Source organism: Rhodococcus sp. IEGM 1409 (assembly GCF_030056735.1).
Taxonomy (GTDB): domain Bacteria; phylum Actinomycetota; class Actinomycetes; order Mycobacteriales; family Mycobacteriaceae; genus Rhodococcus_F.
Map to the genome: position 1 here is coordinate 172,663 of NZ_JASHKN010000008.1, position 54,353 is coordinate 227,015.

67 protein-coding genes, 1 tRNA gene and 1 pseudogene (2 of these 69 only partly in view) are annotated in these 54,353 nt (G+C 60.5%); 35 read left to right on the forward strand and 34 right to left on the reverse strand.

Annotated features, from left to right (window positions below; translation table 11 throughout):
* The 4 genes from QM716_RS20815 to QM716_RS20830 all read right to left on the reverse strand — a co-directional run.
* Positions 1–441: the 5' end (the start) of a WcaI family glycosyltransferase gene (locus tag QM716_RS20815; RefSeq protein ID WP_349307358.1), read on the reverse strand. 849 nt of this gene lie to the left of the window's left edge; only the first 441 of its 1,290 coding nucleotides appear in the window; it begins with the start codon at positions 439–441; the stop codon falls past the left edge of the window.
* Between the two features lie 8 nt (positions 442–449).
* A complete protein-coding gene (locus QM716_RS29275; protein WP_349307359.1) occupies positions 450–1,016 on the reverse strand; it encodes an acyltransferase in 567 nt (188 codons plus the stop codon).
* The gene (locus QM716_RS20825; RefSeq protein WP_283305985.1) at positions 1,013–2,188 is read right to left on the reverse strand and encodes a glycosyltransferase; all 1,176 of its coding nucleotides are present in this window, start codon (positions 2,186–2,188) and stop codon (positions 1,013–1,015) included. The genes QM716_RS29275 and QM716_RS20825 overlap by 4 nt, the downstream gene beginning before the upstream one ends.
* A gap of 93 nt (positions 2,189–2,281) precedes the next feature.
* A complete protein-coding gene (locus QM716_RS20830; protein ID WP_502942104.1) occupies positions 2,282–3,802 on the reverse strand; it encodes a sugar transferase in 1,521 nt (506 codons plus the stop codon).
* Between the two features lie 859 nt (positions 3,803–4,661).
* Between QM716_RS20830 and QM716_RS20835 the strand changes: the two genes are divergently transcribed.
* Both QM716_RS20835 and QM716_RS20840 read left to right on the forward strand, forming a co-directional pair.
* Positions 4,662–6,128, forward strand: coding sequence for a hypothetical protein (locus tag QM716_RS20835; protein WP_283305986.1), 1,467 nt, complete (start codon positions 4,662–4,664; stop codon positions 6,126–6,128).
* On the forward strand, positions 6,122–7,573 hold the full coding sequence (locus QM716_RS20840; RefSeq protein ID WP_283305987.1) for a glycosyltransferase: 1,452 nt from the start codon (positions 6,122–6,124) through the stop codon (positions 7,571–7,573). The genes QM716_RS20835 and QM716_RS20840 overlap by 7 nt, the downstream gene beginning before the upstream one ends.
* Before the next feature lie 2 nt (positions 7,574–7,575).
* On the opposite strand, the gene QM716_RS20845 is transcribed toward QM716_RS20840, so the two are convergent.
* A complete protein-coding gene (locus QM716_RS20845) occupies positions 7,576–8,751 on the reverse strand; it encodes an O-antigen ligase family protein (protein ID WP_283305988.1) in 1,176 nt (391 codons plus the stop codon).
* 348 nt (positions 8,752–9,099) lie between these two features.
* Between QM716_RS20845 and QM716_RS20850 the strand changes: the two genes are divergently transcribed.
* On the forward strand, positions 9,100–9,435 hold the full coding sequence (locus tag QM716_RS20850) for a helix-turn-helix domain-containing protein (RefSeq protein ID WP_283305989.1): 336 nt from the start codon (positions 9,100–9,102) through the stop codon (positions 9,433–9,435).
* Between the two features lie 154 nt (positions 9,436–9,589).
* Here the strand turns inward: QM716_RS20850 and QM716_RS20855 are convergent, their stop codons facing one another.
* From QM716_RS20855 to QM716_RS20870, 4 genes are all read right to left on the reverse strand, one after another.
* Entirely contained in the window at positions 9,590–10,513 is a 924-nt protein-coding gene (locus QM716_RS20855; protein ID WP_283305991.1) for a UTP--glucose-1-phosphate uridylyltransferase, read from the reverse strand.
* Positions 10,514–11,085: 572 nt separating this feature from the next.
* Complete coding sequence (locus tag QM716_RS20860) at positions 11,086–12,234, reverse strand: cellulase family glycosylhydrolase (RefSeq protein ID WP_283305992.1); 1,149 nt, start codon at positions 12,232–12,234, stop codon at positions 11,086–11,088.
* Positions 12,235–12,280: 46 nt separating this feature from the next.
* The gene (locus QM716_RS20865; RefSeq protein WP_283305993.1) at positions 12,281–14,014 is read right to left on the reverse strand and encodes a glycosyltransferase family protein; all 1,734 of its coding nucleotides are present in this window, start codon (positions 14,012–14,014) and stop codon (positions 12,281–12,283) included.
* Positions 14,011–15,972 carry a hypothetical protein gene (locus QM716_RS20870; protein WP_283305994.1) on the reverse strand — a complete coding sequence of 654 codons (1,962 nt, stop codon included), beginning with the start codon at positions 15,970–15,972 and terminating at the stop codon, positions 14,011–14,013. The genes QM716_RS20865 and QM716_RS20870 overlap by 4 nt, the downstream gene beginning before the upstream one ends.
* Positions 15,973–16,276: 304 nt before the next feature.
* Here QM716_RS20870 and QM716_RS20875 point away from each other — a divergent pair, with 304 nt between their 5' ends.
* Positions 16,277–16,999 (forward strand): hypothetical protein, encoded by a 723-nt coding sequence (locus QM716_RS20875; protein WP_283305995.1) that lies wholly within the window; start codon positions 16,277–16,279, stop codon positions 16,997–16,999.
* Positions 17,000–17,032: 33 nt separating this feature from the next.
* Here QM716_RS20875 and QM716_RS20880 read toward each other — a convergent pair whose 3' ends face one another.
* From QM716_RS20880 to QM716_RS20925, 10 genes are all read right to left on the reverse strand, one after another.
* Positions 17,033–17,230, reverse strand: a complete 198-nt coding sequence (locus QM716_RS20880) for a CsbD family protein (RefSeq protein WP_283305996.1) — start codon at positions 17,228–17,230, stop codon at positions 17,033–17,035.
* Positions 17,231–17,307: 77 nt separating this feature from the next.
* Positions 17,308–17,571 (reverse strand): GlsB/YeaQ/YmgE family stress response membrane protein, encoded by a 264-nt coding sequence (locus QM716_RS20885; RefSeq protein WP_283305997.1) that lies wholly within the window; start codon positions 17,569–17,571, stop codon positions 17,308–17,310.
* A gap of 219 nt (positions 17,572–17,790) precedes the next feature.
* Positions 17,791–17,913, reverse strand: coding sequence for a hypothetical protein (locus QM716_RS20890; protein WP_283305999.1), 123 nt, complete (start codon positions 17,911–17,913; stop codon positions 17,791–17,793).
* A 64-nt stretch (positions 17,914–17,977) separates the two neighbouring features.
* Positions 17,978–18,562, reverse strand: coding sequence for a hypothetical protein (locus QM716_RS20895; protein WP_283306000.1), 585 nt, complete (start codon positions 18,560–18,562; stop codon positions 17,978–17,980).
* On the reverse strand, positions 18,559–19,128 hold the full coding sequence (locus QM716_RS20900) for a DUF6286 domain-containing protein (RefSeq protein ID WP_283306001.1): 570 nt from the start codon (positions 19,126–19,128) through the stop codon (positions 18,559–18,561). The genes QM716_RS20895 and QM716_RS20900 overlap by 4 nt, the downstream gene beginning before the upstream one ends.
* On the reverse strand, positions 19,125–19,514 hold the full coding sequence (locus QM716_RS20905) for an Asp23/Gls24 family envelope stress response protein (protein ID WP_283306002.1): 390 nt from the start codon (positions 19,512–19,514) through the stop codon (positions 19,125–19,127). Before QM716_RS20905 ends, QM716_RS20900 begins: the two co-directional genes overlap by 4 nt.
* Positions 19,507–19,686, reverse strand: a complete 180-nt coding sequence (locus tag QM716_RS20910) for a hypothetical protein (RefSeq protein WP_230816399.1) — start codon at positions 19,684–19,686, stop codon at positions 19,507–19,509. The genes QM716_RS20905 and QM716_RS20910 overlap by 8 nt, the downstream gene beginning before the upstream one ends.
* 38 nt (positions 19,687–19,724) lie before the next feature.
* On the reverse strand, positions 19,725–19,991 hold the full coding sequence (locus QM716_RS20915; RefSeq protein WP_283306004.1) for a hypothetical protein: 267 nt from the start codon (positions 19,989–19,991) through the stop codon (positions 19,725–19,727).
* Positions 19,984–20,268, reverse strand: coding sequence for an Asp23/Gls24 family envelope stress response protein (locus QM716_RS20920; RefSeq protein ID WP_283306005.1), 285 nt, complete (start codon positions 20,266–20,268; stop codon positions 19,984–19,986). The genes QM716_RS20915 and QM716_RS20920 overlap by 8 nt, the downstream gene beginning before the upstream one ends.
* Entirely contained in the window at positions 20,265–20,729 is a 465-nt protein-coding gene (locus QM716_RS20925; protein ID WP_283306006.1) for an Asp23/Gls24 family envelope stress response protein, read from the reverse strand. Before QM716_RS20925 ends, QM716_RS20920 begins: the two co-directional genes overlap by 4 nt.
* A 185-nt stretch (positions 20,730–20,914) precedes the next feature.
* On the opposite strand from QM716_RS20925, the gene QM716_RS20930 reads away from it, so the two are divergent.
* Both QM716_RS20930 and QM716_RS20935 read left to right on the forward strand, forming a co-directional pair.
* Positions 20,915–21,493 carry an RNA polymerase sigma factor gene (locus QM716_RS20930; protein ID WP_283306007.1) on the forward strand — a complete coding sequence of 193 codons (579 nt, stop codon included), beginning with the start codon at positions 20,915–20,917 and terminating at the stop codon, positions 21,491–21,493.
* Positions 21,490–21,981 (forward strand): hypothetical protein, encoded by a 492-nt coding sequence (locus tag QM716_RS20935; protein ID WP_283306008.1) that lies wholly within the window; start codon positions 21,490–21,492, stop codon positions 21,979–21,981. The genes QM716_RS20930 and QM716_RS20935 overlap by 4 nt, the downstream gene beginning before the upstream one ends.
* Positions 21,982–22,194: 213 nt before the next feature.
* On the opposite strand, the gene QM716_RS20940 is transcribed toward QM716_RS20935, so the two are convergent.
* On the reverse strand, positions 22,195–22,443 hold the full coding sequence (locus QM716_RS20940; protein WP_007726566.1) for a hypothetical protein: 249 nt from the start codon (positions 22,441–22,443) through the stop codon (positions 22,195–22,197).
* 152 nt (positions 22,444–22,595) lie between these two features.
* On the opposite strand from QM716_RS20940, the gene QM716_RS20945 reads away from it, so the two are divergent.
* The 4 genes from QM716_RS20945 to QM716_RS20960 all read left to right on the forward strand — a co-directional run bounded on the left by QM716_RS20945 (position 22,596) and on the right by QM716_RS20960 (position 25,487).
* A complete protein-coding gene (locus QM716_RS20945; RefSeq protein ID WP_283306009.1) occupies positions 22,596–22,772 on the forward strand; it encodes a PI-type proteinase in 177 nt (58 codons plus the stop codon).
* A gap of 275 nt (positions 22,773–23,047) precedes the next feature.
* Complete coding sequence (locus QM716_RS20950; protein ID WP_283306010.1) at positions 23,048–23,467, forward strand: STAS domain-containing protein; 420 nt, start codon at positions 23,048–23,050, stop codon at positions 23,465–23,467.
* Complete coding sequence (locus tag QM716_RS20955) at positions 23,464–24,966, forward strand: alpha,alpha-trehalose-phosphate synthase (UDP-forming) (RefSeq protein ID WP_283306011.1); 1,503 nt, start codon at positions 23,464–23,466, stop codon at positions 24,964–24,966. Before QM716_RS20950 ends, QM716_RS20955 begins: the two co-directional genes overlap by 4 nt.
* Before the next feature lie 137 nt (positions 24,967–25,103).
* The gene (locus QM716_RS20960; RefSeq protein ID WP_283306012.1) at positions 25,104–25,487 is read left to right on the forward strand and encodes a hypothetical protein; all 384 of its coding nucleotides are present in this window, start codon (positions 25,104–25,106) and stop codon (positions 25,485–25,487) included.
* Here the strand turns inward: QM716_RS20960 and QM716_RS20965 are convergent.
* On the reverse strand, positions 25,484–25,786 hold the full coding sequence (locus QM716_RS20965; protein WP_283306013.1) for a MerR family transcriptional regulator: 303 nt from the start codon (positions 25,784–25,786) through the stop codon (positions 25,484–25,486). The two genes, QM716_RS20960 and QM716_RS20965, sit on opposite strands and share 4 nt — an antisense overlap.
* A 358-nt stretch (positions 25,787–26,144) precedes the next feature.
* On the opposite strand from QM716_RS20965, the gene QM716_RS20970 reads away from it, so the two are divergent.
* The 5 genes from QM716_RS20970 to QM716_RS20990 all read left to right on the forward strand — a co-directional run bounded on the left by QM716_RS20970 (position 26,145) and on the right by QM716_RS20990 (position 28,406).
* Positions 26,145–26,303, forward strand: coding sequence for a hypothetical protein (locus QM716_RS20970; protein ID WP_283306015.1), 159 nt, complete (start codon positions 26,145–26,147; stop codon positions 26,301–26,303).
* Between the two features lie 84 nt (positions 26,304–26,387).
* Positions 26,388–26,933: a Dps family protein gene (locus QM716_RS20975; RefSeq protein WP_283306016.1), complete on the forward strand. Its 546-nt coding sequence runs from the start codon at positions 26,388–26,390 to the stop codon at positions 26,931–26,933.
* 73 nt (positions 26,934–27,006) lie between these two features.
* A complete protein-coding gene (locus QM716_RS20980) occupies positions 27,007–27,141 on the forward strand; it encodes a hypothetical protein (protein WP_283306017.1) in 135 nt (44 codons plus the stop codon).
* 48 nt (positions 27,142–27,189) lie between these two features.
* On the forward strand, positions 27,190–27,894 hold the full coding sequence (locus QM716_RS20985; RefSeq protein ID WP_283306018.1) for an ANTAR domain-containing protein: 705 nt from the start codon (positions 27,190–27,192) through the stop codon (positions 27,892–27,894).
* Positions 27,895–28,028: 134 nt separating this feature from the next.
* Positions 28,029–28,406 carry a WhiB family transcriptional regulator gene (locus QM716_RS20990; protein WP_502942105.1) on the forward strand — a complete coding sequence of 126 codons (378 nt, stop codon included), beginning with the start codon at positions 28,029–28,031 and terminating at the stop codon, positions 28,404–28,406.
* 28 nt (positions 28,407–28,434) lie between these two features.
* On the opposite strand, the gene QM716_RS20995 is transcribed toward QM716_RS20990, so the two are convergent.
* The gene (locus QM716_RS20995; protein ID WP_283306019.1) at positions 28,435–28,872 is read right to left on the reverse strand and encodes a hypothetical protein; all 438 of its coding nucleotides are present in this window, start codon (positions 28,870–28,872) and stop codon (positions 28,435–28,437) included.
* A gap of 236 nt (positions 28,873–29,108) precedes the next feature.
* Here QM716_RS20995 and QM716_RS21000 point away from each other — a divergent pair, with 236 nt between their 5' ends.
* Complete coding sequence (locus QM716_RS21000) at positions 29,109–29,543, forward strand: ATP-binding protein (RefSeq protein WP_283306020.1); 435 nt, start codon at positions 29,109–29,111, stop codon at positions 29,541–29,543.
* Positions 29,540–30,322 carry a SigB/SigF/SigG family RNA polymerase sigma factor gene (locus tag QM716_RS21005; protein ID WP_502942106.1) on the forward strand — a complete coding sequence of 261 codons (783 nt, stop codon included), beginning with the start codon at positions 29,540–29,542 and terminating at the stop codon, positions 30,320–30,322. Before QM716_RS21000 ends, QM716_RS21005 begins: the two co-directional genes overlap by 4 nt.
* Before the next feature lie 16 nt (positions 30,323–30,338).
* On the opposite strand, the gene QM716_RS21010 is transcribed toward QM716_RS21005, so the two are convergent.
* Entirely contained in the window at positions 30,339–30,587 is a 249-nt protein-coding gene (locus QM716_RS21010; RefSeq protein WP_283306021.1) for a modification methylase HgiDII, read from the reverse strand.
* A gap of 330 nt (positions 30,588–30,917) precedes the next feature.
* Here QM716_RS21010 and QM716_RS21015 point away from each other — a divergent pair, with 330 nt between their 5' ends.
* The 3 genes from QM716_RS21015 to QM716_RS21025 all read left to right on the forward strand — a co-directional run bounded on the left by QM716_RS21015 (position 30,918) and on the right by QM716_RS21025 (position 32,947).
* Positions 30,918–31,355 (forward strand): STAS domain-containing protein, encoded by a 438-nt coding sequence (locus QM716_RS21015; protein ID WP_283306022.1) that lies wholly within the window; start codon positions 30,918–30,920, stop codon positions 31,353–31,355.
* 94 nt (positions 31,356–31,449) lie between these two features.
* The gene (locus tag QM716_RS21020; protein ID WP_283306023.1) at positions 31,450–32,427 is read left to right on the forward strand and encodes a YihY/virulence factor BrkB family protein; all 978 of its coding nucleotides are present in this window, start codon (positions 31,450–31,452) and stop codon (positions 32,425–32,427) included.
* 316 nt (positions 32,428–32,743) lie between these two features.
* A complete protein-coding gene (locus QM716_RS21025) occupies positions 32,744–32,947 on the forward strand; it encodes a cold-shock protein (RefSeq protein ID WP_003943666.1) in 204 nt (67 codons plus the stop codon).
* Positions 32,948–33,076: 129 nt separating this feature from the next.
* Here the strand turns inward: QM716_RS21025 and QM716_RS21030 are convergent, their stop codons facing one another.
* Positions 33,077–33,316, reverse strand: coding sequence for a CDGSH iron-sulfur domain-containing protein (locus QM716_RS21030; protein WP_283306024.1), 240 nt, complete (start codon positions 33,314–33,316; stop codon positions 33,077–33,079).
* Between QM716_RS21030 and QM716_RS21035 the strand changes: the two genes are divergently transcribed.
* Positions 33,317–34,366 carry an iron-containing redox enzyme family protein gene (locus QM716_RS21035; protein WP_283306025.1) on the forward strand — a complete coding sequence of 350 codons (1,050 nt, stop codon included), beginning with the start codon at positions 33,317–33,319 and terminating at the stop codon, positions 34,364–34,366.
* On the opposite strand, the gene QM716_RS21040 is transcribed toward QM716_RS21035, so the two are convergent.
* On the reverse strand, positions 34,323–34,994 hold the full coding sequence (locus tag QM716_RS21040; RefSeq protein ID WP_283306027.1) for a HemK2/MTQ2 family protein methyltransferase: 672 nt from the start codon (positions 34,992–34,994) through the stop codon (positions 34,323–34,325). The genes QM716_RS21035 and QM716_RS21040 overlap by 44 nt on opposite strands.
* 135 nt (positions 34,995–35,129) lie before the next feature.
* Between QM716_RS21040 and QM716_RS21045 the strand changes: the two genes are divergently transcribed.
* The 5 genes from QM716_RS21045 (at position 35,130) to QM716_RS21065 (ending at position 39,101) form a co-directional block, all read left to right on the forward strand.
* Complete coding sequence (locus QM716_RS21045; protein ID WP_283306028.1) at positions 35,130–35,897, forward strand: GAF and ANTAR domain-containing protein; 768 nt, start codon at positions 35,130–35,132, stop codon at positions 35,895–35,897.
* Positions 35,898–36,098: 201 nt separating this feature from the next.
* Positions 36,099–36,803 carry a glycosyltransferase family 2 protein gene (locus tag QM716_RS21050; RefSeq protein ID WP_283306029.1) on the forward strand — a complete coding sequence of 235 codons (705 nt, stop codon included), beginning with the start codon at positions 36,099–36,101 and terminating at the stop codon, positions 36,801–36,803.
* On the forward strand, positions 36,800–37,738 hold the full coding sequence (locus QM716_RS21055; protein WP_283306030.1) for an acyl-CoA dehydrogenase family protein: 939 nt from the start codon (positions 36,800–36,802) through the stop codon (positions 37,736–37,738). The genes QM716_RS21050 and QM716_RS21055 overlap by 4 nt, the downstream gene beginning before the upstream one ends.
* On the forward strand, positions 37,732–38,490 hold the full coding sequence (locus QM716_RS21060) for a PIG-L deacetylase family protein (protein WP_283306031.1): 759 nt from the start codon (positions 37,732–37,734) through the stop codon (positions 38,488–38,490). The genes QM716_RS21055 and QM716_RS21060 overlap by 7 nt, the downstream gene beginning before the upstream one ends.
* Positions 38,487–39,101 (forward strand): class I SAM-dependent DNA methyltransferase, encoded by a 615-nt coding sequence (locus QM716_RS21065; protein WP_283306033.1) that lies wholly within the window; start codon positions 38,487–38,489, stop codon positions 39,099–39,101. Before QM716_RS21060 ends, QM716_RS21065 begins: the two co-directional genes overlap by 4 nt.
* Here the strand turns inward: QM716_RS21065 and QM716_RS21070 are convergent.
* The 4 genes and pseudogenes from QM716_RS21070 to QM716_RS21085 form a co-directional block, all read right to left on the reverse strand.
* A pseudogene (locus QM716_RS21070) lies at positions 39,098–39,835 on the reverse strand (DMT family transporter); the annotation flags it as partial. The gene QM716_RS21065 and the pseudogene QM716_RS21070 overlap by 4 nt on opposite strands.
* 101 nt (positions 39,836–39,936) lie before the next feature.
* Complete coding sequence (tatA, locus tag QM716_RS21075; RefSeq protein WP_283306034.1) at positions 39,937–40,113, reverse strand: Sec-independent protein translocase subunit TatA; 177 nt, start codon at positions 40,111–40,113, stop codon at positions 39,937–39,939.
* Positions 40,113–40,784, reverse strand: a complete 672-nt coding sequence (locus QM716_RS21080) for a Rid family hydrolase (RefSeq protein WP_283306036.1) — start codon at positions 40,782–40,784, stop codon at positions 40,113–40,115. Before QM716_RS21080 ends, tatA begins: the two co-directional genes overlap by 1 nt.
* 39 nt (positions 40,785–40,823) lie before the next feature.
* A complete protein-coding gene (locus QM716_RS21085; protein ID WP_283306157.1) occupies positions 40,824–42,404 on the reverse strand; it encodes a flavin monoamine oxidase family protein in 1,581 nt (526 codons plus the stop codon).
* Positions 42,405–42,642: 238 nt separating this feature from the next.
* On the opposite strand from QM716_RS21085, the gene QM716_RS21090 reads away from it, so the two are divergent.
* Both QM716_RS21090 and QM716_RS21095 read left to right on the forward strand, forming a co-directional pair.
* The gene (locus tag QM716_RS21090; protein ID WP_283306037.1) at positions 42,643–44,154 is read left to right on the forward strand and encodes an APC family permease; all 1,512 of its coding nucleotides are present in this window, start codon (positions 42,643–42,645) and stop codon (positions 44,152–44,154) included.
* Positions 44,154–44,906 carry an IclR family transcriptional regulator gene (locus QM716_RS21095; RefSeq protein WP_283306039.1) on the forward strand — a complete coding sequence of 251 codons (753 nt, stop codon included), beginning with the start codon at positions 44,154–44,156 and terminating at the stop codon, positions 44,904–44,906. The genes QM716_RS21090 and QM716_RS21095 overlap by 1 nt, the downstream gene beginning before the upstream one ends.
* Before the next feature lie 2 nt (positions 44,907–44,908).
* Here the strand turns inward: QM716_RS21095 and QM716_RS21100 are convergent, their stop codons facing one another.
* From QM716_RS21100 to dcd, 3 genes are all read right to left on the reverse strand, one after another.
* On the reverse strand, positions 44,909–46,432 hold the full coding sequence (locus QM716_RS21100) for a hypothetical protein (protein WP_283306040.1): 1,524 nt from the start codon (positions 46,430–46,432) through the stop codon (positions 44,909–44,911).
* 329 nt (positions 46,433–46,761) lie between these two features.
* A complete protein-coding gene (locus QM716_RS21105; protein WP_283306041.1) occupies positions 46,762–47,046 on the reverse strand; it encodes a hypothetical protein in 285 nt (94 codons plus the stop codon).
* A gap of 29 nt (positions 47,047–47,075) precedes the next feature.
* Complete coding sequence (gene dcd / locus QM716_RS21110) at positions 47,076–47,645, reverse strand: dCTP deaminase (RefSeq protein ID WP_019747488.1); 570 nt, start codon at positions 47,643–47,645, stop codon at positions 47,076–47,078.
* Positions 47,646–47,691: 46 nt separating this feature from the next.
* Between dcd and QM716_RS21115 the strand changes: the two genes are divergently transcribed.
* From QM716_RS21115 to QM716_RS21135, 5 genes are all read left to right on the forward strand, one after another.
* Entirely contained in the window at positions 47,692–47,883 is a 192-nt protein-coding gene (locus QM716_RS21115) for a hypothetical protein (protein WP_283306042.1), read from the forward strand.
* 67 nt (positions 47,884–47,950) lie between these two features.
* Positions 47,951–48,024, forward strand: a tRNA-Gly gene (locus tag QM716_RS21120).
* 386 nt (positions 48,025–48,410) lie between these two features.
* Positions 48,411–48,770: a GntR family transcriptional regulator gene (locus QM716_RS21125; RefSeq protein WP_283306043.1), complete on the forward strand. Its 360-nt coding sequence runs from the start codon at positions 48,411–48,413 to the stop codon at positions 48,768–48,770.
* The gene (locus QM716_RS21130) at positions 48,770–49,705 is read left to right on the forward strand and encodes an ABC transporter ATP-binding protein (RefSeq protein WP_283306044.1); all 936 of its coding nucleotides are present in this window, start codon (positions 48,770–48,772) and stop codon (positions 49,703–49,705) included. Before QM716_RS21125 ends, QM716_RS21130 begins: the two co-directional genes overlap by 1 nt.
* Positions 49,702–50,442 (forward strand): ABC transporter permease, encoded by a 741-nt coding sequence (locus QM716_RS21135; protein ID WP_283306045.1) that lies wholly within the window; start codon positions 49,702–49,704, stop codon positions 50,440–50,442. Before QM716_RS21130 ends, QM716_RS21135 begins: the two co-directional genes overlap by 4 nt.
* 148 nt (positions 50,443–50,590) lie before the next feature.
* Here the strand turns inward: QM716_RS21135 and QM716_RS21140 are convergent, their stop codons facing one another.
* Together QM716_RS21140 and QM716_RS21145 are read right to left on the reverse strand one after the other, a co-directional pair.
* The gene (locus QM716_RS21140; protein WP_283306046.1) at positions 50,591–51,082 is read right to left on the reverse strand and encodes an FBP domain-containing protein; all 492 of its coding nucleotides are present in this window, start codon (positions 51,080–51,082) and stop codon (positions 50,591–50,593) included.
* A gap of 429 nt (positions 51,083–51,511) precedes the next feature.
* Positions 51,512–51,775, reverse strand: coding sequence for a hypothetical protein (locus tag QM716_RS21145; RefSeq protein WP_502942107.1), 264 nt, complete (start codon positions 51,773–51,775; stop codon positions 51,512–51,514).
* A gap of 143 nt (positions 51,776–51,918) precedes the next feature.
* On the opposite strand from QM716_RS21145, the gene QM716_RS21150 reads away from it, so the two are divergent.
* Positions 51,919–53,583 carry a hypothetical protein gene (locus QM716_RS21150; RefSeq protein WP_283306047.1) on the forward strand — a complete coding sequence of 555 codons (1,665 nt, stop codon included), beginning with the start codon at positions 51,919–51,921 and terminating at the stop codon, positions 53,581–53,583.
* A 464-nt stretch (positions 53,584–54,047) separates the two neighbouring features.
* Positions 54,048–54,353 carry the beginning of an MBL fold metallo-hydrolase gene (locus tag QM716_RS21155; RefSeq protein ID WP_283306048.1) on the forward strand. Its footprint extends 579 nt past the window's final position, so 306 of the gene's 885 nt are visible here — the first part of the coding sequence; it begins with the start codon at positions 54,048–54,050; its stop codon lies beyond the right edge, outside the window.

Here is a 54,353-nt window from a genome sequence, read left to right on the forward strand (position 1 = left end):
GAAGTCCTGCACCCACAGCACCACGGGTGTGCGCGACCGAAAGAGCCTGGTCCTGATGACAAATGCCGCTGAGGACAAAAGCGTCGGGCTTACACACAGAACGAGGTCCGCTCGGTGGAAAAGAGTCGCCCAGGACGCCCTCAGGGCGAAGCTCGACTCCATCAGGATTCTTCTCAGGAAACTGGGATTCCGAGGGATGTAGTGACGGAGTCTGTGCACTGTCAGATTCTCTGACTTCTCGACCGAAGACAGTCCTGAGAAACCATCCATCTTTCGCCAGAATGGATAGTGCGGATACCCCGTCACCATCCTGACGTCAGCACCAGCGTCCGCTATCGCATTTACCAAGCCCTCAGTGTAAGGAGCGATACCGGTTGGCTCAGGAGAATAGTTGATTCCCACGATCAGGATTTTGTTTCCCCGATTATCCATCGTGCTCATTTCCCTTTTCAGCTCGCTGAGGACGACAGTCCATGCACAGCTTGCAGGTGTGCACTTCTCTGCGTTTCACTCTCGAATCGTTCGCCGACTTTCCGTGCGGGAACTCCGACATTCACAGAGAAACTCTCGACGTCACTCGTCACGACTGAACCTGCTCCGATCACGGCACCGTCGCCTATCGTCACACCGCTCAATATCACCGAACAAGCGCCTATCCATACGTCTGTTCCAATTTGGACAGAATCGCGAGCGCCAGGCTCTCGGTCCCCCACCCACGTCGACGCGAGCATCGGAATACCCACTTCGTCGATCGCGTGGTCTTCACGCCCTACGATGTAGACATTCATTCCGATCATGACGTGGGATCCGATCGAACCGTCTACTTGGATAACAGTCCGAGGCCCGACACTGACATTATCGCCGATATTCAATCCGTGAGGCGCACTGATGATTGCCCCACGGCCGGCGTTGAAGTCGCGTCCTACTGAAACATTTCCGTTCGATATTGCGAGCCCGTTCATGATTCCTCGAAGGGCTCGCCTAACCCCTGATGGGAAGCGGGATCGGTTACTCATCGTGCGACCATCTCCTTAGGCCATCCGTCTTTGTCGAATTCAACGACCTGACCTCTCAACGCAGCAGAGATACCCGATGCCATCGTTTCAGCGGAATAGAGTTCTCCAACCTTCGTTGATATTTCCCTTGCCGATACGGGATTGGAGACCAGATACAGAAAGTAATCTCGTAGTGCCACGGCCAGCGATTCCTCGGTCGTCGGCGAGTAACTCTGCATCGGACCGACTACGGCAAGCTCGATCTCAGGAGCGTGCGGGGCATCCTCGGGGTACAGCATCGGGACTCCGAATCCCAGGCTCTGAGTGACACTCAATCCGACGTATCCTGGAGAGACCGACATGATTGATCGTGCGTAGATTTCAGCAAGTTCGACGGGACTTTCGATACGTCCGTGCAGAACAACCGATTCTTCGAGACCGAGATCTGAAATTTGCCTCTCTATCGTTTCCGTGGCATTTCCGAAACCTACGATTTCCAACACGGCACCCTCGTCTTTGAGGCCCGATCGATGGAAAGCCGGAACCAATTGATCCACATTCTTCTCGGCAACCAATCGACCAACATAGACTATTGACTTACGCGATTCAGTGGCGTTCTCGGCGTTGATATCAGTGCGCTTGTACAAAGAATTCGGCGCTACCCAAACTGGCTGGCCCGGTATCTCACCCCTGGCCGGGACTACGCTGGCGTACCCGTAAAGAATAGTTCCCTGAGACAACCGGCGCATCGTCCGTCGAAGAAATGCCGTCTTCGACGAAGAACCTTCTCTGGGATGAAGATGACCCCAGACCAAAGTGCGGCGTCGCAAAATTCGTCGAAGGGCTAAAATACCCCACGCTGTGAGACTCCGAGGGTTCAAATCCAGGATGGTCACGGAAGCAGAAAGCGGATTTCTCCAGGAGCCAACCTGTAGAAGAACCTTGTCACCGAAGATTCCGATCCGTCGAACTCGCTCATAGAAATCCTTGTCGATACCAGTTCGAACCGTAGGATCCAATCCGTAGTCAGAAGCAAGAATACGGAGATTGCCATTTTCCATCTCGCGCAACACTTCGATGCACGGATTCCGATATGTTGGAATTACCGCCAAGTACATCGAATATTTCGACGATGACATCGAAACGGTTCCCCCAAAGTTCTCATCGAGTATGACCGATTGGTCAGTGTGCATTGCGCAATTCCCTTTACTTCGGATCCCAGGCTGCATTCACCGGGACTGGCGAATCGGATTCGCGATTTGAATACGAAAGACTGACAGAACCGATCAGTAAGCGCCGTCACTTGCCATTACGGCTTTGAGCGTTTTCACGACGATCATGACGTCCCCAACCATCGACCAGTTGTCGACATAGGACAGATCCAGTCGAACGGTTTCTTCCCACGAAAGATCCGAGCGCCCACTCACCTGCCACAAACCGGTGATCCCTGGTTTGACCAGCAGTCTCCTTTTCACGGCCCCGTCGTACGCCTCTACCTCACGCCTCAACGGCGGCCTTGGGCCAACCACACTCATCTCGCGACGGAGCACGTTGACGAACTGGGGCAACTCGTCTATCGAAAACTTTCGAATGACACGCCCTACCTTGGTAACCCGAGGATCGTCACGCATCTTGAACAGGACGCCGGCGCCCTCGTTGTCCGACAGGAGACTGTCGACCTGAGCGTCGGCGTTTTGAACCATCGATCGGAACTTCAGCATTGGGAAAGGAACACCGTCCAATCCCATTCGCTCTGACCGATAGAGCACAGGACCCCGACTGGTGAACTTCACTGCCAACGCCGTCACGATCAACACCGGACTGATCAGGATGAGAATGACAGACGCGAAGACGACGTCGAATGCTGTCTTGGCGAACCGTTGCGCACCGTGGTAGCGCGGACGTTCGACGTGAATCAGTGGAAGACCGGCCACCGGCCGCATCGAAAGTCTGGGACCGGAAACGTCCAGGATTCCAGGTGCCACAACAAGATCAACGTCCTTGCACTCCAGATCCCAGGCCAGTTTCCGCATACCGTCGTACCCGAGGTGTTCCGTCGCAGTGACCGCCACCGCATCGGCACCGACCAAGTCGAGCGCGTCGGTCACGTCGTGCTCGTCCCCGAGGACCGGTATTTCGTTGCCGTCGACGACTATGACTCTGTCGCGACGACCTAGTTGACTCGGTTGGCAGACGCCCACTACCCGGTAACCGTCGCCGGGAGCTCGTTCGAAGGTTTGGGCCAGTTTCTTGACTGCAACGGGGCTCCCTACAACCAACACGGATGTCTGAAAATCACCTCGAGACCGCTTCCGCGCGATGACCTTTCGCCAGATCCAGCGGCTCGCCATCAGCGCCGTCAGGCCAACCGGGAATGCAAAGGCCAGATAGAGCCGCGCGATGTCCAACTGCAGCAGAAGACTGACAATCGCAATGAGTCCGAAGAGGCGCACTGTCGCTACGAAGATTCGTCTGTACTCTTCGGGGCCGCTGCCGATCACACGGATCGATCGAGTGCGGAAGATGCCCAGAGACGATAACCACATTGCCGCCAACGCAATTGACACACCGGTGTAACTCAGTTGCCCGAGGATGCCGGAGCTCACCGCACGGCCGTCTCCGCCGAACCGTAGCCACTGAGCCAGGAAAACTGTCCCCACGATGATCACCGAGTCGCCCAGGAACAGTCTCCTGCGGTATGCCGTTTCCCATTCCCGCCGTGAAGTCGATCCGCTGCGGAGGTCGGGCACTGCACGGGGAAGCGTGTGCTTGTTCTTGCCCAGCGTGGACACGTCGAGCGCCGTCACGTGATCAGTCCCTTCCTCATTCGTGGAATCTGTGCGTCATTGAATTCGTATGTCGTTGACAGGTGTTGAGCGTGATTCATCAGATCTGAGCAATACGCTGGAACAGCAAATTGCCCGCTTCGATCCGAAAAGTGCAATTCCTCGAGAATCGGAACGCTCTCACGCTCCGAGTGGATTACATTTCAGCACTGTCCGCGCGCAGGATCAAACGCAAAGTCGCCCCAGTTCAGGCCCGTAGCCGCGTACACCCCCGACCATTCCAATCTGACCGCAGCGCAAGCGCTTTGCGTCTTGCCCTTCGGACGCAGCTCGACCGGAGTAACGGGGCGAAAGATCGATTCAGAAGCAACTTTCGCGTTACTTCGTCGAAAGTGCATCAAACAGAAGGACCTTACTCACCAGTAGGCGGTTGCCACGGTGCATCCCATTTCAGATACCGCCTGGATAGAGGATCATTTCCATCGGTAGCCGACGCAATGACTTTCGCCGACAGAAGGTGCCTGCGCCGTTGGGGACCTACGTCCCCGGCAGGGATCTTGGTCCCTACTGCCGATTTGATGTGCAATTCGAAGGCGAATAGCCATACAGCCCTTGCTGATACAGGTAGCACCCCTGAAACAAGATCAGGTCGCTTGTCCAGTTCGCGACAAACCCACTTCTGAAATGAATTTTTCATTCGTCCCACTATATGAGATTTCTACCCGGCTTCAGTCGTTCCGCATCGGTGGGTGTTCGGATTCGCACCTTGTGACCGATCACGTAAGGTCGACAAAAGTCGTGTTCGTTGACACATGCTCACACCAGCCGGCACGGCCGGCACAGCCCGAGTAGACGACCAGTTCGAATAGGACTACATATCTTGAAGATTCGCGACATACGCACGCAGTCGGGAATTATCCCCCGCCTCACAGTCCGTTGGCTGATGATTGCAGCCGCGACAATCTTTGCTTTCTGGCCTACCTGGACCAATTTGTGGAGGAGCACTGCGAGTGGTACGGCCATCGGATACGTTTTCGCCCTCCCCCTGCTGTGCCTGATAGCTGCCGTCGGAACAGATTTACGACGAGGCCCGGACCTCCCGATCCATGATCGTGAGACGGACAAGATTGTCGGCGGTATCGGCTTACTGGTCTCTCTGGGGTTGCAGGCACTCCTCATGCCACGTTTTGCCGAGAACTACGAATTGATGCATATCGATGTAATCGCGGCTTGGGTATTTGTCTGGAGCGCAGCGGTTCTCATGTTCGGGTTACGTCCAGTGAATCGTTACTGGGCAATATGGGTTGTTCCGATCCTCCTGGCTCCGCTCATCTACCGCACGTTGGCGACTGGACTCGGCGGCACACGATTCGACTACAGCATCATCATGGTGCTGGTCGCTTCGGCCGCCACGACGATCGCCGTCAGCCGAACGTGGAGAAGGGGATTCGCCGGGTTCGTCGGCTCGTCCGTCTTGGGTGCAGGCTTGGTCTACTACCTCTCACGTCAGTACCCGACTGCACCGTTGTTCAGCGTCCAGCTGCTACCGGCATTAGGTAGCGCATTGCTGGTAGGCGGGTTCTTCTACCTCTACGAGCGACGCGGAAAGTCGTGGAAGCCGTTCGAGCGTCCGCTCCGAAATCCTTCGACGTCAACCAGCAACTGGACGATCCTGGTGGTGTTCGCCGCAGCGATTGTGATGTTCTTTACGCCAGTACCCACCGCACAGAACGTTCCGGTCTCGGTAGGCCCGCCGGCGACGTCTGATCCACGACTCATAGTCCCCGCTGGCTGGCGCGAAATCTCGACCAACGAATACGACTGGCCTAGAAAGTACTTCGGTTCCACTTCGGCACTCACTCGCCAGACGATTCGTGCTGACACGCCCAACCCTGCATGGGACAGTCAAATGCGCCCACGCACCGTCCAAATGGACGTTGTTCAAGTGCGTCGCCCATCCACTTTGGCTGTCTATCCGAGCAACACAACCTATGATCTCCAGAATGCACGTGTCAGCCCAACGGTACGAGTTGAGTTGAGCCGTGGGGTGGTCGCAGAAATGTACACCGTTGTCGACGACTCCCTCCTCCTCACCTGGAGCAACCTCAATTTCGTGTGGACACGTGGCGACGGCGCCGCACAGCGCGTCACTCTCTTGACGGTGGATAATCATGAACCGAATGCCTTGTTCCCCGAACCGAAACCATCGATGGCGTCGAATGGAAGCAACACCTTGGCCGTTCTACTCAGAGGCCGGATATCGACGGTGGACAGTGAATCTCAGTACAAGGATCTAGGTATGCTCCAGTCACTCGGAAGGCTTGTCGTGGAGGCACAGAAGTGGTAATTCCCAATCTCTCGGTTGAGAACGAAAGCTCCGAGGAATTCAAACGAGCCGCACTCCACGAAGCTGTGAACGGATTGCGTGAACGCAAACCGATTTCATCGGCATCAGTTGCGTTCTATCCATGGCAGCGCAACATCCTGCTCGCGATTCTCGCGATCACAATCGCGTGTCTTGTCTTCTTCCTGACTCCCACGCTCATCGTTCTCACATTGGTGTGCACGCTCGGGTACGTGTGGGCGATGGTGGATCGACTTGTGTTGTTCACACGAGGTTTGGATGCTTCCTCGATTGTGACGATCAGCGATCAAGAGGCAAGCGCACTTTCGGATGAAGATCTCCCGCACTACACAATCCTTGTTCCGGCGTACAACGAACCGGAAGTAGTCGGGGACCTGATTTCCGCCATGCGCGCGATCGACTACCCCTCGGACAAATTGCAAGTGCTGTTGCTCCTCGAAGAGGATGACGCTGTCACGATCGACGCTGCAACTGCCGCCGGAGTCGATGAAGTGGTGAGCATCTTGAAGGTCCCCGCTGCAGATCCACGTACCAAACCCAAAGCCTGCAACTACGGATTGCACTTCTCGACCGGCGAGATAATCACCATCTATGACGCCGAAGACTCTCCGGATCCTCTTCAGTTACGCCGCGTAATAGCGACTTTCGCGAAGCTTCCAGCGAATACTGCGTGTGTGCAGGCGAAACTAGCGTTTCACAACGGAACTCAGAATCTGTTGACTGCATGGTTCACGGCCGACTACGCACTCTGGTTCAACTTCATCCTCCCCGGTCTGATGCGAAGTCAATCACCAATTCCTTTGGGTGGCACGTCCAATCATCTTCGCCGAAGTGTGCTCGACGAGATCGGCGCCTGGGATCCCTTCAATGTCACCGAGGATGCAGACCTCGGAGTCCGCATCGCCGAGAGCGGTTACCGGACCGCAGTTCTGAACTCGACGACGCTCGAAGAGGCCAACAGCGACACGATCAACTGGATCCGCCAACGCTCACGCTGGTACAAGGGTTACCTGCAGACTTGGTTGGTTCATATGCGTCAACCGTTGAAACTATGGCGCGGACTCGGCGCAGTCGGATTTCTACGCTTCACCATCTTGATGGCGGGGACACCCATTGTGGCGACACTGAACATGGCGTTCTGGCTGATCAGTCTGGGTTGGATTCTCGGCCAGCCCGAGGTCATCCACGACGTGTTTCCCAACTACGTCTATTTTCCCGCCCTCGTGTCACTCGTGTTCGGTAACGCCGCAGTCCTTTACATGAACCTGGTGGCATGCCGAGAGACGAGAAATCCTATGCTGCTGATAGCTTGCCTGACCGCTCCGCTTTACTGGGTCTTGATGAGCATCGCAGCCATCAAAGGCACATATCAGTTGATACGCAACCCGTCTTACTGGGAGAAGACCTTCCATGGCTTGAACACGTAACCTCAATTCCCGATCAACGCTTGTTGCGCGGGTTGAGCTTTGGAGCTTGCGGTCCGATCACTCTCCGTCGACAAACATGCAAAGGCGAGTACGACTGGTAGCCAGTAGTAGGCCTGCTCGAAGAACGCCGATGTCAGAGCGAATGTCATCATCGAGACCAGCACGCCGGCCGCGGCAGCGTTCTTGCCGGACTTCATCGATCTGAACGCGACCAGGACCGTCGCGCAGATGATCAGTGCCACGGCAAGGGCAAGCACCACCCCGCCTTGGTACCAGGATCGTAGGAAAACATTGTGAACGACTGTGACGTTGTCGAACGAGGCAGCATTCGCCGAGTTCAAACCGACTCCGGACAGCGGATGCGCACGAATCGCGTCCCACGCGAATCCGTAAGTGTCGTTACGGATCTCGAGTGTGCTGACCGCTTTGGTCTGGCCGGTGACCTGAAGGTATCGATCGGCCGGCGTCTCCAGGTGCTTGCCGAACTCGGTGTAGGTGATTGCGATCCAGAAGAGAATGGCGGCACCGACAAAACTCTTGGCGATGGTGGTGATCTTCACTCGCGAAGAAATCGCCACGACGATCAATCCGATCGCGCAGGCCGACAACGAACTCAAACTACCGGTCGCCAGCAGTCCCACCGCGTTCACGATCGAGATCAGCACCAGAACGAGCCGATTCTCTACCTTTCGCACCGCAGCCCCCAGGCAGAGAATCAATGCAAGTGAGGACATGATGCCCAGAACGTTCGGATGGCCTGCCAGACCTGGAGCACGACCGTTCACAACACCGAATCCGAAGACGGATGAACCAGCCAGTTGGATGGCGGCGACCAGAGCAGAAACCGATTGGCTTGCGATGAACGCAATACAGACACGCCTGACAAAAGCCGGATCACGCTGGACATTGGCGACCATCACAAATATCCCGAGCCCGAGAACAATGAAAAGTTGGACTCCAACATAGAGATTTCCGGTGACATCACTGCCACGCGTCGCCGTTACAGTCGCGACGAGGGCTGCGTAGCCGGCCATCAACCAAATGCTGACAAACTGCGGCCGAGCGACTCGTCCCAGCGCTACTGAGGCCACGATGACCACAAGCACCGCCATCGCCCATAACTGTGTGACGGTGCCGGGCAGCGAGCGGTATATCGGAACTACGATCGCAATCGCCATCCAAATGGCGGTGGTCGGCGAAAATGGAATTCTGGCTGTTCGCCTTGCCGTCGGAGCGACACCATCACGAAGGCCTTCAAGTCTGAGTTGACTCGGAGTTGTCATTGAGTTCCTGCTTCCGACAATCGAATTTTTTGCATTTCACCCTCAATTTCACCCTTCACCAACGGCCGACTGAATAATCCCCGCTCAGAGAAGAAGTCAGTCCCCGTCAGCGACGTCGCGTAACTGCAAATAAGCGAATCGCCGGCGAAAAACTTTGCCACGACATGGCAGATATCCAAATGTCCTCGACTTGTAGCCGAAAGGAAGTGGCATATACCTCTCGGCTCAGGCAATATGACCGCTATGAGTGGTTTTTCCGCATGGGTCGAGCAACAACTGGAACTTCGCTCGTTCAGCGACATCCAGGAAGCTGCGCGTGCGCTGAAGATTCGACCTTCCGAACTGAGTCGATGGCTTTCGGCCAAGCGCCCTCCCACGCAGGACACGATGCGGACGGCATGTCAGGTCTTCGACGCTCCGATTACAGAGGTGCTCGTAGCCGCCGGTTATCTGACTCCTGAAGAAGCGCGGCCGGGAACGACCCCACCGTCGGTTCTGAAGACGATCGCGACGCAGGCCCTGGTGGACGAACTCGCCCGCCGCGGTATAGATCAACACAGCGGTATCGATCAACACTGAGCTGCCAGAATCGCATCTACCTAGAAGCGGGAATTGATCGCGGGCGTGCCCGAATGAGCCTGGGCTATTGACGTTCACATGCGCGCACGCAGAATCGGTGCGGATTCTCTTGCACCAAAACATATTTCGACCACAGGTGTCATGGGCGGCCTCTTCAGTACGTCAGCTGCGGATCGGGCTGATCCAATCGTTCCTTGAGCCAGACTCGCAATTCCGGCCCGTACTCGGTGCGACTGAGCGCATGGTCGAGAGAAGCTCGCAGAAAGCCGCCCGGGTTGCCCAGATCGTGGCGGGTGCCGTGATGGACGACGACGTGAACTGGATGCCCCTCCGCGATCAACAGCGCTATCGCATCCGTCAGTTGCAGCTCACCACCTTGACCTGGCGAGATTCGCCGGAGCGCATCGAACACGGCGCGATCGAGAAGATAACGTCCGGCTGCGGCGAGAGTGGACGGAGCATCCGCCGGGTCCGGCTTCTCCACCATGCCGACGACCGCGAGCACATCGGGATCCTCGCCTTCCACAGGCGCTTGCACGTCGAACACTCCGTAGGCACCAACACGATCCGGCTCGACGTCGAACGCGCACAGCACGGAACCACCGCGCTCGGCACGCACCTTCGCCATCGCGTCGAGAACGCCGCAGGGGTGGACCAGATCGTCGGGAAGCAGCACCGCAAACGAGTCCTCGTCCGCATCCAGCACCGATTCGACAAGACCGACAGCGTGTCCCAATCCCAGCGGAGACTCTTGTACAACCGGCTCCACCGAGATCAGGCCTGGAGCCCGACGCACACGCTCGAGTAGATGATGCTTCCCGCTGGCGGCGAGTTTGCCCTCGAGCACCAGATCCTCGACGAAATGGCCGACCACCGATGCCTTGCCCGGCGCAGTGACGATCACCAGACGTTCCGCACCGGCCTGCGCCGCTTCGCTCGCGACAAGCTCGATCCCTGGTGTATCGACAACGGGAAGCAACTCTTTCGGAACCGTCTTGGTGGCCGGGAGGAAACGGGTCCCCATCCCGGCAGCCGGTACCACCGCAGTCTTGAAAGGTCGTTCAGAGTATCCAGTCATCGTTCACCTCTCCGCTCACGCGATGCTCCACACACTTACCGTTACGCGCATGCAGCGGTCGTCCCCTCATTTCGACGACCGAAAGCTCACATCGCATGTACAGCCTGCGCACAAGGTCTACCGGGCGACTGATGCTGTCGCAAGTTGACTCGAACTCGGAATTCGTTGCGCGCGAGAGCTACACACCACCACGCATTGTCACTTCCACGAGGGTCGCACCAAACTCCGCTCACTACCCGTTACCACGGCGAACGGTCGCGCCCGTATTTCGACGTCAATCAGAACGGGACCGCCCTGTCAACCAAAGGGGCAGGTACAGCACAACTTCCGACCGCAGCGGTCCGATCGGACCGTCCTCGTGCTACCGGACGTAGGTCCTGCGGGCGCCGCGTCGATGGTCCCGCCCCGCCGCACCGGCTTTCAAGTTCGGCTATCCGCAGGTGAATGCCACTGAATGCCATTGAATACAAACGAAATACGATCATCACATCACCACGGAGGGTTCAGGTTGTTATCAAATCGTGATCAAATATCGGCTGTGCGAATAGCCGAGAGGTCGACCGGAGACCGCGCTAACCTGCCAGTGAAGTGATCACGTCGAAGAGTGGATCGCCAGGCCCGATGTCCATTGTGCATTCGTTCGGACGTGGATCCGGAACGAACGCCCACAGGAGAACCCCTGCCGTGCCGGCCGCTTTCTGCCCCGTCAGCTTCGTCTCGATATTCGTGGCTCTGGTCGCCAGTGATTCACAACTGCCCGCCAATTCGCCTGTCTCGGCGACCAACAACGGCTTCCCGACGGTCGTCGCCTGTTCGATGCGACGTGCCAGTCCGTTCCACTGATCGCCCGGAAGTGGTACCCCGTCCGCTCCGTAGTCGTGATATTGCAGAACGTCGACGAAGTCGGACTCGCTCACGTATCGGTAGTCGTCACCCGCAGTGCCGCACTGACCGCCCCCGACGTATCCCGCCGTGATCAGGGTGTTCGGATCAATCGCCCGAAGCTCGGCGCCTGCCGTGTCGAAGAACTCCCGCAACACCTGCGCGGAATCGGACGGACACGTTCTCGTCCACCAATTGCAGGCCCCGTCGGTACACAGACTTGGCTCCGGCTCCCCCACCAATTCCCACGCCGCGACGGAAGGCTCGTTCTTCCATCGGTCGACGGCGGTGTGCATCCAGTCCTGGAAGCTCATGGTGGCTCGACCCGGGATCAGGTTCGCGACCTTCCAATCGTCGGTGTACCAATCCCTGGATTTGAACTGCCCGTCATCGCACCCACTGTCCTGGGGTGAGAGCACCGGAATCGTGAACTGGTTGTGTCGCGCCGCAGCGTCGAACACCGCGTCCATCGGGCCGAAATCCATATCTCCGGAGAACTTGTTCACCGCAAGAGCTTGGAAGGCGTTGAAGCGCGTGACGGAGTTCGGTGGCAGCGAACCGAAGTACGCGTCGAGGTCGACCATGGCGCCGCAGCCGAAGTTCACCGACCAATCAGTGGCCAGCTGATAGGCATTGAGCCCGGTAGGCCACCACGGCTGACCGTCGAGCGTCAGTCCGTTCGACGACGCTCCGACCCGAACCTGCTTGGGAGAATCGGCGCCTGCGGGCATCGTGAACACGCCCACGACCGCAGCGACGGTCACAACGGCGGCTACAGCGGAAGCGACACGGCGCCGGACTGTGCCACGCTCACGCGGACGCACTTCTTCAGAAGACATCTGCAACCATCCACGTCATACGGACAATCCTCCCACACGAATTGCCTCATCGACCCGTTTGGCGTTCACCGGTGATGCGGTACAAACGCCAGGCCGACGGGTCCATACCGCCGTCGTTGGGTACTTCGAGCACCAGCGCTCCGACCCCTCCGGCACCGGTGTCGTACATCGTCGGATAGCGCCGATTGACGGCGTCCGACACACCACGACCGGTATTCGGAACCGACAGAATGTACTCGACGTGATATTCGGCCGGGTTGTTCAGTACGCGCACGAAGTCCGCATCGGAGGGCACGACGAATTGCCGAGGGTTGTTCGACGACGCGACGACGGCATAGCTCTCCACGGTGTCTAGCAGAACCGAACCCTGCGGCAGATCCAAGTCGTCCAGGTATTCGGCGATGCGGCGCTCGGCCGCAAACGTGCGTAGATTCGTCTGCTCTTCCAAGTTCTGCCGCCCCGGAATGATCGCGCTGGCAATGGAATGCTCGAGCACTGCGAGCCGCGCATTACCCATCGCGACAAACGTGACCAGTGTCGACCCGACCAGCAAGCACAGGGAGATCACCAGAGGCAGAGACGGTCCCACCGGCTCGGGGTACGTCGTCACCGAGCGCGACGCAGCAGCACCCGGTCGACGCGTGACAACCGGAACGCCGCGTGGCGCGATCAGCACGACCAGCACGAAACACAGCGGAATGATCGAAATATAGAACCGCAGAAGGGGAAACGTCGAACCCATCACGTAGAGCAACGTCTGGGCGCCGAGGATCGCGCCGAACAGCACAAGAGGCACAACCACTTCGGTGTCCCGCCGCCGAAGTGCGTAGATGACGGCCAGGACCGCGAACACCGGGAGCGCCGGCCCGAGTAGGGCCATTTCGGTAATCGAGAAAGCAAGGCGCGCAATCGGTGAGCCGGTTCCGGCACCAGCCTGCTCCAGGATGGAACTGTTCCCGTACACCGACGAGAACTGTTGGAACGCTTGACCCGTGATGAGCCAGCTGGCAAACGACCACAAGACGAACGCCAGGAATCCCGGCATCATCACGACAGCACCGTCGAGTGCTGCTGCCCAGAGCCGCAAGCCAGGTCCGGTGCCCTCGCCCCGCTCCTCCGCGGTCGGTTGAAAACGAAGCCAACTCACCACAGTCACCAGCACCACCGCGACAAAAAGCGGTGCCAGTGCGTCGTATCGGGTGAGGTACGCCAGAGCAAATGCGAGGCCGGCGCCGATGAGGTCGTGTACGTCGTCGCTGCGCATCCACCGAATCAGTCGACGTGTCGCCCACAGAACGAAGAAGAGGAACGGGGCTTCGCTCATTCCGCTCGCCGCGTACATGACGATCATCGGATTGACAGCGAACAGCACGGTAAGGACGACGGTGACCCATCGCGCACACCCACGGTCGCGGCTGACCCCGCGTATCTGAATCACTGCACCAGCCATGAACGCCGCGGACATCACGACCGCAGTGATGTTCCACCGCAGCAGGTCCGGCCACCAATGGCCCATCAGACCCATCGGAATCTGGACGGCCGCCGTCAACGGGGTGAACACGAATCCGATCGCCGCGAAGTGCGGATCACGGCTGAGCAGCATTGCCGACACCGCGGCAACACGGCTGAGCGAGTCGGTGAAGATGAAGCCGATGCCGGCGTTCATCCACACACCCAACGCGCTGTAGATCGCGAAGAGGACAACAAACATCCGCCACGGCTTGCGACCCGGCAGATCGTGGACCGCAACGGACAGGGCCGGGCGATCGGTGACGGTCACTGTCCTCGACGCCTCGCCACGAGCGCACCGCCGACGGCCACAGCGATCAGAACCGCGGTCCCGAATCCGATCCAGCCGATCGTGACCGCACTCAGGCCGGTCTCCTCTTCGGCGGATGTCGCAGTGCCCAACGGCGCGACGTTGACTCCGATGTCGAACGGCTCGCCGCCTTCAGGCGCTACCAGTAGATCGCCGGTCAATTCTGCGAATCTGTCCTTCCCGCCTTCCAACCAGTTGAGCAGACCGTCGGCGTCGGCCGCATTACCCTCAGACGTCAGCGCTACCACTTCGTTGTGCGAACCCGAAACCACCTGCAAGGCACCGTATTGCCCACCGAATTCCAGGCCCTGCAAGCGCAGAAGCCCTTGATCTGCCGTGTCCACGGGTAGAGCAACCGGAGTGGGCAGGGTTCCGTCCGCCGCGATCAACAACGCCGGCAGAGAACTGGTCGCGGCGTCGCCGAACGGGAGCACACGCGGTTGCATCGGCAGGTAGCTCAACCGCTGCATCGCGACAACGAGGCGCTGAGCTCGAATGAGATCTGCAAAATCACCTCGACTCAAACCGACGTCGAGTGTGGGCAGCATCGACTGCGGCAAGGCCTGAAATCCTCCAGGCGTCGGCGGAAATCCGGTAGAGGAGGTGATGATGCTGGCCGGATCGACGGTGAGGGAAGAAGGACTACTCGTGCCGCACTGGAAGTCGCCAGTCACGTCCATCGAGACCTCGAACGTCAACTCACGCCGCAGGAGTTCGTTCGGAACATCGACCCCGATGTCGAAGCGCCCGGTCTCGTTCACCGTTTGCGAGGCAAGTCTCGTATCCCCGAGCGAGATCGAAAGCTCTCCGTTGCGCGAATTCGGCAGCGGCACATAGGAACCGATTATTCTTACCGATACGTCTTTCATCGGACGCCCCAACTGCGATTGACTGAACGGGACATCGACCTCGATGTGATTGAGACCGGAGGCTGTCAACGTTCCGAGCTTCAGTTGACCGACGGTGATCGCGTCCTGGGAAATCTGGGCGACTGTGTTGTCCGGCGACGCAAGCGCTCTGCTCGCCGCCCAGTAGCCGTCGAAGTTCGCCGCCAAGAGACTGACTTGGGGAACCAAGGTCTTGTCGTCACCCGAGATCCGAAGCACAGGTGAGCCGTTCGGAGTCGACGCGAGATCGATGCCGGCGTCCCCACTGGTGCCGAGCACAACAGCTCGCTCGAAGAGTCCCGGCTCGGCGGACGGTAGGCTCTGACCGTTCGGCAGCTGCTCCACCACCACGGCATCGGGCTGACTTCCGTATTTGTTGACAATCGCTGCGCTCAGTTGCAATGCCGCACTCTGCTGCGACCCCGACGAGCCGTCCGTGACGTAGATGGTTGCCTTCCTCAAAATCGGAGGAAAGAAAGTTGCAACAGTTGTCGGCTGCTGCTCGCTACCGTCGTAGGTGACAAAGGCATCCCTCAGCGCGAGGGGCAGGTATCTCGTTCGGTCGTAGCAACGGTCGTCGACGGGAACGAGGTGAGCGATCATCGACACGGTCACGCTACGGTCGACTACTTCGAGCCCTTCCAACGGAACCGAAATCGGTAGACCGGTTCCGGCTTGCCCTGCGTCGAAATCGACGCGGCTCACCAGCCGGCCGTCGGCAGTCACTTCGAGCCAACCCCGACTGAAGTCGGTCGGGGCGGTCAGGATGCCGGTCACGGCAGTTGCGGTCAGTCCGTCCGGCACCGGCACGGTCACCAACACGGGCGCGTCGTCAGAGGAGAAGACGATGTCTGTTCCCCGCCCGAGTTCGGTGAAAGAGATCGGGGTAGCGGCTGGGGCGACCACCGAAGTGTCAGAGTCGTCCTCGAAGTCCTGGGCCGAAGCCACACTGCCGAGCGGAAGTAATACAGCCACCGCGACAGCCACCGGCATTGCCAGCGCGCGCGTCAGCCAGGTTCGAGTGTGGCCCATCAGTGTGTCTCCTCGACATCTTTTGTTTCCGCGCAATCACCAAACACAAATCACGAGTAGCAATCTCGCCAGTTCGCGACGGCGAAGGTCCGATCGCACCGCTACGGACAAACAGACCATAACGACCAATTTGTGCCTTTGGCTAATTATCCCGACCGGCGAGACTTTTGTTACGGCGCGTCACATGATTAGCAATCACTGCCACTGGGAAGCCGCAAGAAGCCGCCCGAAAGCCTGTCAATACGCCTGAACGTCCGTCCAGTCTGGGCGTTTCGCAGGCGGAAAGTTATCAGATAAGGATGCCGTGACGATCAATTCGATCATTCCCGTCGGCAAGAGCGCGATCGGAACACTGATCGGCGCACCGTTCCAATTCGCATCATCGCTGCGCAGGGCCAGGGCTTTCCACCCTTACGGGCTCGAACTGAAGGGAACATTGAAACCGGCCACTCCCTGGTGGCCGGTATCGGAGTCGTCGACGATTACCGTCACCGCTCGAATGTCGAAGGCACTCGGAACACCGGGGGACCTACCAGACGTACTCGGCCTGGCTCTTCGGTTGCATGATGTCGGCGCCGATGAAATCCCGTGGGACATTCTTCTCGCAACATCAGGACTTTCTACCTTCTCGAAAATGTTTCCAGCTCCGGCATTCTCGTGGAACGGCGCGAGATACAGCACGCTGGTTCCCTACTCACGCGCGGGCGGCGCCGCGGCGTGGCTGATCGTGACACCACGTGGCGTCCACCCGACCGGCACTTCATTGCCCGCATTGAAGGCGGCCGTCGATCATTCCCCCCTGCACTTCTCCGTCTACCTTGCGAGAATTCAACTTCAGTTGATTCCGATCGGACATCTATGCCTCGACGAAGTCGAGGACCACCCGGATTGTCTCCAGCCGACCTTCGATCCGATTCTGAACAGGCCGACCCACATGCGCATGCTTCCGGAGTGGCTCGCGGAAACCCGGAAGTTCGCGTATAGCGGTAGCCGCAACGGCCGAGGAGACACACAAAAGCGCGGTTGACCGGACTTACCGGTCAACCGCGCCGAAACTCACTCAGCTGGTGAACTTGTCCTTGATATCCGAGACCTTGTCACTGACAGCGTCTCCGGCCTTCTTGATCTTTGCCTCGCCCTGATCGGCAACACCTTCGGCAGCCAGATCATCGTTGCCCGTAGCATTTCCGAACTTTTCCTTCGCCTCGCCGATGAGATCCTCAGCGCGGTGCTTTGCCTTGTCGATGAAGTCAGACATGTATTTCTCCTTCTTGGATTCGGCCGTGGGATTCGGTCGTGGATTTAGTCGAACTCGAACACCTTGGAAAATGTGTGTCAGCGTTTTCCGGTGACTGCCTTGACCAAGAACAGCAAGATGACGGCACCGAGCAGGCAGGTGAGGAAGCTGAAGATCCAGCCCGCGCCCTGAACGTCGACGCCGAAGATCCGCAGCAGGAAACCACCGATCAGGCCGCCGATGACACCGACCACGATGTTGAGGAGAATTCCCTGCTGGGCATCGGTTTTCATGATCTTACTGCCGATCCAACCCGCCAGTCCGCCGATGATGATCCAGGCGATGATTCCGAGTGAGAGCATTGTGACTCCTTGAGGTAAGGGACGGCGCAATGAGAGACTGCCGGCGAAGGGAGAGTTCCGCGCGATCGGCCCGCGCAACTAGACCGTGATCGCGGGTTGCGTTTGCACACAACCGGACTCTCCGCCGCACGACGCGGGAGATCGTGCACTCGGTAGCAGCCACATTGTCTGCTTACCTTTCTATCAGGTGGTCACGACAGAACCAAAACGACTGGCTATTCAACACATACGACGAACAACACTCGCCGACCCGCACATGATCAGCATCACGACGATTGCGATCACCATCGACGTCGCAGTCGCTACGAGAACCGTGACACACAGTGCCACAGCAACATCCATGATTCTGTGCGCAATTGGGAGGTCTACCAATACCCGGTCGTCAGGTGGCTCAAACCTCGATTGATCAGAGAGTTCTCGGCTCATCGTGTTTCGCACTTTCCACGGCGATGCGAGTTCTGGTCGCCACGGACGGATCACCGACTACCGCCTGGACTTGATCGCCAGTGTTGGCGACCCGAGAAACCAACTCGGGCAGCGTTTCCGATCCGGATACGACGCTCCGTCTCAAGGTCACCCGCAAATCGATTGTTCGAACTCCGCGGTCGACCAACGCTTTTCCTCGGACACGCGATACTTCGTCGAAGTCCTCCAATGATGCACTCGCTCCTTCGGCCACCGCACCCAGATCCGCGGTGATCGAATTGTGAGAGTTCGACCCCTGAACCGTGATCTCCTTCACCCGCCGAAGTGGCACGTGAGAGATCAACCACCGCAACGCGAGGAGCGCAAGCAGAGCTCCCCCTACCCCGACGGCCCACGGCCACCACGAGCGGTCGCCGAGATCTTCAGCCCACGGGATGTCGATTCGCGCCGGCAGATCCTTGATCACGTCGAGATTCCAGAGGATCGCTGCCACTCCCAGCGCCATCGCGAGTAGTCCTGCGATGCACGTCGCCACACGATCGATCACCGTCGCCGTTCGGGTCATGATCTTTCCCCCGTCTGGATGCGAATCTTGATTCGAGGGGACGGTGACAGCGTCTGGGCCAAGTGCCCCAGCACGGCACGGATTTCCGTTTCCGCGGTCGCAGCACCATCGGGTGTGACCGAGGCCCTCACTTCGAGCTTGCGCCGAGTCGCGTGTGACGAAGCGGAGCGAACGTGGACCAACGACTCGACGCGTACCGACGCTATCGCCGCCACATCGGCGGGATCGATCCACGTATCAACGACCCCGACCAAGGCATTGGCAGTCTTTCGCCGCGGTTTGAGTCCGAGGATCACGAACCACAGGCCGAGGACGACGGCCGCGATTCCGGCCGGCAACATCCAACCCCGGTAGGCGAGCCCGTCCACATATTCGAAAGCACCTGATATCCACTGCGACCCGGTGATCGCGCCGGTGTCCACAAGAACGTCTCGGATCCCGACCACGCCGAGCGCAAGTACCGCCGCGGCGATCAGAAATCCGGTGAACGCCGACCCTGGCGTCGCCAAAGGAACCGGAGCCGCAACCCTCGAGGCGGCGGGTGGTACGACCTTGTCCGAAGTCATTGCACTTTCCTTCCCGCGTCACCGTTGGTCGATGCCGGGAGAACACTCACTATCGACACGTCCACGCCGTCTACGTCCAGTCCCGAGACCGACTGCAACTGGGCCGTCACGTTGTCTCGCACCGCGGTACCGATGACCGACAAGGATCCGGGCCACTCGATCGCGATGTCCACCTTGGCTCGTACCCGCCTGCCGGACACCAGCACTCGCGCCCTTGGCAATTCGCGCCCGGTCAGTTTGTCCATGCCGCCGGCGTGATGACGCACCCCCGGCGTTCCGCGAGTCGCCTCGAGCACCAACTTCTGCGCGACTCTGTCTCGAATCGTCAGCGTTCCGCGTTCGCCCGGCTCACCAAGCACAGGCTCCGACAGAGCTGTCTCAGCCACGACCGCGACCCTTCAACATCACACCGAGGTCGAACTCACCGTCACGCTGACCACCGACGAGGTAACCGACCACGCCGAGAACCAGCGCGATGAGGAATCCGGTGAAACCGCCTGCAGCAGCTGCGACTCCGAGAAGTAGTCCTGCCAGAAGGCCGACAGTCGAGGTGGTCATGTGAATCCTCCGTTGTGGATGATGTTCAAGTGTGCGAGTCAGATCTCGGTATAGGTCTTGGCGCCCGGTAACCGAGCGCGCACCCGGGTGTACTGGGCCCGAACGGGTTTGACTATCTGGCGCATCGTGCCGCGCAGCGTCGGACGGACACCCACATCTATCAGGGATGCGAAGTCCCGGTCGATGCGTTCGAGCGCTCGATTGAGCGCGTCGGCCGATCCCCCGGCATCGGGGTGGTGCTTCCTGATCGCCGCTCTTCGTGCAGAACGGCGATCAGGCTCTGTACCGCGAGAACGCTCAGGCATTGCGCGGGCGGCCTACTACGTCTTCCACTGTCACGTTCACGGGACCAGGAACGAGTCCCGAAATGGCTTGGCGAATACGTAAGGCGGTCTCTCGAACAGCGGCGTCGGCGAAGATGCAGACGTGGACGTCGGTCGACGACTCCGTCACCCGCACGCCGACGACGCGACGACCGGGAAGGTAGGTGCCGACCTCGCCGAACATTCCGGCATGAAGCGATGCGACGCCAGGTATCGCCGTCACGGCCGCAGCGACGGTGTCAGCGATTTCGGAACTCACTGCACCCGTGTGGTCTTGGGCTCGCCTGTTTCGTCGTCGCTGCCCTCGTCGAGGTGAACGTCGTGAACCGTGATGTTCACCTCGGTCACCTCGAGACTTGTCATCCGTTCGAGCGCTGCGATGACGTTGCGGCGAATGCCGGTGGCCAGATCCGCGAGCGATACGCCGTACTCGGCCACGATGTCGATGTCCACCGCTGCCTGCTTTTCGCCGACCTCGACCGATACTCCCTGGGAGTGGTTGACACTCGCGCCGGGAATCCGCTCCCGCAGTGCACCGACCACCCGGGATGCTCCGCCGCCGACGTCGTACACACCGCTCACCTCTCGGGTGGCAATGCCGGCAATCTTCGAGACAACGGTGTCGGCGATCGACGTCTTTCCTTGCGAGCTCACCAGAGCCGAGTCATTCGATGATGCAACATCCTTCGTAGATGCTGTCGCAACCTGCGTGCTGACCATTGTCATCTCCTCCTGTTGATCGATCTACCTGTGTAGTCGTGACTCGAAGACAAAACCGAATGTCCGAGTCGGGTGACGTGCATCACTGACATTTATTAGTTACGGTCCGTAACATTCAACGCCCCGGCCGGACGAACGATCTTCGAACGCAGCCGAGTTTCCGCATTTCCGCGAGAGGAGCGACTGTGGCGTTACCGCACACACAGGGGCTCACGGGAGCGCCTGACGGCTTGGATACCGCGACAGTGGACGCTGCGATACTTGGCGACCGAGAAGCATTCGAGTCACTGGTGCACCACTACGGACCAGCGCTCCACCGCTATGCACGTCGAATGCTCGCGGACGAAGGCGACATTCTCGAGGTAGTCCAGGACACATTCGTGGCCGCGTGGCGTCAACTCGATTCGTTTCGTGGTGAATCGTCGATGCGAACATGGCTTTTCGCGATCTGTTCCCGAAAGATCGTGGACAGCTATCGAATCAAGAGAGCTCAACCGATCGACGACAAGCTGCTCGACCCTCTTGTACCGTCTCCCGAGGCCGGTCCATTCGACACGACCTCGAACTCCGCTTTCCTGGAGGCGCTGGAAGAAGCGTTGGGGGAATTGCCTTATCGCCAGCGTGCGGCCTGGACGCTGCGAGAGGTGGAGGGGCTCACGTTCGTTCAAATCGGAAAGATTCTTAGACTCACTCCGGATGCGGTGCGTGGGCATCACCATCGTGCACGGGCTAACCTGAGTGAACGAATGACGAGGTGGCGATGACCGAATCACGAACCGACGCATTGATGGCGCACGCATCCGAGGTCCTGCGAAATGCCCCGGAACCAGGGTGGGATCGAATCAGCGACAAGGTGATCCGGGCGCTCCGCTCGACCTCGGCAACGGGCTGGCCACTGAACGCACACGCGTCCGAGGGTCCACGTCTCGGCACGGTGTCGGTAAGCGATCACGTACTCCGCGCCCACCTCGCCGCAGAGATACGTTCTCGACACCACTGCTCACCGAGCATCATCGAATTCTTTGTCGACGGCCACGAAATACGTTCACTACGTATCGAACTGGCTGCGCCCTACGGAGTCGATCTGGCCGAGCTGTCGGATCGGGTGCGGTTCACGGTCGTCGATGTCGTTCACATGATCCTCGGCAATATGGAACCACCGGTCACTGCAGAGAGCGTCCACATCGCCATGACCGACATCGTGGAAGATTTACCCGCCGAGCAAAATATCAAAAGCCGTTCCGAACACTAGGTGTTTGTTCAGCACGTGTTTGGGAACCCGGCACTTATGACCACTCCCCCACCCCCGGATCCGGGACCTGTTCCCGACCCGGGGTCGCCGACACCACCCGCGCCGACACCACCCGATCCGCTGAATCCACCACCCGTGCCGCCCACTCCGACGCCACCGAACCCGTATCCCCCGGATCCGATCCCGCAGATCTGAAGTCGGCTTCTGCAGAGTTCAGCCGCCGAGTTCGGCGATCATCTCGCTCAACGATTCTGCGGCGATACGCAGTTCGCCTTCGTCAGGATTGTCGGGCGAGGAAGGCAGGCGTTCGGCCAACTGCTCGCGAGTGACAAGCGAGATACCCTCGAGACCGAACCCTTCTTCATCGGGGACGTAGATCTCGATCTCGCCCCCGACCGCTACCAATTCCGAATGGGGGCCGCTGCCCAGCAGTGCACGCAGGTGTTCGGTCGTCACGGTCATATGGTTCACGTGAAATCTCCTGCTTCGGTGACAGCTGACTTCGCTGGTTGTCGATTCGACCTGACGCACTGCCCCCTATTGAGTACCCCTCGCGGGTGAGCAGGAAACGACGAGTACATGAACAACTACTTCCCGAAGGGAACGCAGACACCATGAGCGAACAGAATCCCACCGACCACACCGATCAGACGGACGAGCCGCAGACCACCGGCACCGGCACCGGCACCGACACCGCACACAAAGACGTTCAGACCGATCCGTCGGGCGAGCGTACGTGGGCCGACGAGGGCGGTGCCACAAGCACCGGCCCGGCGACCGACACCGACTGATCTCGCCCGACCTGAATCATCGGGACCAAGGTCCCGTGAGCCCTCGCTCACGGGACCTTGAATTCCTCACGGATCTAACGCTTTTCACCTGGGGTTTCGTGATGCGGTAAGGTAAGCACTCAGCACGGTTGAGCACCCAGCCGTTGAAGACGTGCACGGTTCGCGTGTTGCTTCCCGTGCCGTTTCCCGGTTTCGCAAGAAACCGTTTCGAACTAGGCCGTTTCGAACCAGACCGATTCGAACGAACCGTTTCGAGCAATCCGTCAGGAGTTTCGATGAACGAGTTTTCGAGAACTACAGATGAGCGTGCCGACAGTCCCCCGATTTTCACCGTGACGTCTGCGGAAAACATTCAGTCACTGGTGGTCAGCGGCGAGATCGACGTCCAGTCCCGAGCTGATTTTGCTGCCTGCGTCGATGATCTGATCAGCGAGCGTCACCCGTTCGTAGTCGACTGCTCGGACGTCCAGTTCATCTCCGTCGGAGGTCTTTCCATCATCGAGACTCTGTCGGCCAAGGCTCGAAGGCTCGGTGTGCCGTGGACACTGATCGCAGCGCACCCCGTCAGGCGCCCGCTGGCTCTGTTGAAGATGGATGCCGACATCGTGTTCACCGACTCGGTGGCCGAGGCGGTCACGTACTTGTCCACGGCCGCCATCATGGACGAGACCCTGGCGGAGCCGATGTCGGCGTGAGTAACGATCTCGAAAAGCTCTCCGAATTCGTCGTTGTCGCCAACCGACTGCCCGTCGATCTGGAAATCGACGACACTGCAGCCGACGAGGATAAAAGCAAGACCTGGAAGCGAAGTCCCGGTGGGCTCGTCACCGCGCTCGAACCCATCCTGCGACAGCGAGACGGCGCTTGGGTCGGCTGGCCGGGCGTCGCAGACGAGAAGGTCGATCCCATAGTCGTGGACGGCCTCCGCCTCTTTCCCGTCGAACTGACCTCTCAGGACCTCGCCGAGTACTACGAGGGGTTCTCCAACGACACGTTGTGGCCGCTCTACCACGATGTTCTGGTTGCCCCGACGTTCGAGCGGTCGTGGTGGCACACATACGTCGCGGTCAACCAGCGGTTCGCCGAGGAAACCGCGCGTTGCGCCGCGGACGGAGCTACCGTCTGGGTGCAGGACTACCAATTGCAACTCGTACCTGCAATGCTGCGTGAGCTGCGGCCGGACCTGACTATCGGGTTCTTTCTTCACATTCCGTTTCCTCCGGTCGAGCTCTTCATGCAGCTTCCGTGGCGCAAGGAGATCGTCAAGGGGATGCTGGGCGCCGACCTGATCGGCTTCCACTTACCCGGCGGCGCAAACAATTTCCTGTTCTTGGCACGCAAACTACTCGGATTGAAGACGACAACCGCAGGCGTCGGTGTGCGAAGTGCGCTGGGGCATGTGGATTTCGATTCTCGCGTCGTCAAGGTAGGAGCATTTCCCATCTCCGTCGATTCCGCCGAACTCGAGCGCCAGTCGAAGAGCGAATCGGTGTTGCGCCGCGCACGCGAATTGAAGGAAGAGCTGGGAAATCCCGAGAAGATCCTGCTGGGAGTCGATCGCCTCGACTACACCAAAGGCATCGACCTGCGGCTGCAGGCCCTCAAGGAACTTCTCGACGAGGGTCGCTTGGACCCGGAGAAGTACACGATGGTGCAGCTCGCTACGCCCAGTCGTGAACGCGTGCAGCACTATATCGATCTACGCAGTGTCATCGAGGAACAGGTGGGTCGCATCAACGGCGACCACAGTCAGATCGGCCGCCCCGTCGTTCACTACCTGTATCAGCCGGTCGACCGAGAAGAATTGATCGCGCTGTTCGTCGCTGCCGACGTCATGCTCGTGACGCCGATGCGCGACGGAATGAATCTCGTGGCCAAAGAGTACGTAGCGTGCCGCGGCGACCTCGGTGGCGCTCTAGTTCTCAGCGAGTTCACCGGCGCTGCAATGGAATTACGACAGTCATATCTGGTCAACCCGCATGATCTGGACGGCGTGAAGAATACAATCCTGACCGCAGTTCATCAGGATCCGATGCAAGGCCGTCACCGCATGGCTGCCCTGCATCGCCAGGTCATGACGCACGACGTGCATCAATGGGCCGAGTCGTTCCTGACCGCCCTTGCCCCGACTGAACGGCGCCCGGAAGGTCAGTTCGTCACGGAGCGTGAGTCCGACTTTGCGCGCAACAACTGACCCCCGCGGGCTTGCGTCGAGGATGAGCAGATACTCGAGCTAGGATTGGTTTCAGTTCATCGTCAAGCAGCGGCTGCGAACTGATCTCCTCGACATAGCCGTGCAATGCTGCATCGGCCCAGAAAGACAGGCCGACCATGCCCCTCACGATGAAGTACTCCGAGACCTACAACGACGCTCTCATTGCGCTCGCTGCCGCCACTCATCGACCGGCCAATGTGGTGAATCTGTTCGGCGAGTACGCAATTCGTGTTGATCTCGAGTACAACCGATACCTACTCGCCACCAATACCGTTGCCGGGCTTTCAGATCAGCCTGATCTGGGCGACTTGTGGCTGGTGAGATTCTTTCAGTCCGAACTGACGGGCACCCCCGATCAACTGCTCGCAGAGGCGTCGCATCAATGGCTGGTCGATGCCCTGGATTCAGCGCTGGAGCAGATCGAACTTGCCGGCAACAAAATCGTCGCTGATGCAGATTTCGGCGCCCCTGCCCGCACCGACATGCCCCACGGAAGCTAGTCAGCTTCCGCAGTCAACTGACTGATCCGAGCCGCCAGAACGGCATTCTCGGCTTCGAGAGACAAGATCGAACGGATTCCGACAAGATTGACTCCGTCGTCGATCAGCGCGGTAATTCGTCCGAGTGTGTCCAGATCAGCCTCGCTGTACCTGCGCGTACCGCCATCCGTGCGCGTCGGAGTGAGCAGGCCCCTTCTCTCGTAGAGGCGCAGCGTTTGAGGTCCCACTCCGGACAGTTCTGACATCACTGAGATCCCGTACACGCCACGCAGCGCCCGGGTCTGAGATTCCGACGTCACTGGAACCTCCTAGTTCGGTGTCGACTGCCTTTGCCCGCGTCATCCGACCTTATCACCTCCACGCAGTGAATCTGATGTGCCCGGCATAGATTCAAAGGTGTCCAGGACCACTGCCGGCGCAAATCGCAGAGTACAAGTAGCACGTAAAGGCAGGTGAGGTGTGCTTTCGACGAGAATCGGCATACAACTTCCGCCCGCAGCTGGAACGACGCAGCCTTGCCAATTATCTACATCGGCTGATATAGATTTTATAGCACCCGAAAGCGCCATAACCGGCACTCGAAGCTGCAGAACACCCAGACGTCGGAGTTGGTGGTTCAGCTGACTCCCTCACGGCACACTCTTCACCGGGAGCAAGATGACGACGATCGACATCCCGCCCACACAGGGCGGGAGCAACACCGGCATCGGAATCACTGCCGCAAGCACGACTTTGACGACCGTAGAGGTCAAGCGCCGAATCGCGATGATGTTCGGCGACCCGGTGACAGAGGAACCAGTCGCACTCGCGCACTGAACCTGACCGACCCGCGATCCGATTGACGATGGCGCGCGACCGCCCCATTGGAGGGCGATCCCCATCATGACGAGAGGAAAACATATGTCCGAGTTCACCGTACCGGGGCTGAGCAGCGCAGACGGCTCGACCGTCGCCGACACCCTGCAGGAACGCCTCAGTGCCTACAACGATCTGCACCTCACGCTCAAGCACGTCCACTGGAACGTCGTTGGACCCAACTTCATCGGCGTGCACGAGATGATCGACCCGCAGGTGGAACTGGTTCGTGGTTACGCCGATGATGTGGCGGAACGTATCGCGGCACTTGGCAACTCGCCCAAGGGCACCGCGGGAGCGATCGAACGCGACCGGACGTGGGACGACTACTCCGTCGGCCGCGACGACGCTCGCGCTCACCTCGCGGCGCTCGACCTTGTCTACACCGGGGTCATCACAGACAGTCGCGCCGCAATCGAGAGCGTCGGAAAGATCGACCCGATCACCGAAGACATGTTGATCGGCCAGACAGCACAGTTGGAAAAGTTCCAGTGGTTCGTTCGCGCGCACCTCGAGAACTCCGGTGGCAGCCTCGTACACGAAGGCGCGACCACCGAACAGGAGGCCGCAAATGAGGCGCGTCAGAACTGATTGACCGTCCTCGATTTCGGCCGATCGGGGGTCGGCCGAAATCGCCCTCCCCACAACCGGAAAGGGCAGGAGCATGTCTGCGGACTCGCGCGGCACGTCGGCACAAACGCGTCGCGAGTATCAGATATTCGTACTGCAACAACGCTTGTTGTTCGGATCGATCGTGGCAGGCACTGCTCTCGGGGTCCTCGCAATCAACTACTTCTGAATCACCAGGCGCCGCAGCCGTTGAAGACAGGACAGAAACGACACAATCATGAGTTCGAGCACTCTCCGCTCGATCGCCCGTAGCGATCGGTTTGCGGCAAGCACCTCTTCTCTTCTCCTCGTGGACAGCAATTTTCGTGTCCAGGGAGCAAACGGAGAATACCTTGCCATGTCCGACCGCAGTTTGGATCAGCTGCACGGAGTGGAAGTGTTCGAGGCCTTTCCCGACAATCCTGCCGACTCTTTTGCCGACGGAATCTCCTCTTTGACAATGTCGTTCGACCAAGTGATGCGAACCAAATCTCGTGATGCGCTGCCGACTCAACGGTACGACGTGCGCGACGAGCGAGGTTCCGGGCTGTTTGTCACGCGCTATTGGAACACGGTGAATTCTTCGGTCACCGATGACGACGGCCAGGTGATCGGGGTGCTTCATCGTGTGTACGAGGTTCCACGACCGCAGGCTCAGCGGTCCAACTCGGCGCCAGACGTACTCGCCCGCCTTCGCGCGGAAAATGACGAACTGAGAAGAGCTTTGGATTCTCGGCCCGTGATCGAGCAGGCCAAGGGATTACTGATGGCCGAGCGTGAGTGTTCAGCCGACCAAGCTTTCGGCCTACTGGTCGAGATGTCGCAAGAGTGGAACGTCAAGGTGCGCGACATCGCCGGCGGTCTTGTCGCCGCAGCAGAAAAACGAGCCGGCAGTCTTGTCGCCGCAGCAGAAAGACGAGCCGGCGATCAAAAGAATTCCTGACCACCCGGATTCAGAATTTGTACGGCTGGGTAATGACCGACCAGAGGTACCCCCGAAATCCTCCCTCGCGAGGGAGGAGCCTCGAAGGTCCCGCCGGTACAGACCATGTACCGGCGGGACCGATTTTTGCACTAATGCCCGACCCGGGCCTCGATCCGAGTCGAGTTCGTCACGCAGCGAAGGGAACGTCCATGTTCATGCGCTCCTACACATCTCCCAGGCCCCTTGCCGACGAGTGGGACTGGCAGCTGTCCGGCACCTGCCGCGACACCGACCCGGCTCTGTTCTACGACGACACGAACGAGCGCGGCTCGAGACGGGCGAAGCGCGAGAGTTCGGCGAAGCTTGTGTGTGCCAGATGCCCCGTCGTGCAGAGATGCCTGGTGCACGCCATCCAGACCGGGGAACCACACGGCATCTGGGGCGGGATGACGGCCACCGAGCGGGAATCGTTGCGTAAAGCGCGAACTGGACCACTGGTCAGTGCTGTATCGAGCCCAACCGCGCAATAATTCGGGTACAGAACTCGTGGTGTGGAACTCAGGGCCGCGCCTCGTGGTGTCGATGCCCATGCGTGCGTCGACGCTCCTTCATCTCGGCTTCGAAGAGATGGGGCACTCCGCCGGCCAGCCGGTCGCGCACCACCTTCTCGCACTCGCGGAAAAACGACCAGTAGTTCTCGTCGAACTCCTCGACCAGCTGGAATGTCCAGCGCCCCTCGACCACGTTCCGGCCCATCAACTCGCCCTCGACTTGATCTGCCAGTTCGTCGTTGCCGCTGGTGCGCAGTAGCTCGACGACCTCGTCGAGCATCAAATCCGCGTGCCCGATCAGCTGATGGAAGTCGTACAGAGCGCCGCGCGCACGCTCCACGGTTTCGAGAGCATTCGACAACACCCCGGCCGCTTTCACTCCCTCGTCCGTCACACCTTCCGGCCGTACGTGCACGGGGATCTGCCTGTCCGCATGGGTGTCCATGAAGCGGAAGTACCCGAACGAGCCACAAATGAAAGATGAGATTCGGTACGAGCGCACCACAGGTGATGTGTCTCACAATTTCCCCTCCAGTTCAGGTAAAGAGGATTAGTTCGCTGGGCGAAGGGTAATCGAAGGGCATGAACACCTCTGGGGTCGAGATGGTCGGCACGCATGGCCGTTACCGGTCCTTGCCTCGTTCTGCCGGAATACCGCCTCATCTACCTACAGGAAGTGCCTTGATCCCTCTGTCGAGTTCGACCGAAGCCGAACTTACTCACGACTCCATTGCCTCGCTCCGCGTCCGAGCGTCGTACTCTCAACTTCCGACTCTGCGCGGAATCACCCGCACGGTTGCAAACAACACCGGATTGGATGTCGACGGGACAGCCGATCTCGCTCTGGCGATGGACGAAGTCGCGAGCATTCTCATCGGCCATGCGATACCGTCCAGCGACTTGACCTGCCGATTCGAGACCTTCGGTCGCACACTCCGCACCGTCGTGTCGGTGATTGCGCACTCCGAAATACCCGACAAGTCGCACAGCTTCGGATGGTTCGTTCTCGAAGCACTGGTGGACTCCGTCCGTCTGGAACAATCGCAAATCGACGCGGACGGACACATCACCCTGGCGATGACGCTTGAAAAGGGCTTGCTCCAGGAGCGTGCGTGACCGCTGTCCCACCGGACAAGAAGGACCAGTACGAACTAGCGGTCGAATTGTTCGTCTCGATGGCTTCGCTTCCGCCGGATGATCCGACCCGCGAGAAGATCACCAACTCGATCATCGAATTGTGCCTACCTCTCGCCACCCACGTCGCACGCCGCTACCAGGGGCGCGGCCAGCCTTTCGAGGACTTGGAACAAGTTGCGCGCGTCGGGTTGGTACAGGCCGTGCAGCGATTCGACGTGGAAAAGGGATCGGATTTCCTGTCGTTCGCCGTCCCGACCGTAATGGGTGAGGTACGCAAGCATTTCCGCGATCATGGCTGGTCTGTGCGCGTCCCGCGAAGCCTTCAGGAACGGCACCTTGCACTGAACCGGGCGCTGACCTCGCTGTCCCAGACGCTCGGGCGGGCTCCGACCGTCGCGGAACTCGCGAAAGAACTCGACATCGAGCCGGACGAGGTCGAACAGGGGTTGACGGCCGGCAACTCGTATCGGACCACACCACTCGACACCGCGTCCGCCGGCGACGGGAGCGGACTGACTCTGATCGACACATTGGGTCAGTACGACGAAGCGATCAGTCGGATCGACAATCACGAAACATTGCGGCCCGCGCTCCTGGCATTACCGGAGCGCGAGCGCACGATCGTCGTTCTGAGATTCTTCGGTCATCTCACCCAGTCTCAGATTGCCGAGAAGGTCGGCCTTTCCCAGATGCATGTCTCCAGAATCCTTACTCAGACACTGAAGCAGCTACGCACCGAAATGGGCGAAATCTTCTGACGGTACGTCTCGAGGATCAGATGTACTCCTGCGCAAGACGTTCCATCTCGGCTCGGTCGATGAGCCCGGGCTGGCCGATGTCGAGAGCCTCGAGATACTTGTTGGCGAGGCGGTAATCGTGACCCCACGTGCCGTGCTCCCCGTCCTGCTCGGTGCGCTGAGCACTGGAACCGGGCGGAACCTCGTCACGCAGACCGTTGGTCTCCGCTCCGATCAACGTGTCGAGCTTGGTCGAGATGGCCGTAAGTGCATCGCGGTCGTTCATCTGAATCCCTTCGTCCGGTGACGCTGATCCCCCACCCTACCGAAGCGTATAGCCAAAAACATTGCACCGCTTAATATTCGACTCCATGCCTGGACCGATTTCCACCCTCGAGCTACACTGAACGGTACCGAGGTTGAGAATACAGCCGGGGTTGAAGCCACTGGCGCTCGGTTCGCATCAAGGCTCTGGATCAGGTGAGTACGTTCTGCGCGTATCCGCCGTGCGCATATCCATTGAGCTCTAGAGCTTTCCACGCCTGGACGCATTCACTTTCCGCGCCGCCAGATCGGTCGTCAGCCTTTCGATGAAAGCACACAGACCGGATCTGCCATGAATCTGAATGAACTCGACCACACTTCGATCGATTCCATCGATCCCTCAACACAATTGGGTCCGATCGTGGAAACAGAAGGCTTCGCTGCCTGGCGGGTCGCACCCTCGACAGTCCTGGTCCAGGTCAATGTCGACCTCGATAGAATCTCCGCGCCCGAACTACAAGAACTTCTCAGCTCATACGCTGCGGAGTGGACTCGCGTCATCTTCGACCTGTCCAATTCGCTGTTCGTCGGTGCGGTATGCCTCGAACTGTTCGCCGAGCTGAACTCCCGTTCGCAAACCCATGACTTCCAGTGGTCCGTTATCGGGTCACACCCACTTCGACGCTTGCTTCGGGCAGCGCGGGCGGAAGAAGAGTTTCCGGTTACGAACTCTGTCGAGGGAGCCATGCGCGCACTCCGCGAAGCAGAGAAGTCGCTCGAAGTCTCCTGACGGCACGCCCGGCACCTACGTCGAGCGCCGAGCGCTCTGCGCTCGCAGCGACTAAGGTTCGTCGGGCTGTCCGACGAGCTGAGAGAGACCGAGAATGACAATCGCCAAGCGCCTAGATGCACTGCAACAGAAGCATCCGGCACTGGGGTTCCCGATAGCGGTCCTCTACAAGTTCCTCGACGATCAAGGTGTTTATCTCGCCGCGCTGATCGCTTACTACGGCTTTGTCTCGCTGTTTCCGCTGCTTCTCCTACTCTCGACCATTCTCGGCTTCGTGCTGTCGGACAACCCCGAACTTCAGCAACAGATCTTGGACTCGGCACTGCATCAGTTCCCGGTTATCGGTGACGACCTGGGCAACGCGCAACAGATCGGCGGCGGCGTCACGGGTCTGGTGATCGGAATCGTCGGCGGCCTCTACGGTGGCCTCGGTGTCGCTCTGGCTTGCCAGAATGCGATGAACACGGTGTGGTCGGTGCCCCGAAACATGCGACCGGATCCCATCCGCGGGCGTCTTCAAGGGTTACTGCTGCTCGGCACCATCGGTCTCGCGGTCCTGGGGACCACCGCTGTCTCCAGCATCGGCGGCGCGCTTCATCTGGGCGGTTCGTTCAGCTTCTTACTGACCCTCGCGGCAGTCGTCTTGAATGCGGGCATCTTCATCGTCGCTTTCCGGCTCACCTGCGCGAGGCCGCTGTCTGTGGCCGATGTGGCACCCGGAGCGATCGCCGCTGCTGTTCTCTGGCAAGCACTTCAGTCCTTCGGTGCCCTCTACGTGACATCCGTGGTGCGGGGTGCCTCCACCACCAATGGCGTCTTTGCCATCGTTCTGGGTTTGTTGGCTTTCTTGTTCCTCGCTGCCGCCTCGATCGTCATGTGCACGGAAATCAACGTCGTGCGAGTCGACAAACTCCATCCGCGGGCCTTGCTGGCTCCGTTCACCGACAACACCGAGCTCATCGAAGGCGATCGGCGCACCTTCGCCGATCAAGCAAAAGCGCAACGCGCGGTTCCGCACGAGAACATCCACGTAACGTTCGACGGGCACACCAAATCCGACGAATCGGACTGATCTCGACCCCGATCGAGTTGGGTATTTGGTCCCGTCCTGAGCATCGGGGTGACATTCTGCGCCGCGAATCCAGATTTAACACAGGTGTTGTCATTTCGCGCTGTGTCGAAGCGACGAATACATCACAGCAGGTAAACGCGCATAGTTGAACAATCACCTGCTTCCGGTACGGCCCCGGAACGGGACAAATCCGTCAAATACTGCAACTCGCCATGCATGTAATTGGAGACAGAAAAAGAAGAGCATGGCAGGATCAGGTGTGAGACCGGACTCTCGATGGGAGGGCTCGGCTCGATGGATCCAGGAGAATTTGGTTATGGCTCAGGGCAGTGTCAAGTGGTTCAACGGTGAAAAGGGCTTCGGATTCATCGAGCAGGAAGGTGGCGGACCGGATGTGTTCGTTCACTACTCGGAGATCCAGGGCAGCGGCTACAAGTCCCTCGACGAGGGCCAGAAGGTCGAGTTCGAGATCGGACAGGGCCAAAAGGGCCCCCAGGCTCAGAACGTTCGCGCCATCTGAGTTCGATCCCAGTCTGAATTCAGACTGAAAAGGCTGGACGCTGCACCGCACGGTGCCGGCATCCAGCCTTTTCTTGGTTTCTGGGTCTCCTTGGTTTCCGGGTCGGGCGCGTGCCGAGTTCGGTGCCGGTTAACTCGCTCGCACCCGCTTCTTCTTGTGGGAGCTGTCGCAGAACGGCGCGATGCCGGTCCGTCCGCATCGACACAACGCGACCGTGGAGCGCTTGTTCTCTATCGGAGTGCCGTCGTCGCGGAGCAACTCGAAGTCACCACGCACCAGCAGCGGTCCGTCCGAGCAGGCGGTTATGGTGGTGTTGCACCCGGAATTATCCGGTGTTTCGGCAGATGACGATTCGGGAAACGCGGTCATATGTCCTCTTCACTTCTCAATTCGGCCACTGGCGTGCCTACTTCCATGCCCGTTCCGCAGGCTCGCGGCCCGCTGAGCGCCACTCTCGTTTCCATTCTGCGCTCCTCCGCCGATCCGAGGGAACTGAAGACTGCCGCTGACGCGTACGAAGATGCACGGTCCACCGACCTCACCTACGACATTCTTCGAGACGACGACGCCCAGTTGACGCTGACGCTCCTCTACGAGCTTCATCTGCAGGGAATCGAGAACGTCTCGGACAAGTGGGAGTGGAATCCGGACCTGCTCGCGGTGCGGTCTCGTCTCGAAACGCACTTCGAGTCCGCCATCGCGCAACTCGTGGGGACTGTTCCGTCGTCTGGCGACGTGGTGGCCGACCTGTGGGCGCTGACGGCGCCCAGTGCCGGACCCGGTCTTGCATCCTTCATGGCGAAGGACGCCACGGTCGATCAGTTCGCGGAGGTGCTGATTCACCGTTCGCTCAATCAGCTCCGCGAAGCGGATGTGCACACCCTTGGAATCTCGCGACTCTCCGGTGCTGTCAAGGCAGCCCTCGTAGAAGTGCAGAGCGACGAGTACGGAGGCGGCCGCGCAGAGCGTATGCATTCGCGTCTGTTTGCCGACACGATGCGGGCCGTCGGTCTTTCGGACCGCTACGGTCACTACATCGATGCGGTTCCCGCAGCAACTTTGGCGTCGTTGAATGCTCTCTCGCTCTTCGGTTTTCACCGCCGACATCTCGGAGCCCTGGTCGGGCACCTGTGCGCCGTCGAGACCACATCGGCGCTGCCGAGTAAGCGGTACAGCGCCGGACTGCGCCGACTCGGATTCGGTTCGGACGTGACACTGTTCTACGACGAGCATGTGGAAGCGGATTCCGTCCACGAACAGATCGCCGTTCGGGAGCTTGCCGGCGGTCTTGCTTCGTCACAGCCACACCGCGCCGGCGACATCTTGTTCGGCGCCGCAACTTGCCTCGCGTTCGACGATCTTCTCGGCGAACACCTCACATCGAGTTGGGACAAGGGTGAGACTTCGTTGCGCGAATGATCACCAGTTGTTCGGTTTCCTGACCGGTGGTGATCAACCCTCGCGCTTCGAGCATCGTGCGTCTCTCACGCATCACGGGCCCGAACGGAATATACTTCCGAGCCGAAATCTCCACGGCCATACCGTGTTCCTCGAGTATCGCCTCAGTCTTGTCGACCCCACACAGCACCGACTGCAGGAGAAGAAGTGTGCCACCGGGGACGAGTACGTCGTGAACGGTCGCCGCGATCCTGTCAATGAGGGCGCGTCCGTCCTTGCCTGCGTCCCAAGCACGTTCGATTCCAGTGGTAGGGAGATCATCTGCAAGCGCAGGGACGTACGGCGGGTTGGAAATCACCAGATCGAAGAGTTCGCCGTGCACCGCCTCGGTGAGATCCCCACGACGGGAATCGATCAAGGTTCCGTTGAGGATTCCGTTCAGACGAGCATTGGCGCACGCTCGGCGGGATATGTCGACCGCGACAACGTGGCCTGCACCTGCCGCAGATGCCGCGACAGCGAGGGCGCCGGTCCCCGTGCACAGATCCAGCACCCGGCTGCGAGCGGTCAGGTGCTCGAACAGCAGAGCATCCGCGAGTAACGACGTGTCGTGTTGCGGTGGATACACACCGGGTAAACGCAGGATCATCATCGGCTCCTCTTTTCAGGCGACATCGCACATCGCTGCATGCGGCTACCCAGGAACCTCGAATTTCATGCAACATTGGAGTATCGACCGCCTGGAACGGTCACATCACCGCAGTTTGCGGAGTAGACCTGAGTCATGACAGGCAATGCGGACACTCCACAGGGAGCCGCGGCGTTTGCTTCCGCAGCAGATTCGCTCGACACCCTCGCCGAAGCGATTGCCGGACTCCGGTCCAGTCTGAACACGGACGAGCACCTCGACTCCATGCTCCAACGTCTGGCCGAGACGGCGGTCAAAGCACTGCCGGACGCCGACGCAGTCAGCGTGACCGTGTTGTCGGCCGATGGCCCGCGAACTGCCGCATCTACCGCGGACTATCTCTCCGAGATAGACGACGCCCAGCATTCCGCCGATCGTGGTCCGTGTGTGGACGCCGCACGCACAGTCTCGTCAGTCCGGGCAAAGGTGGGTGATCACGAAGCCGAATGGCCGGAATTCACCGTCGAGGCCCGCAAACAAGGCGTCCGGTCCTACTTGTCCGTGCCGATCACCATGGGCGAAGGGAGCACCGAACTTCTCGGCGCTTTCAACGTCTACGGATTCGCATCGACCGAGTTCAAGGCCTTCGACGAAGAGTTGATGAAATTGTTCACCGCCGGTGCGGGGGCGGCGATCGCAGATTCACGACGCTGGCGACAGGCACACGAGCACATCGAACAGTTGCACTGTGCCATGCAATCTCGGGCCGAGATCGAACAGGCCAAGGGCGTCCTGATCGCCGTCCACGGTATCGACGCCGAGGAAGCATTCAGCCGCCTCGTGCAGCGATCACAGCACACCAACGTCAAACTCCACGACGTTGCCCGGATGCTCATCGACTCGGTGCGCCACCGCCGGTCCTGAAGATCATTCAGTCGCAAAACCCCGGTTTGTACCCCGCAGGCACAGCTCTCAAACGTATCCAGAGATGTTTCACCGAGACAGTTTTCGACCTGCGCGACTGCCGGTGGTCGCGCGGCGGCACTCGTCTGAAATGTGGTTATCTGTTGAGAACCGGGACGAAAGAAAGCCCGACCGTACCAGGGTGAGGAAAGGATCGTCACTGTGCCAATCGACCAGGTTCTTGTCGTAGTTCCCGCCCACAACGAAGCCGAAGACCTTCCCAATTGCCTTCGTGCACTCGCAACAGCGGCGTCGGCTTGCGTTGTCCCCGTCCGAGTTGTCGCCGTCCTCGACAACTGTTCGGACGGAACCGCGGGGGTCATCCCCGAAGGGGTGGAAGTGCTCCGCGTCGAGCACCAGAATGTCGGTCGTTCGCGAGCGACGGGTTTCTCCGAGTTCGGCCGAGATTTGGGTCCGTCAGCGTGGTTCACCACCACCGATGCTGATTCGGTGGTCGGACCAACCTGGATTGCGCGCCAATTGGAATATGCGCGTACCGCGGACGTGGTCGCGGGAACCGTTCGCATCGCAGATTGGGAGGGCCAGCCGCAGTCCGTCCGCGAACGATACGAACGTATGTACCACGCACATCCATATGGTCGACACGGTCACATCCACGGTGCCAACCTCGGTGTCCGCGCCGATATGTACTGGAGCATCGGAGGATTCTCGGATCTCGAGGAAGACGAGGACGTAGATCTCGTTCGGCGATTGAGCGAGGCGGGTGCGTGTATCGCGTGGGCAGAAGACATTGCGGTCACCACGTCTGCGCGTCTCGACGGCCGAACTCCGGGCGGCTTTGCCGGACATATCCGTAACCTGGGTGGTACGACCGCCGATAACGAAGAAGCGGAGCTGGCACGATGAAACGACTACACACACTCTTGGATGCAGGCGGACTGTATTTGCCACTGCCCGGAGGCGGCGCGACGGCCGCACGGTGGACCTCCCTCGCAGAGCTCACACGGGAGAACGTGGTTCTCGGCCGGATGGCTGAGGCTCACACCGACGCCGTCGCGATACTCACCGAACTCGACGGCCCTGATCCCGAACCGGGTCAGCTGTGGGGCGTGTGGGCATCCGAGCCACCCTCACCGGTGGTGAATGCGTCTGAGCACGTGGGGATCTGGACGCTCACCGGTCGCAAGTTGTGGTGTTCTGGCGCTAACACGTGCACGCATGCACTGATCACCGCCTTGGTCGAGGGAGTCCCCTCTCTCTTCGCGGTTGAGCTCGGTCTACCTGGAGTGCATCCGGTTCCCGATTCGTGGAAGGCCGTTGGTATGGCCGAAAGCGACTCCAGCGCAGTCGACTTCGACATGGTTCCGGCCATCCCGGTCGGGACGGCAGGCGACTACCTGAGCCGGCCAGGGTTCTGGCACGGGGCGATAGGCGTGGCTGCATGCTGGTACGGCGGTGCCTGCGGAGTCGCAGATCCGTTGTACGACAAAGCTGCAAGCACCGAAGATCCCTACGTCCTCGCACATCTCGGTGCAGTCGACGCAGCGTTGGCCGCGGCGCGCAACGCGCTCGCAGTCGCGGCAGCAGAGATCGACGCGGATCCCGCTGACAAGAATGCAGAAGCCATGCAACGGGCTCTACGCGTTCGTGCAATCGTGGAGCGTGCCGCGACGGAAACCCTCGATCGAGTGGGACGCGCTCTCGGAGCCGCACCACTCTGCATGGACGCCGAACATGCCGCGCGGGTAGCCGACCTCACCGTCTACTTGCGGCAGAGCCACGCCGAGAAGGATCTCGCCGAACTCGGCCGGATTGCGGCCAAGGGGAAACGGCCGTGGTGAACTCTGAACTGTTCGCGCAAAAGCCGGTCCACGACGGCGGCACCCCTGAATCGACGTGGCGGGAGTGGGGACGCAGTTTTCCGGAACTGGACCTCACCGGATGCTCACGATTGATCGTCGTCGCTCCCCATCCCGACGACGAAATACTCGGGGTGGGTGGAACCGCCCTTCTGGCAGCACTTTCCGGAATCGAGGTTCAAGTGGTGTCCGTCACCGACGGCGGAGCTTCACATCCCGATTCACCGACTGTGACTCAGCCCGAGATGGAACGACTTCGACGGTCCGAGTCAGATCAGGCAGCGCGTGTACTCGGAATTCCTACGCCCGTTCGACTGAGCATTCCGGACGGGAGGATTGGCGAGAACCGGCAGGAGTTGACCGACCGCCTCAGCTCGATTCTCGGTGATTCCTCGGCGGAAACCTGGTGCGCCTCGACGTGGCGCGGGGACGGCCATCCGGACCATGAGGCCAGCGGAGACGCAGCTGCGAAGGCCTGCCAGGACACGGGATCACGGTTGATCGAGTACCCCATCTGGGCTTGGCATTGGGCCGCGCCGGATCATGCGGCAGTCCCGTGGGAACGAGTCAGACGAGTGACCTTGCCCTCCGACGTTCAGGCTGCAAAATCTGCTGCTGCCCAAGAGTTCACATCACAGATCGCACCACTCTCCGATCACCCCGCGGATGCGCCCATACTCCCCCGACACGTGATGGAACGCCTACTGCGACCGTACGAAACGGTGTTCGTATGACCGATCGTGAACTTCCCACGGATTACTTCGCCAAGATGTATGCCGCACAATCCGATCCATGGGACTTCGAATCCCGTTGGTACGAGCAGCGAAAATACGCGCTCAGTGTCGCGATGCTCCCGAAAACTCGATACCGTCGCGCGTTCGAACCTGGGTGCTCGATCGGGGTTCTCACCGAGAAGTTGGCCGAGCGCTGCGACAGCATTCTCGCCACCGACATCGTCCCGGCCGCACTCGAGAGTGCTCGTGCGCGGCTTGCCGGTCGCGACGCCGACTTCCGCCTCTGGGCGTTGGGTGACGACTGGCCCGGCGAGACCTTCGACCTCGTCGTCATCAGCGAGGTCGGCTATTACCTGACCTTCGAAAAACTCGTCGAGGCAATGCTGCACGTCGTCGAGCATCTCGAGCCTGGCGGCACGCTGCTGTGCGCCCATTGGCGTCACGTCGTACCGGAGTATCCGCAGAACGGTGACGCCGTTCATTCGGCTGTGCGCCAGACGCCGGGGTTGGCACAGTTCGCGTCGTACCAGGACGAGGACGTGCTGATCGATGTCTTCGTGAAGGGTCCGCCGTCACCACCGTCGGTGGCTCGTTCCGAAGGTCTGATCTAGCCGACCGGCGTGTGAGGGGTTGCGATCGCGTCGTTGTCCGCGGCCCCTCGAGCCAGGGCAACGGTCGCCGCAGCCATGGCCGCGAGCGCAAGGACGAGCACGGCGGCGACCTTTCGATTCGCATCGAAATATTCGCCGAGCACCACGAATCCGAGCAGCGACGCCACGACCGGTTCCATGATCGTGGTGGCCGGCAGCGAAGCCTGGAGATCCCCTGCCTGAAAAGCCGACTGCTGCAACGATGTCGCGACAGCGGCAACGACGATCAGTGCGTAGAACTCCAAAGACGTCAGAACCGCGTGCGGTCCGAGGCTCACCAGATGAACAACGCCCTTGGTCAATACCGCTGCTACGCCGAAGAGTGTTCCGCCGGCGAGGCCGAGTAGGAGGGCTCGGGCGGAGCCTGTTCGACGATGTGCCCCGAACAGGCAGAGCGCGATGAACGGCAATCCGATCGCAGAGATCACGATCCAGTGGTGTGTTTCGGCTCGGGGCTCACCCGGCCGCGGATCTCCCACAATCACCAAGACTGCGACAGATGTGGTGAGTGCCGCGGCCCACAACCACTCGCGAGGGCTGATACGGCGTCCACTGAACCGGGCACCCAGCGGCAGTGCGAACAACAGCGACAGCACGAGGAGCGGTTGAACGAGGAGCAACGATCCGAGACCGAGTGCCGACGCTTGCAGGGCATATCCCGCGATTCCGACCACGGTGCCGAGCCACCAGACCGGGCTGTGGACGAGCGTCGTTGGGACACGCTTTCACTTTTGCACAGCCCCCCACACCTGTGCGCGGTTGAGGAGTGTGGGGACTCCTCAACCGCGCACAGGGGTCAGTCTCGCTCCTCCAGCGCGAGGTCCGTATCCGAGTGCAGTTCACCGACTTCGGTCTTGAGGATCCGCATCGACCGGCCGAGGCCGCGGGCCGCGTCGGGCAGCTTCTTCGAACCGAACAACACCACGAGCACTACTGCGACGATCGCCCAGTGGGCCGGGCTGAGCGCGCCCATCAGGCGGGTTCCTTGCCCTCGGGGTACACCGCGTCGACCTCTACCTCGACGAGCCAACCGGCTACGGGCAGTCCGGCCACTTCGAGAGCGAAACGGGTGGGCCTGGCGCCGTTTCGTTCGATCGGTCCGATCGGCTCGGCAGTGCCCATCGGCACCAGCTCGGTGTCACCCGAATCGAGATTGGTGTTGGCGAAAAACTGGCGGTACGCGCGATTCCATCCGCTGTAGTCGGCCTTGTCAGAGCCCGGTGCATTGTCGAGAAATACCCGCATTGTCACGACGTTCTCCAGGCTCAGTCCCTGCGCCTCGAGGTTGTCCCGAATCTTCTTCAGGACGTTGATGCCCTGTGCTTCTGTGACGGTGACTCCGGCAGGTAGCACCCCGCCCGTGAACTGATCGTCGATGTACGACTCGGGTGATCCCTCGGGCGCAGACTTGTTTCCGGCCGACGGGCCGATACCGCTGGTCTTGTAGATCGATGTGTCGCCGCCGATGGCCACACCCTGAGCGATCATCGGATTTGCCTGTCCCGCCTCGAGTACCGACCTCGAGATGAACGCGCCCGGCGTGGTTTCCGCGTCGGCGGTATCGGATGAGCAGGCAGTCGCGGTGCCGAGCAGTGCAGTGGCGGCAAATGCGGCCGCAAGAACCTTGGTGCTACGAGATTTCATGATGTGACCTCCAGAGAGAGTGATGGAATGCGAAGCACGTCAGGCAGTTTGTGCGACTCGCTGGTGTAGGTGAGTGACGACGTCCTGTGCGGAGGTGAATGCACCGTGCTGCCAGGCAATGGCGTTGGAGAGGTGATCGCCGGCGAAGTAGATCTTGTCGACCGGCTCGAGCAGCTTGGTGTACTCGGGAGTTGCCATGCCGCCGTGCGAATCTCCGGCTCCGGCCCATGATGCCCACGCCGATTCCGAATACTTGGTACGACGCCAGCTTCCCGAGAAGGATGACGAGATGTCGCGAGTGTATTTGTCGCCGTGGATCTCTGCGCCTTCGGCGATGGCCTTGGCCAATCGCTGGCGGTGCGTGAGTGATTCGAATGCTTGCTGACGCTTGCCGGTGCTGTAGTAGGCCACGACAACGCCGCGGTCGGAGTTGTAGTTGTCGTACGGGAACATGATCTGAGAGATGTCACGGTCGGTATTGGACGCGCCGCCGTAGATGCGGTCTTCGGTCTCCCACCACCGGCGTGAGTATTCGATACCGAGCTTGCCGGACGACGTGGGCTTGGCGCCCTCCAGCGCAAGGAGGATGTCGGCGGGGAGGTTGTTGTCGAGACGCTTGATCAGGTGCGGCGGGATGGTGCAGATCGCGAAGTCGGCGGTGATCGACTTGGGCTTACCGTCCACAACGTAGTCGACGGTCACACCCTCCGAAACATTCTTCATGCCACTGACTTCAGCACCGAATTCGATGTTGTCCATGCCGATCGCGTCCTGGAACTTGTAGTAGATCCGATCCATACCGCCGACGGGAGTCATCATCGTCATCGCCTGGTCGTGGCCGAATTCGAAGGAGAAGGCGCGTCCGATGCCGCCCTGGATGACATCGCTCATGCCGAATGGTTCGATCTCGGTACCGAAGTTGAGGCCCGCGCCCGGCTCGGCGGAATGTCCACGGCGCGAGGAGCCGACGTAACGACCGTCGCTGGAGAGATCACCGAAGTCCTTGAGGAACGACGACAGTGCTTCCTTGTCTTCCTTGCTCAACATCTGATCTAGAGCGCCCTGGTTGGTCGCCTTCTGTAGCAACTCCGACATGTACCCGTAGGTGTCGGCCTTGGCTGCCCGGTAGGTGATCGACTGATTGGCCAGTGGCTTGTTGCCCTTGTAATTGACGAAGGTGTTGGCGTTCTGGTTTCCGAACATCTGCAGCTCGACGCCCAACTCGCGGCAGTAGTCGATGGTGATGTGATTCTGCGGAATACGCGTCGCACCGAGGTTGTAGAAGTGGCCCTCCGAGAAAGTACAGGTCTGAGTCTCACCGTTGAGATCTGTCTCCTGCGTACCGTTCCGAATCGAATACACCCGGCCACCCGGACGGTTACGCGCTTCGAGGACGGTGACCTTGTACCCGGCTTTCTGCAATTCGTAGGCGGAACACAGCCCGGACGGTCCGCCGCCGAGGATCACGACGGAGTGATTTCCCTTGACCTTTCCGATCAGGTCGCCCGCGGCGGGGGCCTGGAATCGTCTCGGCGTCGACGCCACTGCCGGCGCCAGGCCGATGGACGACATAGCACCGAGTGCCAGGCCCGCGCCGCCGGTGATTCCCAGGCTGCGCATAAAAGATCTACGTGTGTATGGCATTCGAGCTCCCCAGTGTGCTCCCGGTGACCCGGGTGGTTGGTGTTGAACACAGACTTCAGGAGCGTTGGGTCCGGAACTTGACGCGCAGGAAACAGTCGGTGGGGACCGAGTGAGAAACGTCCGAGCGTTCGCATCTTGCTCTCTCACCCGAGTGCGATCAGCGGAAGCATGTCCGCAATATCCGCGTTACAGAACCGGACTAGCGTGACGCGACATGTCCGCTCTCACCGAAGCCATCGCGCGGTCGTTCACCACGCGCGAGAAGCAGCCCCCGGCGCGATCGCCGCTGCGCGCGTTGGGCCGTCGGCAACTCTCCGGTGCCGAGGTGCTGGCCCAGTCGGTGGCGACCACTGCTCCCGCTGTGTCGATGGTCGTTCTGCCCGTCACCATGCTGACGCACGGCCGATTGTTGAGCGGCATGATCACCATCATCGCGGCCACCGTGCTGGTGACGCTCATAGCGTTCTGTGTTTCGCAGTTCACCCGCCGAATGGCGGCGTCGGGCGGACTGCACAGCTTCGTATTTCGTGGCCTTGGCACCCGGGCAGCATTGACCACCGGCATCGCCATGATGGTCAAATACGTCGGCAGCGCGGTCATGACGCTCTATCACGGCGGGCAGGCGGCAATCGCGTTGCTCGGCTTCGCGGGTGTGCACGTGGACAAGACTTTTCAGGTCATCGCGCTCTATCTGGGGATAGCCTTGCTGATTCTCGGCGCCCTCGTGCGAAGTGTCAGATTTGCCGCGCTCGCGATCCTCGTCGTCGAAAGCTGTTCCCTTCTGTTCATCGTCGGGCTCATGATCCTGGGCGGTTCCGGAAGTCAACAAGCACAGATCGTTCCGCCCACCTCCGGCCACGGACTACTGCTCACCGCTCTGGCCGCGGTGTTCGCTCTCGCCGGATTCGAGAGCGCGGCCTTCTTCGGCCCCGAAGCTCGTCGGCCGCTGGTAACCGTCACCCGCACAGTCCTTCTCACCCCGATCATCTGTGGATCGCTCTTCATCTTCGCCGGCTGGGCTGCTTGGTCCGGGCGCAGTGACACCCTCGTCAACGCCTATGTACACGGAACTGCGACGGGCGTGAGCCCCGGTGTCGTGATCGCTCTCAACGTCGGTCTGGGTTGCTCGTGGCTGGCGTCGTCGATGGCATCGTCCAATGCTGCGTCACGCCTGGTCTATTCGTTCGGTGTCGAGCGCCTACTCCCCCGCCGGTTCGCCTCGGTTCACAGCGCATTCCGAACGCCCTACTTCGCATTGGCTGCCGTGGTCTGCACCGTCTTGCTGGGCGGCGGAACCTTTGCCGTACTGGGGCGCGGAGAAATCTTCGACGACGTTCGACTGACTGTTCGCGGCGCCGTCATCGTGGCCTATGCACTGGTGGCGATCGCATCCGTTGTCTTCCTGACACGGATCGGTGAGCACACTCCCGGCGTTCTCGCGGCCGCGTCGTGTGGAAGTGGCGCCGGCGCGGTAGCCCTCGGATACCTGGTCTATGCCAACACGATCGACCACGCGTACGTTGCACCGATCGCCGTACTCGTCATCGTGACCTCGGGAACGCTCTGGCAGTTCTACCTGCGACGCCGAAGCCCCAAAAGCCTGCTGCACGTCGGAGCCTTCGACAGACCCGAAACCGAGGACGTACTACCAGGAGCTGGGGTGTTCGCCACCGATGCAGCCGGAAACATCGTGTTGGTGGGCGAGCCGACTGCCGGCGCCCGCTGATGGTGGGCCGACCCCGCGATCTCGGTGGGCACGAACCCCGAGCCGTTCAGCGCGCCCTTGCCCTGCTCGAGGCGGCTGCCCGGCTCGGATCAGGTGCCACCGCCAAAGACATCGCCGCCCTGGCCGATATTCCACCCGCCACTGCCTACCGGTTGCTCAACATTCTTGTCGCCGACGGCTACCTGGTTCGGATCGCCGATCTCTCCGGATTCGCACTAGGTCGACGCACCCGCGAATTGGCCGGCGCTGCCGCCGAACCCACGCCTGTCGACAACTCGGTGCTCCTCGAGGAACTCCGCGAACAGCTACGGTTCGGCGTCTACCTCGCGTCGTTTGCAGAGAATAGAATTCGACTCGTCGATCGCGATCCCGACCACGAACTCAGCGGTGAACGGACACTGGTCACGGCCGTTCACGCGTCGGCTATCGGAAAGCTGCTCCTCGCCAACCGACCCGAATTGGCCGAGACCCCACTGCGAAAGGTCACCGCACGCACCATCACCGACGGCGATGCGTTGGAACTCGAACTCTCGCGGATCCGGCGCGGTGAGCCCGCCCGTGAGGTGGACGAGATTCGTGTCGGACGCTCCGCCGTCGCCGTCCCGATCCACGACGCGGAAGGGTGTGTCGTCGGCGCCTTGGCTGCGATAGGTCCGACCGGCAGACTTTCCGTGGACGACGCAGAACTTGTGGCGCTCTTGCGGGAGTACGCGGAACGCATCGTTGCACCGACGATGTCGAAGGCAAGCTGAATTCAGAGGCCGAACACTCGTTTGGCGAAACTGAGATGCTCATCCGCCCACCCGATGACGCCGAGTGTGGAATCGAGGTTTTGCGGCGGCGTGCGCACCAAGGTGTCGCGTCGGACGAGTCGGTCGAAATCGACCTGCGCGCGGTCGAACTGGACCCCGGCCGTAACCATGATGTTTACCAGTTCCTGCGCCATCACCCCGTACGCGACTGTCGTGGGATGAACGCCGTCGAGCGAGAAGAGTCCGCCGGAAGCGCGGCTACCGTGACCGTCGGCGGAGAGGAACAGCGAGTCCGGCACGGGTTGCAGGTCGGTCAGTGCCTTGGGGAGGGGATACGGCGTCCACCATGACGGCCGCGCGTTGACGTCGGTGACGTAGCGCCGTGAAGCCACGCGCTCGAGCAACCCGGCCACATCGCAGAGGTACCAGTCCTTCCCTACCCGACGTGCGTTTGCGACGGCCTGCTCGATTCCGTCGTTGTACATGTCGATTGCGGTGTCGACGGCCCATGCCTGCGCGCCGGTGATGTGTTGATCGCGCTGTGGGTCGAAGTCGGTATCGCGCACCCACGGTCGCGCGTAGTACGGGAAATAGCGGGATCCGATTTCGATCTTCCCACCGAGCCCGTGGGCGATCGGTGCGATGGTCACGTGAGGGACGGTGCAGAGGATGACGTGCTGCGCGTTGATCTTCCGGATCGCAGCGAGCACCTCGACATACTCCGACGCGAAGTGCTCGGGCTGCCACACCGTGTAGTCGCGCTTGCCGTCCGGGTCACGGAAGTTGTTGCCGCTCCATTCGACTCGGAGTTCAGTGACGGTGCGGAGCGCGTTGTTGGCACCAAGGAAGACGATGAGAGTTTCAATGCCTTCCTTGCCCAACTCCACTGCTGCGTCGAACGCGGTCATGCGCTTCTCGGCGTCGGAGCCTCGCGGTAGAACTCGCAGTGCAGCGCGTTCGCCGTTGTTCTCGACGATCTGGCTGATCAAATCGTCATGCGGTTGATGAAGAGCCTCCTCACAACCCTGCGCTGTCTTGGTCAGAGCGTCACGAAGATCCCACCCGTACACCGAGAGATTGTGGTTGATTGCCGAGAACGTCGGCGCCTCACTGCCCGGCCCGCGTTCCCAGTAGTCCTCCACCTGGTCCATGAACGCACGTGCAGCGAAGAGTGCGAGCGGAACCTCCCAGAGGTCGAGCCGTGGTCCGAAGCGCTCCTCGAGGGTGCGGAGCAACAGTTCGATGTTGAGCGGAAGCCCGCCCGGACCTCCGTAGCGGGGAAGGCGGAACTGGTCGAGCCAACCCAACTGGTGAGCAATGATCGCCGGATACGACAGATCGGTATTGAAGATCGCCCCACTCTGAAATCCCTGCGACAGCGAATCCCCGATGACCACCAACCGGTGGGGAGCATCGCCCCCAGGCGGAACTACCGGAATCCCCACTGTGGGGTCGAACTGCGGAACCCTGGGTCCGCCGGCGGCCGCGGCCACGACGTCGTCGGGAGCATCGGATGGAAGTTCCATGCCCACTCACCTCCGGAAAAGTCCAGCTGGTCAGCTGATCAGTGGTGGTTTACGCCGATCGGCAGTGTCCTGATCCGATTGCTTCTCGATCGACCTGACAACGTCGTCGGCCCACTGTTGATTTCGCCCGTCGAATTCTGCGCGGTCCCGGCGCGCGATACCCCGTCCGAGAAGGATGGCAATCGGAATGGAACACACGACCCATACGAGTAGTACGCCTCCGACAATCCACCACATAACCAGTAATTGTGCCCGATTCGACGACTGTTGTGCTCCCAGGTCGAAACATCTGTCCGAATCGTGACGGTCAATCCAGGCGAGCGTGCAGGTCAGAAACGATCTGCGTCGACGTTTTCACGGACTTTGCGTACCTGATTCCAACCGCGGACGGCGATGCCGAAGGCAACAAGCGACATCAGATCCGAGACCGTCAGACCGTGTTCTCTGTTCAACGACCACAAGACCTGACCTTCCAGCGGCCCGTTGAAGAACAGCCAAGCCACTCCTGCACAGGCAGCAGCAACAGCACTGGCTTTCGACGGCTTCAGCAAACATACGGTGCTGGTCACGAACAACAAGTTCATGAAAACCAGACCGTAGAAAATCCCGATCATGCGACTCCCCCCGAAGATCGTTCGTTTGTTCAGCTGCGGTTGAAGTTCAGGTACGCCTTCGACGGTGTCGGGCCGCGCTGGCCCTGATATTTGGATCCGGCCTCGGAGCTTCCGTACGGGAACTCTGCAGCGCTCGACAGCTTGAGCAGGCAGAGCTGTCCGATCTTCATTCCCGGCCAGAGCGTGATCGGCAGGTTTGCGACGTTGGACAACTCCAGTGTGATGTGGCCGCTGAATCCCGGGTCGATGAAACCGGCGGTCGAGTGCGTCAACAGGCCGAGGCGCCCGAGGCTCGACTTACCTTCGAGGCGGCCGGCTAGGTCGTTCGGCAGCGAGCACACTTCAAGGGTCGAACCGAGTACGAACTCGCCGGGGTGCAGTACGAACGGCTCGCCCTCTGCCGGTTCGACGAGGCTGGTCAGCTCGTCCTGACGAAGTGCCGGGTCGATGTGCGTGTACCGAGTGTTATTGAAAACCCGAAACAGACCGTCCAGGCGCACGTCGACGCTCGACGGTTGCACCATGGAATCGTCGAAAGGGTCGATACCCAGACGTCCAACGGAGATTTCGGCACGGATGTCACGATCGGAGAGCAGCACAGGTAGAGGTTACCGGTTCTGCGAGCAGTGCCGACCCATCGCCGCGATGATCACACTGCGCTCAGCGAACGCGATGGGCGGGTTCCGCGACTCGCCCGGCGGAGCCCAGCCCCACCTGTCTCGCGTTCTCCATGCCGAAAGGCTCTCCCGCGCAGAACTTGTGGACAAATCATCCACCTATGGCATCGACTTCGACACGCGCCATCTGATCAATGACGGCCAGGGATACGCTGCTTGAAAGCTCGTCTGATAATGTTCGGAACGCACGTTGATCGGCGGTGAAAACACGCCCGGTCAGCTGCGACGCCGATGTAGTTCAATGGTAGAACATCAGCTTCCCAAGCTGAATACGCGGGTTCGATTCCCGTCATCGGCTCCACAGAAAAGCGGTTCTGAACAGCATCGGAGCCGCTTTTTCTATGCCATACAGATGTTCGATCGCCGCGAAATGTCACCGTGATGGCACTGCGCCCCAGAATCCATGCCGCGATGTTCCGCACGCCAGCGCTTTCGAAACCCGAACCCGGTTTCGCGAGAGCGCTTCCACGTTGTATCGCGCCCCCGACTCATTGCTCATCGCGAATTCGCCTCATCCACAGCCTGGCCCGGGCGCCAGCCCACCGTTCACATCGCCGAATGAGACCACGCTGCAAAAATTTCCATCCCGCACCTGAACAGAGCTCACGTGGGTTGCCAACATGCCCCTCCAAGTTCTATGGTTCATTACATGAGTAACGAACCAGTGAACACCGAGCGCCGATCATCGTGATCGACGACGGACGACCACTGTTCCAGCAGATCGCCGAGCAGATCGAGAGCTCGATCATCGACGGCTCACTACCCGAGGACGGGCAGGTGCCCTCGACCAACGAACTGGCGGCGTTCCACCGGATCAATCCGGCCACTGCAGCCAAGGGCCTCAATCAGCTCGTAGGCGAGGGGATCCTCTACAAGAAACGAGGAATCGGAATGTTTGTCACTGTCGGCGCCCGCGATGCACTCAGGTTCAGACGCCGAGAAGCGTTCGCGCGCCAGTACATCGAGCCGCTGGTCGCGGAGGCCGACCGCCTCCAGATTTCCCTCGACGAACTCAAATCCATGCTGAACGACAGGAAGGCGGACTGATGAAAGCAAGCACGACAACGACTGAGTCCCACGTCAGGCGTTTCGACGAAACTGAACTCGTCGCCTCGATGCGCTCAGTGGACAGAAAGTTCGGGGACGTCGACGCGCTCGCGGACGTCTCGTTCGAGATCAGCCGAAACAAGATCTACGGCCTGCTCGGTCGCAACGGCGCAGGCAAGACGACGATCATGCAGATACTGACCGGGCAGGACCTGCACACCAGCGGCGAGGTGGAGGTATTCGGCGCTGCCCCGTTCGAGAATGCCGACGTGCTGGCGAACGTGTGCTTCGTCAAGGAAAGCCAGACGTACCCCGAAGACCTCAAGGTCAAGCACGTACTCGTCGCCGCCGGACATCTTCTCCCGAATTGGGACCACGCGTTCGCCGAGGCATTGCTCGACGACTTCCAACTTCCCCTGTGCCGCAAGGTGAAGAAGCTTTCACGCGGCATGCGGTCGGCGTTGGGGGTGATCATCGGACTTGCCTCCCGCGCGCCGCTGACCCTTTTCGACGAGCCGTACCTCGGTCTCGATGCCGTTGCGCGCCAACTGTTCTACGATCGCCTGCTTGCCGACTACGCCGAACATCCTCGCACCGTCGTGCTTTCGACTCACCTGATCGACGAGGTAGCCAATCTGCTCGAGCACGTAATCGTCGTCGATGCCGGCCGGATTGTCGTCGACGAGGACGCGGACGCACTGCGAAGCCGCGCAGTAGTGGTCACCGGCCCCCTGGCTGCGGTGGATGCTGTTGCCGCGTCCGGTACGGTTCTGCACCGGGAGACGCTGGGCGCCCACAGCCGAATCACGTTGCAGGCCTATCTGACAGACACCGACCGCAACCGACTGCGGGAGGCGGGTGTCGCGGTGGAACCGGCATCTTTACAGGAACTAGTCATCGCGACCACGACTCAGCGCAAGGAGGTCACCGTATGAGCATCACAACGACCGCGTCACGGACGGTCCAGAAGGCGCCCACTCGGTCCAGGATCGGCTCCGTCCTCCAACTGCACACGGTCGCGTGGCCGTTGCTGATCGCCTGGCCGGTGGGGATTCTGTTGATCTCGTTCTTGATCAGCTTCACCATCTACGCGATCGTCGGGAACGAGCAGGGTGAGGGATTCACTGGCAGTGTGTTCTCCGTTTACGGTTTCGTGTTGGCGTTCTACCTCCAGTCGATGACCCAGACGTTCCCGTTCGCGCTCGGACTGAGCGTGACTCGCCGCGAGTTCTTCACTGCCACCACGGTAATGGCGCTGGCACAGTCGACAGTCTTCGCAATCGCGCTGCAACTGCTGTCAGTGGCGGAGTCCGCCACCAACGGCTGGGGTGTGCACATGCGCATGTTCGGCATCGCACGCTATTTCACCGACAGCGCGGCCGTACAGTTGCTCGCGCTGTTTGCGACGCTGCTGCTGACCAGTTCGATCGCAGTGCTGACTGGCGCGATCTACCAGCGGTGGCGGATCACCGGTCTGCTCGCTTCGCTCACCGGACTCTTGGGCACGCTCGGCCTGTCTGCGATCGTGATCACGTGGGCGCACTGGTGGCCGGCGATCGGTACGTGGTTTGCCGATACTCCCCGAGTAGTGCCAATGGCACTACTCCCCTTGGCCCTTGCGATCGCGTGCATCGCCGGAGCCTGGGCGACGTTACGTCGCGCAACGCCGTGACCGCGTTAAGTGCGACGCCACATGTCGCACCGTCTCGGAGTGCTCCTCGGATCAAAACCGTCTAGGCAGCTCGTCCCCCTCCCTGAGCCAGGAAGGGGGGCGAACGTCGCAACAGGGCGCTATCTCGTCCCCGATCGGGTGGTCCGCTCTACTGCCGAGCCACCCGATCGACAAAACTCGAAGCCCGCAGCACCAGTTGATCTTTCCGATCCTGGCGCGCAGCGGCGGCATCGTAGCCGGCATAAGGGAGCGGGGGTTCGTTGCGAACGTTGGCCGAGCACTGGAAGTCTCGGCAGATCAGTGTTCCGACTGTGCTGCCGCGTCGACCAGCAGGCCCGGCCACCTTGGCGCCGTAGAAGACGACCTCGTTGGGAAGTCGCGTGTCTCGGCACCAGGAACACTGTGCGCGCGACCGCGGAGTGGCCTCCGCTTGAACGAGCAAGACTCCGATGGTCTCCCCGTCGAGTGTCGGGACGATCGCGTAGGCGCGTCGGCCCATTTTCGGATCTCGCCAGCCCAGGTAGTCGAGAGCGTCGAAGTCGATGGTGTCGAAGCGGTCCGGCAGGGTGAGATCGGACTTCTCCTTACGACTCGCGTTGACGAGGCTGGAACGGATCGATGAATCGGTCAAAATGATCATGGGTGTATACCAATCGTGGCTCGGTGAAGGTGGGTACAGCTCATGGCCCGATCAGCACCAAGTGCTGTCGGGTCCGAAATGCGCTATCTGTCGCCGGCGAAGACGACGCCGACAACCCCCTCACGCCCATGGGGCCTCACCGTGTATGTGTCCACACCGCGATGGTAGCTACAGGTCTGCGTCACGGGCCACTCGATTTAGCACTTCATGCCTGCCATGGCGGAGTGCCAGAACTGAAGAATGGCGCACTGATCTTCGCTCGAGATGTTTCGTCAGTACCCCATTCCGGACCCCATTCCGGTCGCTGTTGTGGGGTGCGTTGCCCTCTTCGGACGAGGGCAAGCGGCGCCCCGGTCCGAAGAGAAACATCAGTCACGCCAGACCGCCGTGAACTCGTACCAAGGTCCGCCGAGGTGAGTTGCGGAGAAGTCATCGAACCCCGATGGTTCGCCGCTGGGCGATATCGAACTGTCCGATCTCGAGCTCTTCGACAGCAACGATAACGGCTATCGGAGAGGGCAGGATCCACCACGACCACCGTCGGTCCTGACCAAGGACATAGAGGGTGCGGACCGCCCACACCAGACCGACCACGATCAAGAGGAGCAGAGCCGCAGCGGCGGCAAGAAGGGGATCTATCCCTCCGAACTCACCGAACGGCGAAGGCCACCAACCTGCGGAGTGGGCTGCCAATTCTACGAAAGCACTTGCAGGACAGTTTCTCCAGTCGTCAAAGAACTCCCGAACACAGCGATCGGCACTCTGCGCCACGACCGACACACATAGACAATCCGCACAATCCGTAAAACCAACGCGAATCGTGCGACAATCAGACTGTGAACGACACCAACAGTGGAGTTTCGCAATCGCGCCGATCGCGACTACTGAGCGTCGGTATCCTCCTCTCCGCCGCCCTGCTGTGGCCCACCCCCCTCTCCTCGGCCGTGCCCACCGAGCCCGGGCCGGCCAGTTGCATACCATTCGGAACTGCCCAACTCCCGCCAGGTGCGCCCTCCGGCGGAGGCCGAGTCGGGTTGGCGACCCTACCGACGTTCACCGGCTCGACCGCCCCCACCTCTGTCGAGATCCGCACGCCAACTACCCAATTCAATCGTTTCTGGGACTTCGCGCTCGTCGACCGCGACTTACTCACTCGCCCGCGAGAGCCAGGCGCATCGACGGCGGAACCGTGGCGTTTCGCGCCGATACCCGAGTGCCTGCGTGGCCGATTGGGCGGGATATCACTGGACGACGACGAACTCGTCGCGGTCGACGACAGCGGCTGGATCTACACGATGGACAACGCATCCCAGGACCCACTCGTGTGGAACTGGACCTCAGCGTGGGGTGCGCCTCTGTGGAGCGGTCCGGGCCGACAACTCCCCGGGGACCGCCCGAACGGGTGGGCACTGAGCGTCTCGTCGCCGTGGGACAACCAAACTTTCACCGACGTCGCAGGACGGATTCACTTCGTCGGACTCGCCAAGATGACGATGATCCCCACGTTGACCGGCGACGGCAGCCGAATAACCTACGCGGACCCGTGGCTTCCCAACGACGACAGCTACGAGATCGGCGGTCCGCTGGGCGGACGGTTCCAGGCTGACTCACTGTCGGCGGCCGGATCAACCACCTTCGTGATGAACAAGTACGGCGACATGTGCACCCGCACATTTGATTTCGACTCTTCGGGTTCTGACTCGATTTTCTTCCGCTACAGCTGGGATGACCAGTCGGGCAAGCCCAGCGCGCCCAACCTCGTCGCCGAAACCCTCGACCGTAGTACCGCCGCGATCCAACTACCGGCGCCGGACTGGGTGCACCAACCCAAGATTCCCGGTGAAATCACATCCGCGATCAGTGTGCACTCCCTCGGTCCTGGGCCGAATCGGCGGGAGCTGCGCGTCGAGGGCCTCCGCGGTGCCGAATTAGGTTTCTGGCACAAGGATCTCGTCGGCGACGACTGGGAGTTCACACCGACCGGCGCACCTCTCCTCGGCGTGCCGATCGAGAACGCGCCGAGAGACCGTTCGACCGACACTCTGGCCCCCGCCGCCCCCTGGCACCTGTCCACGACCCTGCCCGCCCGCGACGGCGCCATCGACGGTCAGGCTCTGATCGACATCGGGTTTCCGTACTCTGTGGTGGACCCGCGCCTGCTCGACGCGATCGGCCAGCACGCACAGCCCTCCGGATACCGACTGGACGTGGACCACTTCGACCCGGTCGCCACTACCCGGACCGCGACCGTGACTGCACCGGATGGCACAGTTCTTCCGGTCCTCCTACACACCGCCGACGGGCTACGGATGACTCCCCGCACGTCCGGCCTCGACGCCGATCCGCGCCACCTCGTCGGGGCTGTCGAGATCCCGTCGGACGCCTACGCGGATCGGGCATCGAACCCCCCTCTGGACGCGTTCGTACAGGACTGGATGCGCGGCAATCACATTGCGGCGATCACGCTCAGCGCCACCGACCACGACTTGGTGATCCGCTAACCCGAAACAGCGTCGTCCGATACACGCCGCGTACCCGGACAGTCTTGTCACGTGAGCCGAGATTCAACCTGATGGAAGTCACGTCCCCAACCCGTGCGATCACATCACCCGACCTATTGCGTCGATCAGGCTCAGCAGATGGTCGAAACCATGCGCGACGTGCCGGTCACCCGTCGACGCTGCGAGATGCAGAGTATCTCCCTCCGGCAAACAAGATCGGCAAGCCGTCGAGCGGACTCTCAACGAAATAGCAAGCACCGCAACCTGACTGGTCCTACATCCACGCTTTCGTTCGAGGCGGATACCCGAGGCGTCCGTGGCTCGGAATGTGTCCTCGAGCCACTATCCGATTTACCCCGCCGCGTGGGCAACCGATACTGTCGAGAGGTCTCGACTACAACTCGACTGAGTCGAGCCTGCAAGCCGGGGTCATCACGACACGATCGTCACGAGGGAGGCGAAAGATGTTCACACCCGAAGAATTCGGCAAGGTCTCGGTATTGGTTCCCGAGAACGGTGGTGCCGTCCCCTACGGAAACACCGTGGTGGTGCACGGATCCGAAAGCACCCTCGTAATCGACCCCTCGCTCTCCCTCGATCGAGATCCTGTGGGCGCAGACCTGGCGTTCATCAGCCACGGCCACGAGGATCACATCGCCGGACTCCATCATTTCGACGTGCCGACGTTCGCACACCACCTCGACGCGTCCTCGGTCGCGTCACTCGAAACACTGCTCGACAACTACGACCTCCGGGCAGACGAACGAGCA

What these genes read in the sequence shown, in the direction of transcription:
- QM716_RS21010 (WP_283306021.1), bottom strand. Translation starts at nt 30,587, where the DNA reads ATGAACGACCGCGATGCACTTACGGCCATCTCGACCAAGCTCGACACG.
- QM716_RS20885 (WP_283305997.1), bottom strand. Translation starts at nt 17,571, where the DNA reads ATGCTCTCACTCGGAATCATCGCCTGGATCATCATCGGCGGACTGGCG.
- QM716_RS21055 (WP_283306030.1), top strand. Translation starts at nt 36,800, where the DNA reads ATGAAACGACTACACACACTCTTGGATGCAGGCGGACTGTATTTGCCA.
- QM716_RS20910 (WP_230816399.1), bottom strand. Translation starts at nt 19,686, where the DNA reads ATGACCACCTCGACTGTCGGCCTTCTGGCAGGACTACTTCTCGGAGTC.
- QM716_RS21040 (WP_283306027.1), bottom strand. Translation starts at nt 34,994, where the DNA reads ATGATCCTGCGTTTACCCGGTGTGTATCCACCGCAACACGACACGTCG.
- QM716_RS21085 (WP_283306157.1), bottom strand. Translation starts at nt 42,404, where the DNA reads ATGCGCAGCCTGGGAATCACCGGCGGCGCGGGCCTGGCACTCGGTGCT.
- QM716_RS21105 (WP_283306041.1), bottom strand. Translation starts at nt 47,046, where the DNA reads ATGATCGGGATTTTCTACGGTCTGGTTTTCATGAACTTGTTGTTCGTG.
- QM716_RS20970 (WP_283306015.1), top strand. Translation starts at nt 26,145, where the DNA reads ATGACGACGATCGACATCCCGCCCACACAGGGCGGGAGCAACACCGGC.
- QM716_RS21025 (WP_003943666.1), top strand. Translation starts at nt 32,744, where the DNA reads ATGGCTCAGGGCAGTGTCAAGTGGTTCAACGGTGAAAAGGGCTTCGGA.
- QM716_RS21080 (WP_283306036.1), bottom strand. Translation starts at nt 40,784, where the DNA reads ATGAAATCTCGTAGCACCAAGGTTCTTGCGGCCGCATTTGCCGCCACT.
- QM716_RS21115 (WP_283306042.1), top strand. Translation starts at nt 47,692, where the DNA reads ATGATCACACTGCGCTCAGCGAACGCGATGGGCGGGTTCCGCGACTCG.
- QM716_RS21095 (WP_283306039.1), top strand. Translation starts at nt 44,154, where the DNA reads ATGGTGGGCCGACCCCGCGATCTCGGTGGGCACGAACCCCGAGCCGTT.
- QM716_RS20990 (WP_502942105.1), top strand. Translation starts at nt 28,029, where the DNA reads ATGCCCGACCCGGGCCTCGATCCGAGTCGAGTTCGTCACGCAGCGAAG.
- QM716_RS20915 (WP_283306004.1), bottom strand. Translation starts at nt 19,991, where the DNA reads ATGCCTGAGCGTTCTCGCGGTACAGAGCCTGATCGCCGTTCTGCACGA.
- QM716_RS20935 (WP_283306008.1), top strand. Translation starts at nt 21,490, where the DNA reads ATGACCGAATCACGAACCGACGCATTGATGGCGCACGCATCCGAGGTC.
- QM716_RS20975 (WP_283306016.1), top strand. Translation starts at nt 26,388, where the DNA reads ATGTCCGAGTTCACCGTACCGGGGCTGAGCAGCGCAGACGGCTCGACC.
- QM716_RS21100 (WP_283306040.1), bottom strand. Translation starts at nt 46,432, where the DNA reads ATGGAACTTCCATCCGATGCTCCCGACGACGTCGTGGCCGCGGCCGCC.
- QM716_RS20880 (WP_283305996.1), bottom strand. Translation starts at nt 17,230, where the DNA reads ATGTCTGACTTCATCGACAAGGCAAAGCACCGCGCTGAGGATCTCATC.
- QM716_RS20940 (WP_007726566.1), bottom strand. Translation starts at nt 22,443, where the DNA reads ATGACCGTGACGACCGAACACCTGCGTGCACTGCTGGGCAGCGGCCCC.
- QM716_RS20850 (WP_283305989.1), top strand. Translation starts at nt 9,100, where the DNA reads ATGAGTGGTTTTTCCGCATGGGTCGAGCAACAACTGGAACTTCGCTCG.
- QM716_RS20845 (WP_283305988.1), bottom strand. Translation starts at nt 8,751, where the DNA reads ATGGCGATTGCGATCGTAGTTCCGATATACCGCTCGCTGCCCGGCACC.
- QM716_RS20980 (WP_283306017.1), top strand. Translation starts at nt 27,007, where the DNA reads ATGTCTGCGGACTCGCGCGGCACGTCGGCACAAACGCGTCGCGAGTAT.
- QM716_RS21030 (WP_283306024.1), bottom strand. Translation starts at nt 33,316, where the DNA reads ATGACCGCGTTTCCCGAATCGTCATCTGCCGAAACACCGGATAATTCC.
- QM716_RS29275 (WP_349307359.1), bottom strand. Translation starts at nt 1,016, where the DNA reads ATGAGTAACCGATCCCGCTTCCCATCAGGGGTTAGGCGAGCCCTTCGA.
- QM716_RS20855 (WP_283305991.1), bottom strand. Translation starts at nt 10,513, where the DNA reads ATGACTGGATACTCTGAACGACCTTTCAAGACTGCGGTGGTACCGGCT.
- QM716_RS21135 (WP_283306045.1), top strand. Translation starts at nt 49,702, where the DNA reads ATGAGCATCACAACGACCGCGTCACGGACGGTCCAGAAGGCGCCCACT.
- QM716_RS21035 (WP_283306025.1), top strand. Translation starts at nt 33,317, where the DNA reads ATGTCCTCTTCACTTCTCAATTCGGCCACTGGCGTGCCTACTTCCATG.
- QM716_RS21140 (WP_283306046.1), bottom strand. Translation starts at nt 51,082, where the DNA reads ATGATCATTTTGACCGATTCATCGATCCGTTCCAGCCTCGTCAACGCG.
- QM716_RS20895 (WP_283306000.1), bottom strand. Translation starts at nt 18,562, where the DNA reads ATGACCCGAACGGCGACGGTGATCGATCGTGTGGCGACGTGCATCGCA.
- QM716_RS20890 (WP_283305999.1), bottom strand. Translation starts at nt 17,913, where the DNA reads ATGGATGTTGCTGTGGCACTGTGTGTCACGGTTCTCGTAGCGACTGCG.
- QM716_RS20900 (WP_283306001.1), bottom strand. Translation starts at nt 19,128, where the DNA reads ATGACTTCGGACAAGGTCGTACCACCCGCCGCCTCGAGGGTTGCGGCT.
- QM716_RS21020 (WP_283306023.1), top strand. Translation starts at nt 31,450, where the DNA reads ATGACAATCGCCAAGCGCCTAGATGCACTGCAACAGAAGCATCCGGCA.
- QM716_RS21130 (WP_283306044.1), top strand. Translation starts at nt 48,770, where the DNA reads ATGAAAGCAAGCACGACAACGACTGAGTCCCACGTCAGGCGTTTCGAC.
- QM716_RS21045 (WP_283306028.1), top strand. Translation starts at nt 35,130, where the DNA reads ATGACAGGCAATGCGGACACTCCACAGGGAGCCGCGGCGTTTGCTTCC.
- QM716_RS20925 (WP_283306006.1), bottom strand. Translation starts at nt 20,729, where the DNA reads ATGGTCAGCACGCAGGTTGCGACAGCATCTACGAAGGATGTTGCATCA.
- QM716_RS20950 (WP_283306010.1), top strand. Translation starts at nt 23,048, where the DNA reads ATGAACGAGTTTTCGAGAACTACAGATGAGCGTGCCGACAGTCCCCCG.
- QM716_RS21015 (WP_283306022.1), top strand. Translation starts at nt 30,918, where the DNA reads ATGAATCTGAATGAACTCGACCACACTTCGATCGATTCCATCGATCCC.
- tatA (WP_283306034.1), bottom strand. Translation starts at nt 40,113, where the DNA reads ATGGGCGCGCTCAGCCCGGCCCACTGGGCGATCGTCGCAGTAGTGCTC.
- QM716_RS21090 (WP_283306037.1), top strand. Translation starts at nt 42,643, where the DNA reads ATGTCCGCTCTCACCGAAGCCATCGCGCGGTCGTTCACCACGCGCGAG.
- QM716_RS20825 (WP_283305985.1), bottom strand. Translation starts at nt 2,188, where the DNA reads ATGCACACTGACCAATCGGTCATACTCGATGAGAACTTTGGGGGAACC.
- QM716_RS21065 (WP_283306033.1), top strand. Translation starts at nt 38,487, where the DNA reads ATGACCGATCGTGAACTTCCCACGGATTACTTCGCCAAGATGTATGCC.
- QM716_RS20860 (WP_283305992.1), bottom strand. Translation starts at nt 12,234, where the DNA reads ATGTCTTCTGAAGAAGTGCGTCCGCGTGAGCGTGGCACAGTCCGGCGC.
- QM716_RS20995 (WP_283306019.1), bottom strand. Translation starts at nt 28,872, where the DNA reads ATGGACACCCATGCGGACAGGCAGATCCCCGTGCACGTACGGCCGGAA.
- QM716_RS20985 (WP_283306018.1), top strand. Translation starts at nt 27,190, where the DNA reads ATGAGTTCGAGCACTCTCCGCTCGATCGCCCGTAGCGATCGGTTTGCG.
- QM716_RS20870 (WP_283305994.1), bottom strand. Translation starts at nt 15,972, where the DNA reads ATGGGCCACACTCGAACCTGGCTGACGCGCGCGCTGGCAATGCCGGTG.
- QM716_RS20960 (WP_283306012.1), top strand. Translation starts at nt 25,104, where the DNA reads ATGCCCCTCACGATGAAGTACTCCGAGACCTACAACGACGCTCTCATT.
- QM716_RS20945 (WP_283306009.1), top strand. Translation starts at nt 22,596, where the DNA reads ATGAGCGAACAGAATCCCACCGACCACACCGATCAGACGGACGAGCCG.